Consider the following 57,671-nt stretch of genomic DNA (forward strand, 5'->3'; position numbering starts at 1 on the left):
GGGCGAAGATGGCCTTGGGTTCGGAGGCGAACAGCGCGCCGTGCTCGGTCGGCCACACATACAGCGGTTTCACGCCCAGCCGGTCCCGGACCAGCAGCAGCCGCTCCACTCGCGCGTCCCAGATGGCCATGGCGTACATGCCGGTCAGCCGGTCGACGAAATCGTCACCCCACTGGAGGTATGCGTGCAGGACGACTTCGGTGTCGCACAGAGTGTCGAACCGATGCCCGTGGGCCCGCAATTCGGCGCGCAGTTCCCGATAGTTGTAGGTCTCTCCGCTGTAGACCATCACCACGGGGCCGTGCGGCGTGCGGACGCTGACCGGTTGGGCACCGCCGTCGACATCGATCACCGCGAGGCGACGATGACCGAGTGCCACCCGGTGATCCATCCACAGACCGTGCCCGTCCGGACCGCGGGGCGCCAGGGTCTGGGTCATGCCGGCCAGCGTTGGTCCCTCGCCGGTCAGGTCACGGTCGAACGCCAGCCACCCGGTGATTCCGCACATGGCTAGTCCGTCTCGTCGCGTGACAGCGCGGTGTCCTGGCGCAGGATCGCGAGATAGGTTTCCCGCAGGGGTGGGGTTGGTTCGACACCGTACAGGGCTCGGAGGCGATCACGGAGGCACCAGTAGACCTCGAGCGCTTCTGCTTGGCGGCCTGCCGAATACAGCGCCGTCATGTAGAGCTGGTGGAAATACTCGCGATCTCGGTGCCGGTCCACCAGCATCGAGAGCTCCGGGATGAGCTCGCGATGCCGGCCGGCACGCAGCTCGGCCTCCAGGACTCGCTCGGTCAGCAGCGACCGCTGCTGCTCCAGATGAGTGCGCTCGGTCGAGCCGAGAGCCCCGAGCTGCACATTGATGAAAGCGTCCGTATCGGTCCACAACGCCAGCGCGCTGCGGCCGACACCGATTCCGTCCGGTGACCCGGTGCCGAGCAGGTGCAATGCGCGTTGCGTCAGCTGCCGGAACTCCGCCACATCGAAACCGGTATCGCCGAGGTCCAGCCGGTACGCACCGGAGGGCCCATGTTCGATCGTGATCTGCTCGCCCCATCCACGGAGGAACTTCTTGAGCCGCATGACACCGGACTGCAGGGCCCAGTCGGGCCGGTGCGGTGGTTGTCCGTCCCACAGCTCCGTGATCAGCTTGTCCGTCCACACGTACGTGCCCGCATTCACCAGCAGCGCCACCAACAGCTTGGACCGCATCGTGGAGGTCAGGATCTCTACTCGATCACCCCGACGGATAGTCAACGCTCCCAATGCCTGGATACGCAGGGGTGCCTCGCTGGATAGTCGCGTCCCTTCCCGGACCAGGGCCAGCGAGGATCGCATTGCCGAAACGGGTTGGGCCGAGTCGCTCATCCAGGACCCCGGTGCGCCGAAAGCGGGCGAAATATTGTTGTGCACCATCACATCTGATGTCCTGACCAGCTAAACAAGCTCAGACCGAATGGTCTGCGGGATTGATGATAGCTGCGGCGCCGCTGCAATGTTTGCTACTGCTGGGAACTCTGTGGCCGCTCGGAACTCCTCCGGAAGCCGGTGCTTTGCCGGGTCGCGCGGGCTTCATCGCGGTAGCCACGCCATTTGTCGGCCATGAATCCGGTCGGTGACGTCGTCGAGAATGTTGCGGGCCGGTACCGATCAGCTCCAACACCATGTCGCTGGCGATCAACCGGCCGGTTGCTCGGTGCCCGCGGTCACACCGGCGGCCTGCGCCGCGGAAACCGGCAGGGTGCGCTAGATCCACGGATCATCGACCGTGGCACCGAACTCGGCACGCCCCACCTGGCTGAGCACCCGGGGCCAGTCGTTGACCACGTGCACGCTGCCCGCGTGCACGTGTCGCCAGAAGCTCGCCATCGGGCCTGCCGAGGACAACGCGGTGGCCCCGGATCGGGTGAACAACTCCTCGACCGCCCGGACAACCCGGTCGGTGCCCAGCGTCTGATCGCGCCGCGTCCGCAGCCGCAAGTGGTACGGGATCCCGTCGCCTCGCTGCGCATACGCCAGTTGCTCGGCGATGTTGTGCTCCACCTGGAGGGTCGCCGCGTCGATGTCGGACGCGGCGCGCATCGACCGCACGTGCACGAACGGGTCGTCGACAGCGTGCTTTCCGTCCGAGATCCGCACCCGTGACCGGACCCAGTCCGTGTGCTCCTGGTAAAAACCTTCCGCCGCCCCGATGATCGACATGGTGATCGTCGTCGGGAAGACGCTACCCATGGCCAACCGATACAACGGAGCGTGATTGACCTGGTGGCCGGGACCGCGCAGTTGTGTCCAATCCCGCGCACTCAACACTCGGTGATCGGGCACGAACGCGCCCTCCACAACGATGTCGTTGCTCCCGGTGCCACGCAGACCGACCGAGTCCCACACGGCGTGAACCGTGTAGTCACTGCGCGGTATCAACAGGGTCAGGTACTCCGGGTCCGCACCTTCACGAGTGCACATCGCACCGAGCAACGCCCACTGGCAGTGGTCGCAACCGGACGAGAAACTCCACCGTCCCCGCAGCTCGTATCCACCGCGGACAGGGCACACTTGCCCGACGGGAGCGTACGAGGAACTGACCAGCGTGTCCGGGTCGTCCCCCCAGACGTCGTCCTGTGCCTGTGGGGAGAACAACGCGATCTGCCACGGGTGCACCCCGACGATGGCGGCCACCCAGCCGGTATTCGGGCAGGCGGACGAAATCCTCCGGACGATCCGATAGAAGTCCAGCGGATTGGACTCGTAGCCGCCGACGCGCGCGGGTTGCAGCATTCTGAAGAAGCCCGCGGAAATCAGCGCCGACATGGTCGGCTCGGGCACTCGCGCGGCCCGGTCGGTATCGTCCGCACGATCCCGGATGAGCGGCAGCACCTCGCGGACCAGTTCGAACACGGTCTTGCTGTGCATATTCCCCCTCCACGGTGACGGGCGTGATCCTGGCAAGCGTGATCGTCGATGCGGTCGCTGGCGTGCGCGTGACGCGACCGTTTGCGGCCCGCGACTCGGCGCGCATCACCCAATGGTCAGCGCGTCGCACCACTGTGTCGGCATGCCGGTATTCGGGCTGACACAGGGTGAGCGGGTCGTCGTCGTCGCGCCGCATCCCGACGACGAAACCATCGGCCCTGGTGGCACGATCGCGCGGATGACTGCCGAGGGCCTGCAGGTGCACGTCCTCTGCGTCACGGTCCGTGCCAACGGCGGGGTGGCCGACCCGCAGGAGCGGGTCACGGAGTTCGAACAGGCGTGCGCGGCGCTCGGCGTGACGACCGCCGCGGTCGTCTGGATCGATCAGGCCGGCGACATGGACATCACGACTCGGCAGCGCCGGCTGGTCGACGTGATCACAACCCACGAGCAGGCGTCGCTGGCCGCGGTGCGTCCCACCGCCCTCATGATCCCGGCGGAGGCCGGATACCACCAAGATCATTGCGCGGTCTTCCGCGCTGGGTTCGCCGCCGCGCGGCCACGTCCCTCGGTGCCCACCCCGCGGGTGGTCCTGGGGTACCGCGGAGTGGAGGAGCACTGGTCGCCCACCCACAACGCGTGGCCGATCACGGTCGACACCACCGACTTCTGGGCCACCAAAGAGCAAGCCCTGCGCTGTTATCGGTCCCAGATCCGGCCCGATGGCCAGCCCCGATCCCTGGAGCACATCCGGCTCGTCGACGCCGCGGTCGGAGCAGGCTACGGCCTCCGCTACGCCGAGTTGTTCCGCCCGTACCGACTGGCGTGGTGATCATGACGCACGCAGCACACGAGAAGGTGACCGTCGTCGGGATCGGTTACACCGGCCTGCCGCTGGCAGTGGCACTGGCACATGCGGGTGACCACGTGTGGGGTGTGGACGTCGACCGACGCCGGGTGGCCGCGGTCCAGCATGGAGACAGTCCGGTCGACACGGTCACCGCCGCGGAAATCCGGTCCGTGGCCGGCCATCTGCATCCCACCACCGACCCCGGCGTGCTGGCGGACAGCGCGATCGTCGTCGTGTGCGTGCCGACGCCGGTCCACGAGACGGACAACACCCCTGATCTGCGCCCACTGATCTCGGCGGTCACCACGATCCGCGACCACCTGCGTCCGGGACAGCTCGTCGTGGTCGAGTCCACCGTGCCCCCGGGCACCACCGTCGATCTGCTGAGGCCGATCCTCGAAGAGTCGGGTCTGGTCGCCGGAATCGACTTCAACCTGGCGTACTCGCCGGAACGCATAGATCCGGGCAACACCAGGTTCCGGCTGACAACGACTCCCCGCGTAGTCAGTGGGCTGACCCCGGCCTGCCGCGACCGAGCCGCGATGTTCTACCGGCGGGTGGTCGCGAACATACACACCACAGTCGGAATTGCCGAAGCGGAAACAACGAAGATCCTCGAAAACGTCTTTCGCCAGGTGAACATCGCCTTGGTGAACGAATTTGCCCAGGTATGCCATGAGCTGGACATCGATATCTGGGATGTCATCGCCGCGGCAGCCACAAAACCCTACGGTTTCATGCCGTTTCGGCCAGGCGCGGGTGTCGGCGGGCACTGCATTCCCGTCGACACCCTGCTGATGATCCACCACACCACCACTCGGCTGGGCCGGGCGCTGCGGCTGGCGGAGACGGCGCACGCCATCAACGCCGACATGCCCAGATGGGTGGCCGATCGCATCGTCAAGGACCTCGACGACCGAGGCGTGACACTGCCCGACGCCACCGTCCTGTTGCTCGGCGTCACCTACAAGCCCAACGTCGCCGACACTCGCGGAACGCCCGCCATCCCGCTCACCGAGGAGCTGCTGCGCCGCGGCTTGACGGTCACCTATCACGACCCGTACATCCCTGAGCTGCGCTGGGCCGGACAGCGGTTGCGCCGCTGCGACGATCTCGCCGCTGCCGTCGGCTCCGCGGATCTCGTGGTCGTAGTCCAACGTCACAGGGACTACGACGCGCAGACGCTGGCCTCGGCCAGAAGGCTGTTCGACGCCACCGGACCGGCAACCGACCATCACCGCGGCACCGCGCAGGGTTGATCTCCACGATCCGGCATGCTTCCCGGCTGCTGTATGTGCTGCTTACTCTCTGCGTACCAATGCCCGCTGGCCAACTCGCACCGCAGCTTGTCGCCGCCGTCACCCCAGATTCGCGCAACGATTACTACTCGCCTCGATCCCCCTTTGTTGGGAGCGGGCGTGCGCTGAGGATGACGTCAATGCAGTCGATCACCTCGTCCCTTGGCATCGATGGTGGGCTGATGCCGCCAAGCCTTTTGGTGGTGACTCCACAGGTCTTCGTGTCGCCGGAGGAGCGCCAGTCGATAGTGTTTCCCAAAGTAGAGGTGAAACCGAAAATAACTGCCCGCCTTGCAGCGGGAACGATCTCGGACATCGTTGTCGAGAAGATTTCCCTGAAAGATCACAAACTACGCATCGACATCGTTCGAACCAGTATCAAGGCCGATGGCTGCCTGACCGGACTCACACTCCGTTCCTACGTGATCGTGACGTTCACCGACAACGTTCCCACGTCGGGTTTTTCAGGACGTAGTGGCGGCCGAGCCGGTGTGTCGTGCGGTTCTCGCCGAAGGCTTCGGTATCGTCACCTTCCACGGCGAGGACGCCAGTGACCTCGAAGGCGCCGTGGTGGTCGCTTTCGTCCCACTGTGGCAGCCCGTCGAGGTACACATGCGTGTTTCGACCGCACCGCAGCACGGCCCCGGCCATGGCGTTCTCGGCGATGCCGTAGAGCACGACCTCCTCGTCGAGATAGTCTGCGAAATCCACTCTGTCCTCCTGGCCGCGGCTATGGTCGGTGGTTTCAAGGCATGTCCCGCACGAATGCAATGCAGACCACCGAACTGTCGAAATCGGGATAACCGGTGAAGAATCTCTCCGGTCCGCTCTGGTAGACACGCATCGGATCCTCAGGGTCGGTACGCTCGGCGTGATTGGCATGCCACCAGCTTCCGCTGCCTTCGTCATACCATCCGTAGTCGAACTTTATGAACCCGGGCTTACCCTGGAAGAGGTCCTTGGACATGTCGACCTGCCCGGTGTGGGGGTGGGGGGCGAACCTGTCCGGATTCGGAAGCACCGACGAGGTCCCCAGCGGGTGCCCGAGGATGGTTGTGGCTGGTTTTCCGTCCAAGCCCAGCTTCTCTTCCTGGCCCGACCAGAAGTGTTTGGCGAATATGTGTGCGCGCACGTTCGACAGATCACCGGAGGGTAGCGCGTCGGTGACCCCGCGCAGCGGGGCGAGGTGTTTGTCCGCGCGTACCAGCTCGGCGAATTTCGCGGCGTCTGCAGGCCCGGTGGCGAGGATGTCGTTGAATTTCGCGGCGTACTCGGATACCTGCTGGAAAACCTGCTGTCCACCGACGGCCTTGGCGGCATCTCGGGCCTCGAGCAAGGCGGTGACCTGCTCCGCCCCGATGCGGACCCAGTACTGCCGCGTTGTCGTTTTGGCCTGCTCGTATTCGTCTTCCAACTCTTTGATCTTCGCCTGTAGGCGCGGCACGGTGAATGAGTCCTGGCCCGCGCCCGGCTTCTTCAACTCGGTCTCGAGGTCCTGTCGCGCCCGAGTCAGATCGCGCCGTAATCTGTTCACCGCGTCGTTGGCGATCTCCCCGGGGCCGAGCACCTTCTCGGTCTCTGCGACCAAGCGATGGGCTCGCGCGTCGGCGAATGCCAGATTCGTCGGAGGAACCTCGATGCCGGTGCGGCCCAGGCGCACCATGGTCAGTCCGATACAGCCCAAGTCGACCGTCTTGACTTCGGCCTGGGTGAGCTTTCGCCCGATTCGGTCCTCGAAGGACTCGATATAGTCCTGTTTAGTGTGGACACGTCGCTCCGCGGCGGCCACCGGCCGGTCGAACAGGACGGAGGCCCGCGCGGGGACCGGCGACGCACTCTCCGAGACATCGCGGCCAGCCGCCCTCACGGGGTTGGCGCCATCTCTGTCGGTGGTGAGTGCTTCCTCGACACCGCGGTTGAGCGTGCGTGCCGTTGGCCTGAGTATGGTTTCAGCGGCACCTTCTACCGCCCGAACGGTCGCACCCGCTAACCGTTCGGTGGCCTCCCGCATCACACGCCCGGCCTCACTCACCCGCTGACGACCTGTCCTCCCACAGCTCCGGCGTCGAGCATACGTGCGGGGGCAAATCTGAGGCAAACCTCAGAAATCGCGCCGGGTGTAGCACCGCGCTCGGTATCGGGGAATAGCGAGCACGGCCGGAATCTGGGAGGAAGGGAGAAGCCCGAGAATGGCCAACAGAGCCCCTCCCGAAGCCGAGGCTACTTCCGCGCGACACGCCAGTCGCAGCGAAGCGACTCCCAACCATGACCAGCCCGTCATCGCGCCGGGTCCGAACAACCACAGAACATGACGCGCATTAGGTCAGGGGGTAGAGGTCAGTAGTAATCGCACGGAAAAACAACGACGATGGCTTATCAGCAGCGATGTTCGTCACCGTGACCGGCCAAACGCCTGACCACCAACACGGGGTCGCCGTAGTATCGGCCGAAAATCGGGCGGATTTGGCGTAGCCGCTGGTCAGTGGGTGCGGGGAAGCGTCAGGACCGATGAGGCTGGTCAGTTCGCGCATGGCCTGGGGCGAGGGTTTGAAATAGCGGCGCAGGTTCTCGGCCTTGCGGTGACGCGATTTGGCCATCAGTTCGAGCAGGCTCGCGCCGGATTCGCCGAGGTGTGTCAGGCCGGAGTGCCGGAGTTCGTGCAGGTCCCATCCGGTTCCGGGCCCGTCGGTGGCGGTGGCGGCGTCGAGGAGATCGCGGGTCTGGTCGTAGGACAGCGTGCGAGTCCGGTGTCCGGGCAGGTGTCGCGGTCTGCGAGGTATTTCCCTGGTCCGGGTCGGCGGTGGGTCACGAATACCGGTCCACGGCTTCGGCCGCGGAGCAATCGCGGTAGTAGCCGGGCGGTGCCGGCGTCCCAGTAGACCGTTTCGAGGACGTGCTCGTGGTGGGTGGCGCCGCGGCGGCGGGTGCGAGGTTTGGCGCCTTTGGACTTCACCCGGGCGCACCGGCCCGCCAGGTCGAGGTCCTCGATGTTGAGCTGGAGCAGTTCCTCTGTGCGAGCGCAGGTTCATACCGCATCCGCCACAGGGTCTTCTCCCGCAGATGGATCTCGCGACGGGAGATGAGCCGATCGATCGCGGTCCGCGAGCGCACTGGTGTCTCCGAGTCCAGCGGAGTCGATTGCGCGGCCGACGCCGGGACGTCCCAGCCTTGCTCTCGGCACCAGGACAGCCATTTCGCGACCGCGGCGCGGCGCGCGGTCCAGGTGTTGACCGCCGCTTGGCCCCAGAGAGATTCCAGGGCCGCGCCGATCTCGTCGTCGGTGACCGCTCATCGCCTGTGCTGCCCGGACCGCGTCCCATTGCCGCTGCCAATGTAACGGTGCCATCGTGGTGTATCTTGGCCCATGCCTCCCGGAAGGCGTCCGTCCGGCCGTCGCCGCGATTCATCGCCGTAATCCACCGGCGTAGTCCGACCCGGGGGTTGAACGTATTGCCGCCGTCGAGTGGACGCGGGCAATCCGTGCTGGCGTGCTGGACGGCGGACTCGCTCGCCCTCTTCAGTCGGTCTCGGGCGTCCGTAGGGATGGGCGAAGGGATCGAGGTCGATGCGGGTAGTCGGCTTGTCCGCATACATGTACCGGATTGCGTCGTCGAGTGCGGCGCGGATGTGCAACGGATCGTCGACCTCGAGGTAGCCCCACCGTCCGAACCGGCCGCCGTTGTTCGCCGCCACACACCACAGGTTGCTGGCGGTGTCTGCCTTGATCTGGCGGGCGCCTTGGTCCTTTCGGCCGCCGGAGACCTCCAGAATCAGGTAGCGCTGTACATCCTCGTCCCGGCGGCGGAGCCGAACGAGGAAGCCCGGCCGGTAACGGCGCACGGCCCCGGTTTAGGGGATGGCGAATTCCAAGCGGTCATTCTTGACATAGGCGGCCACGTCAGCGTGCCGTTCCAGCTCAAGGGCGGCGATCTCCTCCCAGATGTTGCCGGAGCCTCCGCCGCCGGAGTCGAGCACTACATGAGACACTGGCACTTCTCATCCGTCACGTGAGTGGCCTTGGTCGTCTGGAAGCGCAGGTCGTCGGCGCTTCCGGTGGGTGGGCAGAATGCACGATCGCGGACCACCGGATCGCGAGAGCGTTCGTTCCAGACGATATGGCCGGTCCGGTGCTGCGCGGCATCCTCGGCGTACACGCCGATCATCAGCCCGGGAAAACGCCGTCGCTGTATCGGACCCTGCTCCCCATCCATTCCCGTGTCGCACGAACCAACTGCGGGACCAGCCACGGCTCGTGCACCTTCTGCGCATCCGAATACAGCGGCAGCAAGGAGTTCACCGCTAGCTTGAACGCCACCTCATTGGATCGTTTGCCGCGCAGATCGTCCAGGGTATGCGCATCTGTGGCACCGATGACACCGGACACCTCTGTGCTGATCTGCTCGTGAAAGATTTTGTGGCATTCCGCCCGACCGTGATCGAACATCTTTTAAGATCTTCGAGAGGTGACGAACCGTTCTCCGACTGTAGTGTGACTGACCTCCCGATGTGTCCACTCGCGGCCACCATCCGCCGGCGCAGCGCTCGAGGGCCAGTCCGCGAAAGCTCAGATCCGACCCGTGATTCCGGGCCAACTGGAAATCAGGAGCTGATAGCGGGCATCATTTTCGTTCTTCGGTTGCAGCGGTGACGGACGCAATTCTTCCTTCGTGATCGTCTCGACCCCTCGGCAGGTGGCCGCTCTCGGAGTCGCCGTTCGGCGCCTTGCCATCACGCAATGGCGTAGCGGAACCTATCGAGATATTGAAGTCGAATATTAGCCCCCTCTTTAAATCGACTTGACTTGCACGGAATGGGTTCGAGCATTTTTTGTTTCTTGGAAGAATCTGATGCTGCCACTGGTAAACATCCGCATTCGAGTAAGTGCCATGGTAGGCGATCAATTGTGGCCCACGACTTTCCGGTGGCATCCAGGGAAGCCCGGGATCTTGCTCTCGTATCAGGTGAACCATCACGAGTTCTTCGAGCAAGAAGGCCAAAGTTGCACGGTCGTGCTCCTGGACCTCCGCATGGACCAACGCGCTGAATATTGGGTCGGTAGCAATTCTTCTTTCAAGAATTTCAACGCACTTCTGAAAGGTTCTGGCGACTCCCAAGAGAAGATGATTCCACGAGACACACTCCAACACACCAGATTCGACGAGTGCATGTCCCTTTGTTGCTTCGATCCGGCGGAAAGCGTTCTGGTGACCGAGCATCTGCGCAACAGTCCGCCTGTGAACGCTGAACGCGGACTCCTTGCCGTTATTACAGTACAGGCCATCAGTATACAATATGACGATCTTCAACGCGCGCTCGGGATTTGCCGTAAGGAAGGACAGGACCACGTCGTATGTCGCCTGTGGCCCCTGTGAGTTCTGTAGTTTGCTCATGGAAAGCGGCAGGATGAGGGTGGAATTGTTCGGTAGCGGACCGATTTCATCCCCACGCGCTCGAATAATTTTTCCGCTACCCTCGGGTGGCGCCACCACATCCTGGTTGATCGGATTCATCTACCCTTACCCTTACACTCGCGGCTATATTTTTTGAGGCTCATTAAATGGTATTCGATCGTACACTGCGAAGAATGCGCCGAGTTCTCGCAGCGGTGGACAATTGGACGTGGCGAAACAATTCATTCGACGCTAGAATTAGCGATAGAAACCGAATCAATGGAAACCTAGGATATGTGTGCGATGATGGTGCTGAATGAAGCTTTTGGCGCACTAGATGTGCTCGACCGACGTGGGCGCCGCCGGATGAACTAACGACAAGTAATTTCACGCAGCGCTAATTTCGTGGTGGACATAGGCTGACAAGTAGCCCGATGATAGCGGAATGTCACAGATGGTGGCAAGCCGCTGTATGCGTCCCGGGGAAGTCGAAGTCTCAATCCGTGAACCCGTTGCTCTGGCGAGGGGGCCCGAAGCTTGTCGGCACTTCCGACGGCAAGCCGCCGACGCGGCGGCCCCGCGATGGAGAGGAATCCGAGTATGGATGATGATCCGGGTAAGTCCCCGGGCGACCGGATCGCCCACCGCCACTCCTGCAGCATGAAATCCCGCTGCACCGCGTCGAGTGCGTGTTGCGCGTCCTGGGCCGCAAGGTGCTGTCGCTGCTGCTGACGGCCGGTCAGGGGGCGGACTGCCCGCAGTTCACCGCGGTGCTCGAGGCGATCTCGGCGCCCCGCCTGGGCGCCGGTCGCCCGCGGACCCGTCCGGACGAGGCACTCGCGGACAAGGCGTACAGCTCGCGCGCCAACCGCTCCTATCCGCGCCGACGAGCAATCACCGCGACGATTCCGGTCCGGGCCGACCAAGCCGCCAATCGGCGCAAGAAGGGTTCTGACGGTGGAAGGCCACCGGTGTTAGACGCCGAACGATATAAACAGCGTCACGCGGTCGAGTGCGGGATCGGACAGCTGAAGGAAAACCGGTTCGTGGCAACACGGTTCGACAAGCTCGCCGTCCGCTACCAAGCCGTCGTGCACATCGCCGCCATCAATCAATGGCCACGGCATGGGTAAGGGCGGCCATCTGCTTGCCCTCACACTTCTAAATTTCGATCCACCGATGGGTTACTGCTCGGTTGAGGCGTGCTGCCGCGCTGATGTCGCTGGCTACATTCGATGATGAGAACCATGTCCAGAATCGAGATCGAAATCGCGCCGAGCAGAAAGGATCTCGTCTTCCAGTTCCCTATCGCGCATGCGGCGCCACTGGTCGACTCGAAGTTCAGAGACGGCGCGGGCGAGTTCGTCGGCGTGGCGGCGCCGCGCGTCGTCGAGCGTTTCGACCAGTCGCCAGCGCAGTGCTGCGGCGGGCTGTTCATCCGGTAACGGGCGCTGCGCGGCGGCGGTGCGGACATCAGTCGGTACGTCCAGGTCGGTGTCGGCGACCTGACCACGATCGACGAAGCCGCCTTAGGCGCATCGCGGCTGAGCTGAGTTGAGGGGCCTGGCGGTGAGCCGCGGTGTGATCTTTTCGGTGTCGCGGCCGCCGCCGATGTGTCAGTGTGGAGCGACGCAAGATCCGTTGAGAGAAGCGTGTATTCGGTGATCTACTAGGGAGGGTGCTGTGTTGCAGGCCGCCTGGCCTGATGGCACCACCTTCGCCCGCACCGACCTCGACGCCGCCCGCACCGGGCAGTAGTAGAGGCTTTCTCGGCCCAGTACATGCGTTCTCGGGTCCACCACGTCTCGGCCAGCCAGCCGTCGACTATCTCACCGGCGGCGTTGATCGGCGGATAGCACAGCTGGTAGGAGGCCACCGGTGACCTCGCCAGCGCTTCCGAGCGGCGTCTTCCCTGCTTCCTGAAGCGGCCTTCAGGCCGCTTCAGCGTGGCTTCAGGGCCTCCCTGCCACTCTGGCCGCCGATGATCGACAACGGCGAAAGGGGAGAACAGACCATGAACCCGACAGTGCGCATCGACGGGTATCCCTACCGAGTGGTGGGCAGGACTCGCCTGACGACGGCCTCACGGGCGTGCTACGGCAAGTACCGGTTCGTCCTGCGGCGGTTGACGGACGGGTCGCTCTGGACGGTATTCGACTCCCGGGTCACATCCACGTCGGAACTGCTGCAATGCGAAGGCGAACCGCGGCGGTGACGACCCCGCCGAGGATCCGGCCGCCGTGTCCGGCGACCGGGTCCTCCGGCCTGCTAGCGTCCGCGCGCTTCCCGCTGCTGTTCGCGCGCTTGGGCGCGGGCGGCGCGGGTTGTCCCGGTACCCGGTGTCGGCGGCGGGCGGTCCAGCTCTTCGGCCGGTGGCGGCATGCTCACGGCTAGGATGCGCGCGACGTCGGGCGGCAGTTTCGCCAGCAGTTGCGCTCGCGCTTCGACGATGCGTGCCAGCTGTTGCCGGCGGGCGTTCTCGGCTGCCTTCTGCGCCGCCTGCCGTTCGACAGCTTGATGCACAGCTTGTTGCACTCGCGCTTTCGCGTCCCGCTGTCGTTGTTGCTGCTGGCGTATCAGCTCCGGCACGTTGTGCCGCTCGCGTTGTACTCCACGTGCCTGCTGCTCGATGGCCGTCCGAGTTTGCGTGCCTTCTCCGCTTCCGCGCGGGAGACCTCCACCACCTGGAAGTGTTCGGGAAAATCGCGTCGCAGCGCCTCGAGCTGCGTGCGGACCGCCGGGTCGGCGGCTCTGGCCCGGATCACCCAGGTGCCTGTGGCGTGCGGGTCGCGGATCAAGACTTCCCGGTCCAGGCGGAGTTGATTGAGTGTGTGGGCGGTGGCGCGGACCACGACACCGCTCTTGTACTCGGTGAAGTCCCGACCACCGTGCTCGTTGAGGCGGGCGGTGTCATGAATTCGGGTGTTTCCCTTGCCTTTACCGAGTTCGATCTTCGCTTCGTGACGCCACCCGTTGTGGCGGGTTTCGCCGCGTTGCTGTGCCATCCCTCGATGGAAGTGGCGGCCGCGGTCGCGCGTTTTGCGGGATCGTTCGCTACGACGGCGTCGCTCGTCCTCCTCGGACATCCTCGACCGTCCCCGCCGCACACGGTGCCCGCTATTGCGGCCATGCTCCCGAGTCTCTGTAATCGTCGATGCGATCGGCGATGTCGTCGGTGAACCCGGCGTCGTGTTCGATCATCGACAGCAGCATGTCCACGGGGTTGTCGACATCGGAGGTGTAGTCGTAGCAGACCGACGGCCCGTCCGCGCGCGGATCACCGGCTCGGCCGCATCGAGCCAAATCGTCACCAGAGGAACCGATTCAGGAAGGCCGGTGTAATCCCGGAGGTGATCACTCAGCGGCATCTCGCGCGCAGCGGCATGGCGGATGGTGGACAGGAACGGGGCATCGAGCACGACCGGGTGTGTGGCGGCGACGGTGAGTCCGGTCCGGATTAGCCCGTCATAGATACCGGGCCCCACGAGCGTCCGGTAGGTCTCGGAATCGCGATCGTGGGGATCGCCGGACAACTTCCGCATGACCGATTCCTCCAGCAACGGCGCGAACCGATCCTTGTCCAGCACCGGGGCACCCAACACCTCCGCGAGATACGCGGCTGCCGTCGACTTCCCAGACGCCGGGAACCCTGCCACGACGACAGCGCCACAGGAGTGCAGTCCGGTGACCGCATCGCGCAGCGCCCCGGCCACCGACTGGGGCAGGGCGGTGCCGCGTGCTGGGTGATCATCTGTCATGTGATCAGTCCACCACAAGACATCGGCGAAGTCGCGGAGCCGAATGGTCGATTCATGCGAAATGCACTGTGCTGCTGCTTTTTCTGGCGATTCGGGCGTCGTCTAAAGGCAGTGGCTCTGGCGAGAAGTCCACTAGTTTCGCAGCAGCCTACAGAGTGGCGGGGCTACCGATGATGGTGATCGACGTGCAGCGCGGGTTCGTCGTCCCGTGCTTGCAGCATGTCGTCCCGATGGTCGATCACGTCCATGTCTCGCTCGCCGCTGCGCTCAACGCGAGGCTCCTCCGGCCCTGTGTCAGCGGCTGATGCGCGCGGCGGAGCGCTGGTCTGTACGCGCGGTCCGGTACGGCGCCGCGCGTGTCGCGCGCGCAGCAGGCGCGGCGGCCTTCACGAATCGTGACTGAGCGCGCGCACCGCGCGCGATGCTGGATTCAGCAATCGGCCACATTCGGCAACGTCACCCTCCACCGCCGCGACAACGCCCTGCTGTTCCCCAGCGTGGAATCGCTGATGCGATACGCCCAGGTCATCCTGCGGTTCACCTGCGAAGTACCGTCTCAGAGCCCGCACCACGATGTGATTCTTGCCCGAGTCGAGGACGAGGTGCGGTCGTGGTTCACGTCCAACAACGGTGGGCCGTGGCGCGACGCGAAGGGCTACACCGTGTTCACCAGTACCTGCTAGCCGGACAGCCGGGGCGCACCGAGGTCGCGGGCTGATCAGTGTCCACACGCATCGGCCGATCAACGCTGTCAGGCGTGCGCCCGGCACGTCATCCGCCGTTATCGAGCCGAACCCGCCTGACTCCAGTTGAACCCGAGTTCGCCCTTGTCGGCGAGGATGCGTTCCCACCACTCGCGGTGGTCGCGGTACCAGCGGACCGTCGCGGCGATCTCCGGTTCGAACTGGCGTTCCGGCCGCCACCCCAGCTCGGTCTCGAGCTTTTCTGGATTGATCACGTAGCGGCGGTCGTGATTCGGGCGATCCTCGATGTGTTCGATCCACTCCTCGGGATCCAGCCCCAGCTCGGTCACCACCATGCGGGCGATCTGCAGGTTCGTTACTTCCTGACGTGCCGAGATGTCGAAGATCGGCAACAGTCCCGGATCGGTCGCTGCCGCTTTCGGGATCGGCCCGAGGTCGGCGTGCAGGACCCGGTGCACCGCTTCACAGTGGTCCAGCACATGCAGCCAGTCACGACTTTGCAGGCCGTCGCCGTAGACCGGGATCTTGCGGCCGCGCAGCACGTTCGTCACGGCCAGCGGGATCAATTTCTCCGGCAGCTGATACGGCCCGAAATTGTTCGCGCAATGGGTCAGGCGGATATTCATTTCGGGGTAGGTCGCCATGTAGGCGCGTACCATCTGATCCCCGGCCGCCTTGGCCGCCGAGTACGGCGTCTTCGCGTTCAGCGGGCTGCGCTCGGTGAACCACTCATCGCCCGGCGCCAGCTCCCCGTACACCTCGATCGTCGACACATGCACATGCGAACGCACCGGCACCAGACGGCTGGCTTCGGCCATCACCTGCGCGCCCAGCGCATTGGACCGCATGAACGCCGAGGGGCCCAGGATCGCGCGATCGTTGTGGGACTCGGCGGCGAAGTTGACCACGAAATCCGGCCGATACCGCCGGTAGAGCCCCTCCATCACCTCGAGATCGGCGATATCAGCCTTCTCGAAATCGATCCGCTCGATCACCGGATCCAAGTTGGCCAGGTTCCCGGCGAACCCGATATAGTCCACCGCCACCACCCGCGCCTCCGGCTCCCGGCCCAGCAGGAAATGCACATAATTCGCGCCGATGAAGCCCGCGGCGCCGGTGACAAGGTAGACGGCCATGGCTGGCTAGCCTAGCCAACCCCTCACCGCCACGGAGTCCTCAGACACCGCCACTGACCTCGTCCGGTTGGGTGGTCGACAGCGTAGCCGCCGTCGACCAACTCGGTGTATCACTCACGATCCGGCTGCGGACATCGAGCCAGCGCCGAACTGATGCCGCGCGTCGCGCGGACACCGCGTACACGAACGCGATAAGAGGAACTACTCAGCTTGGACTCAGGTCACAAGCTCGGTGATCGGGCGTTCAGTACCCCGCCGCCGGTTCGGCTGGCACGAGAGTGTCGGTGCGGACGCTGAACGGGTAGCTGCCGGGGGAGTCGAGCACCGCCTGGACGACGGCATGATCCTCGTCTTCGAATTCCAGGACCTCGAACACCGAGACACCGCCCGCCACCAAGAGCACCTTGTCGCCGACCTGCACCACGCCAATGAGCCTATCTCGCCATACCGACCGGTACGGTGCTTGCGGCCGGTCTTAGTGCCTTGGGGAACTCCATGGCCGACCGCCGCTGGTTTGCTGGTGCTGTGATCGTCGGGTGTCGAGGGTTCTGTTCCCGCATCTGGGCCAGATGGTCATCAGTGCGGTTGATGTTGCGGGTTCCACGGTTCGTATCGATGCAGCCACCCGGGAGGAGGCGGTGGCGTGTCCGGGCTGCTCGACACCGTCGCGTCGAGTGCACAGCCGGTATCGGCGCCGTTTGGCCGACACGGCCATCACCGGCCGCGAGGTCGTCATCGTTCTGCGGGTCCGGCGCCTGTTCTGCGGCAACACCGGCTGCGGGCGAAGGACTTTCGCCGAGCAGGTACCCGGACTCGCCGCCCGCTACGGGCGGCGGACGTTGCTGCTGCAGCGAGTGTTGTCCGCGGTCGCACTCGCCTTGGGCGGCCGCGCCGGAGCACGGTTGACCGGGCATTCGGCAGCGCGGGTCAGCCGCATGACCCTGCTGCGGCAGATCCGCGCGCTGCCCGATCCGGCGCCGGTGCGGCCCCGGGTTTTGGGGGTGGACGACTTCGCCCTGCGCCGCAGACACCGCTACGGCACCATCCTGATCGACATGGCGACCCGCCGACCGATCGAGATGCTCACCGACCGCAGCACCGAGAGCCTGACCGCCTGGCTTCGAGACCGCCCCGGCATCGAGATCATCTGCCGCGACCGGACCGGCGCCTACGCCGAAGCAGGCGACCACAGCAGCACCGCACGCGATCCAGGTCGCTGATCGCTGGCACCTATGAAAAACCTCGGCGACGCCGTCGAACGCACCGTCGCCCGCCACCGCCGCCACCTGACCGCGGTGCCCGGCCTCGACGACACACCAGCACGGCTCGACATCAGCGAAATCGCGGCGGCCCTGCCCCACGGCCCGGTCGAACCACATCTGCGTGCCGATCGGACCGCGGTCCGAACCCGCGAGCGTTATGCCCAGGTCCACACCCTGATGGCGCAGGGCCACAGCCTGCGCAGCATCGGTCGCGAGCTGGGCTTGGCCCGCGGCACGATCCGCGACGAGTTCAAGCCCTACCTGCACCAGCGATGGAACCAGGGCACCACCAACGCCACTTCGTGCGCGCCTACCTGCAGCCGTTCCGCACCACCGCCCACATCCCGGCACCACCCCCACCACCGCCCTCGATCCGGCGGGTCACCGCCTGGATCATGACGAAACCCTCGCGGATCGACCCCGCCGGCCAGCGTCGGCTCGACGCGATCCTGGCCGCCAGCCCCGAACTCGATGCCCTCGCCGGACATGTCCGCGCGTTCGCCAGCATCATGACCGAACTGCGCGGCGCAGAACTCGAAACGTGGATGTCCGCCGCCACCCCCGATGACCAGCCGGAACTGCACTCCTTCGTCCGCGGCTTGCGCCGCGACCAGGACGCGGTCACCGCCGGTCTGAGCCTGCCCTGGAACAGTGGCGCCGTCGAAAACCACGTCAACCGGATCAAGATGCTCAAACGCCAGATGTTCGGTCACGGCGAACCCAGATCTACTCCGGAAGCGAATCCTGCTCAGTTACTGAGCATTACGCGACCTCCCGATCACGAAATATGGACCAGAACCGCGAGTGTGCGTCCGGCGAACCGCAACAGCAGCCGAGCAGCCGAGCAGCCTGCCCGAATGCTGGCTGCTGGCCGAATGGCCGACCGGTGCGCCCGAACCCACCGACTACTGGCTGGCCACCCTCCCACCCACGATTCCGCCACGGGACCTGGTGCTGGCCAAGATCCGCTGGCACATCGAACACGACTACCGCGAACTCAAAGACGGACTCGGCCTGGACCACTTCGAAGGACGATCCTGGACCGGCTGGCACCGGCACATCACCCTCGCCTGCATCGCCCAAGCCATCTGCACCCAACTGCGACTCACCCCAAAAGCCCCTGCGCAGGCCTGACCCTCTACGCCGTCCTGCGCCGACTCCAACACCTACTCGCCACCTGGACCGGCCACTGCCACACCTGCCACAAACCCATCCCCACCCCACCCCACCACGATTACACACCTAACAAAGTCCTACTAGGCGCTTTCGTGGTCGTCGAATCGCATTGACGGTGTCGGCAATCTATCCGGCAACCTGCCCGCACGCGCTGGATCACGGATTTTCACACGTGGGAATTATGTAGTTGACACATCATGGGAACCTTGTGATCGTGAGGGCGATCACAAGCCGTCCGATGCGCAGGGCGGCTGAGTGCGGTGGAGCCGCGCGGGCCAGGCGTGCCGTAAAAGACTGGTCGGGGCGATCGGCTTTCGCCGCGTCGACTCCGATCGAACGAGAGCAATAGCAGTATGGAATATAGAGAACAGGTGGCGAAGTTGATCGACTCGCTGCTCGCGGTACCGGCCTGTCGTGCCGAGCTGGAGTATCTGCAGCGCAGACTATCCATCCCACCGCAGGAGATCATCGATGCATGGATGTTCTACGACCTCTCCATCATGAACTACTCGAACGAGTCGTACTCTTCCACTTCGTTGCGTATGGCGATGCATCTCCACAATCAGCTTGCTGGCAATTGGCATGATCGACGGCAGGAGATCGTGCTCGGATATCTGGAGACCATCGCGCCGGAGGCGGTGTGCGACATCGGTTTCGGCACGCCACAGCGCTACGTCCGGCACTATCTGTCCACCCGGCGGGTCGAGATGGCGCTGTGCGAATTCGAGTCGACAAGTTTGGAGTTCGCGGAGTTGATGCTCGAGCACTGGCGCCCGGACTGGAGTAGTACGATCAAGCTGATCGAGCACGACATGAACCGCGATGAACTGCCCGCCGGTTACCCGGCGTACCTGTTCCAGGATTCGATCGAACACGCTCTGCAGCCGACCGAGACACTGCACCGATATGTCGACAGCGCTTGGTCGGGCACCTATTTCCTCTTCTCGCTGCCCATTGAGGTGGCCGACCCCCATACCGGGGCACCACATCTCGTGGACCGAGGAGGCCGCAGCGCTCGATTGGCTCGGTGCGGCCGGTCTGACCGTGCTCGACAAGGAAGTAATCCATTTCCACGCTGATCTCGATCTGCATTCGCACCGGCTGCATCCGGACACTCGGCAATTGGCGGTGCTGTCCGTCAAGAAGTAACACCCGCTGAGTCGAAATGTCGCCGACTTCGACATTGGGTTCGGGCGAAGCCGACGACCAGCAACCCCTGCCTTGCGCGTCGACCACGCGGATGAGGGCGTCGGCAGCAGGGCGACTGGACAGGAAATAGATTGAATGGGCACGGTGCGGGTTGCCAGCGTCCTCGCGACCGTGACAGCACACCAGGGGTGAGACCCATGAACGCACCAAGTGTGTGGGTGCTCCCACTCGTGTGCACGGTCGGACGATTGATGTAGGTGTCGCCGGGAGCGCCGGAACAAGGCAATCCCGAAGGGCACCACAATGCAATTCACCCCCGAAGCCTCGTCGAACGCTCCGGTATCCAACACGTCCCACCACGTCGATGTGATCATCGCCGGGTGCGGGCCGACCGGCGCGATGCTCGCCGCCGAACTGCGGTTGCACGACGTGCGAGTCCTAGTGCACTTGCACGGTCCACGCGCCTCGGAGCGGCCGATCGCCGCGAGTGCCCGCGGTAGCGGACACGCTCACTTCGGATGTACGACCATGACGGGGCACTCGGCGTGCTGCACGAGCCAATTGCTGGTGGAACCGAGAAGCAGTCCCTGGAATCCGCCCCGGCCGCGGCTGCCGACAACGACGAGTTGCGCGTGCGGCGACCAATCGCCCAGATGTTCCCGAGGCCCGGACAGATACACTTTGCGGATCACGGTGACCTGCGGGTATTTCTCGTGTATCCGGAGGCGGTGAGCGCGGCGTCGAGCGCGCCGACACTGGCCCCGCCCGGGGCGGTGGGAACGGATTCCCACCGGCAGCTGACGTGTCGGCCGTAGACGCTGCCGTCGTCGCTGTAGAACAAACTCGCAGGCGTACAGGTCGGCGACCGCACCGGCGGGGTCGTCGAGGCGGGCGGTGACGTGCAGGTCGACGATTTCGGTGTCGGTCACCGCCCCATCCCGCCGTGTGGACCGGCCGCCGTGCTGCAGAACGGGCTGGGGCAGGCGAGACGGCTTGCGCGGCACGGTCGGGCCTGCTCGCGCAGGTGCGTCCCGAGCAGGGGCTGGGGCTGCGGTCGGCGGCCGCGGCCTGGCGCTGGGCAATCGCGTCGTCACGCGCGGCGACAATGTTGGCGGTCTTGTCCTTCCACTGCTGGCGGCGCTCGGCAGCGCTGCGGCCAAGTTCCCCGGCCTGGCGGGCGCGGTCGTCGACGAGAGTCCGGATCTGCTGGCGCACTTCCGGATCCACGCCCGCGCGGGCCAGTGCCTTACCCAGCTGGGTGCGCTTGATCGTGTACTGCTGTCGGTCCGGTGCCAAGCTGGTGCCTAGCGCTCCGGAGGCCACGCTGAACAGGAATCGGTCATCGAGGACACCTCGAAGCGCAGGCGCTGGTCCTCGCGGCTGCGCGGGAGCGGCGTCGACCAGCTCGGTGATTCGCCAGAGCAATGGTGTCGTACACCGCTGCGCCCGCGTGGGTGCCCAGCCGGGCACGGATCGGCGCAGTTGACTTGATCCCACGGGAGGTTGGTTCGACGGCGTCGTCTGACGCGTTCGTCTACCGAGGGGGTGTGTGATGGGGCCGTTTGATCCGTGCGAGTGGGTGGGGTTCGCCGGTGATGGTCATGAGTGCTTCGATGACATCCCCGCGCAGGTGGGTCAGCACGGCTGTGTCTTCGTGGTGCTCCCCGACCACCACCGGCCCGGCCGGGACATCGACCAGATGCTCAGCGAGCGAAGCGAGTTCAATGTTGCGGGCACCAGGGACGTGCCCGGCGGCGTACTCGCCGTGCTGGCGGATATCCAGCACCGCCGCCGACGGGTGCGCGGTCAGCTGATCGGCGGCGAGCAGCTGCGCCGCGGTGCTTTCGACCGGCCCGGTCCAGGCGTTCATGCCACCGTGCAATTCTCCGGCGAGGGTGTCGAAGCCGACTTTGGCTGCTTCCCAGACGATGTCGTCGGGATTCTGTGTGGTGTCGCGGACGATGACGATCGGCCGGTTCGTATCGGCCAGCCAGCCCAGCCAGGTGGCGAACACCGGGCGCAGGGTGATGGCCAGTGCGCCGGGGATGTGCTCGGCGGCGAAGTCGGCCTGGTGACGCACGTCGACGACCTGGGCACCCTCGGCGATCAAATCGGTGACCTCGCCGGCGGTCAGCGGCTCCAGTTCCGGGGTGGAGCCGAGCACGGCCGGGCCCTTGTGGTTGATCTCGCCCAGCCGCAGGAAATAGTCGGGGAAGCTGCCCATCGAGCCCAGCAGGGCCTCGACGAAGGCGTCCTCACCGTCGGCCCGCAGCAGCGGATTGGTCGCGCGCTCTTTGCCGATGGTGCTGACCCGCTCACCCCCAAGTGAGGACGAGCAGAACGACCCCGCACCGTGCGTCGGCCACACCGGGGTGTCCTCGGGCAGGGTCATCAGCCGCTGCAACGAACGATATTGGTCCCGCGCCAGCGGGATCGTCTGCTCGGGGCTGACCAGGTCGGTGCGCCCGGCGGTGCCGACCATCAACGATCCGCCGGTGAACACTCCCAGCAGCTTGTCCTCCTCATGCAGCAGGTAGGACAGGTGCTCGGGGGAATGGCCCGGGGTGAACCACGCGTGCAGGGTGAACGCGCCGATGGCGATGGTGTCGCCGTCGCCGAGAGCGGTCACCTCGAATCCGCGTGGCCCCACCTCGGGTGCCAGGACGGTCGCACCGTCGATATCGGCGAGCCCAAGGCGAGCGGACCGTGGAAGCACTCGCCACCGCGGCAGGGCTGAACCTGACGACCGCGTCTGCGCATCTGCAGACGCTCAAGCAGGCCGGATTCGTCGCCACTCGCCGCGAGGGGGTGCGGATCCACTATCGGCTGGCCGGGGACGACGTAGCGCAGCTGTTCGCGCTGCTGCGCAAGGTCGCCGAAACCCACCAGGCCGCCGTGGCCCCCGCCCGCGACAACTACCTGCGCCCCGACGGCGGTATGGAGATGAACCGCGAGCAGTTGCTCACCCGCGCTGCGGCCGGTGAGGTGATCGTGCTGGATGTGCGGCCGGTGCCCGAATACGAGGCCGGCCACATCCCCGGGGCAGTGAGCATCCCGGTCGAGCAGCTGGCCGAGCGCATCGGGGAGCTGCCCGGCGACACCGAGATCGTGGTGTACTGCCGCGGCGAGTACTGTGTGCTGGCCTACGACGCGGTGCGGCTACTCACCGACCGCGGCCGTCGGGCGATCCGCCTGCACGACGGCATGCTCGAATGGCGCTTGGCCCGACTGCCCATCGAAGCCGCCTCTCCGGCATGACCACACCCGTCCCCGACCGGCCCGGTCCCGCCGATGGGCCGGTGTATCTGGACTACAACGCCACCACCCCGGTCGATCCGCGCGTCGTCGCCGCGATGCTGCCCTACCTCACCACCTGCTTCGGCAACCCCTCCAGCAGCCATGCCTACGGTGCCGACCCGGCCGCCGCGCTCGTCACGGCCCGAGCGCAGCTCGCCGTCCTGATCGGTGCCCTGCCCCCGGAGATCGTGTTCACCGGCTCGGGATCGGAAGCGAATCTGCTCGCCTTGCGCGGAGCCATGGTGCGCACGCCCGGTGCCCACATCATCACCCAGGCCACCGAACATCCCGCGGTGCTGCAGACCTGCCAGGCCCTGGCCCGGCTGCACGGCGTGCGGGTCACGGTGCTGCCGGTCGGTGCTGATGGCCGCCTGGACCCCGCCACAGCAGAACAGATTGCCACGGCGAGAGGCGATTTCGGAATACCCGGGTGCGACAGGGGCACCGGGCAGATTCCGCCGTACTGGTGGCATCGACGACGGCGTGGCGACCTTCGGGCCGGCAGTTCCTGCACGTTCTCGGCGGACGGTTGCCTACGCCGTGCGCCGAGTAGTGAAGTCGAATTCGAAGTATTGCTCTGCGGCGGAGGGGATATGAGTGAGCGTGAGGTCGGCCAGGTTGCCCTGGTCGGTCTGCACGCAGAGATGGCTGCCGGTGGGCAGGTGATAGACATCGTCGAGGGTCTGCGTCCAGGCGACCGGCGGGATCTTGGTGCAGCGATCGGGTCCGATATCCTCGCGGGGCACCGCGAAGCGGGCACGGCCGTTGGTCATGGCGTTGAGTGTGTCGCCGGTCTTCGACGGGCTCATGTCGACGCCTGGTTCGTTCTGATCGCGCACCTGCCCGTTGTCCAAGTCGATGCCCTCGACGTTGATGAGCCTGGCGTGTCCCTGGGCGAGAGGTGCAGCGGTGGTCGGTATCTCGGCCGACGAAGTCGGGCCAGTGGTCGGCACCGGCGGTATGCCCGACGGTTCGGAAGCGGAGTTCGGTCCTGAGCACTGGGTGACGCCGAAGACAACGAGTGCGACCACGACGCTCACTACGCCCGCCGAGCTACCGACCACGGTCCAGAAGTGCGTCGAGCCGTACCTGTTGCTCCTTGCGGGTGCTGGTCGTTGGTCCTGGGTCATCTGCTGCTTCCCCCTGTTGTCCGGATGCTGTCGAAACCTGGCACGAGCGAACCGCAACCCGCACCGCAGAAGCTGTCCCACGCGTCGCGAGACACGAAAGACTCTACATAGCAACCATTATCTCGATGCGCCTTCGGCCGACCACCCGTCGGAAATCCACTTCGTTCGGCGGTCGCGCGCTGGTATGCGTCGTCGGCGAGCTCGCGCTGGGGCCGGGTCACCGCGAGGTCACCGCATCCGGCTTCGGGCCGCGGTTCATACGAACATGCTCGAGACCGCCCTCGAGGCGGAGATGACCGAGCACGTGGTTTAGGACAAACACGACCCTGCCGGTCGCGGAACGCGATACTCCCGCAACGGCACTCGCTCGAAACGGTGCTGACCCGGATCGGGCCGGTCGAGATCGAGGTGCCGCGAGGTTCGGTCTGCCGGACGAGGTCGAGCGCGCTCCCGCGCGGACAGATCCGGGCGGCGCTGACCCGGGCCCGCCGCATCGTGGTGACCGTCGATCACCCCTCCGAGGCGCCGGCGGTCGAGTTCCCCGGCCCGCGGATCGTTCGCCACCAGGAAGTCGAAGGATTTACTCCCGAGGTCCGCACGAAGTACATCGACACCAGGCTCGCTGATACTCGATTCGTCCTGGATGCGCTGACCGGGCTGACCTACGGCAGCGATCCCGGCCCCCGGCTCCTTCCCGCCGGTCTGCCCGACATCCTCGATCTCGATCACGTGGGAGCGGCCGGGCATTCCTCCGGCGGGTACGCCGCGGTCGAGGCGATGCACGGTGACCGCCGCATCGACGCTGCCGTCGACCTCGACGGCCAGATCGGCGTCGACGACGTTTTCGGGCGCGCGGCCACCGAAGGCACCGATCGGCCCGTCGATGAGCTGCCGAGATCGCCCGGACGCGGGCCCGGCGATATCGCGGTAACGGCCCGAAGGGGCCGAAGCCCGATTGCGCAGTTTCGGGTCACCGCCGTAGACCTCGTCGCCGGTCACCCACGATGCGGGGACACCGGCCTCGAGCGCATCAATGGCCGCGCCGACGATCGGGCGGACACGACCGGGTAGGTGCGGTGCGGGAAGGCCGCCCGCAGGTGGTGAGCACAGGCACCTGTCACTACATGCGGGCGAGAGGGTGGGGCTCGCCGGTGAGCGCGACCAGCACTTCGGCCACTGTGGCCAGTCGCCGAGGATCGTGCCGATGGTGAACCTGGGTACCGTCGACGTGTGGGGTTCCGCGCTTGAACAGGGTCGCAGCAGAGCGCCCGAATCGATTTTTGACGAACTCGCCTGTGGTGTGGCCGATCCAATCCATGTTCACCTGTAGTTCTTCAGCCCATGGGAGTTCATCACGGAACCGGCGGACGAGGTACTGGTAGCGCGCAAGAGCGACCGGTGTGCCGTCGTGGTATCGCAATACCCGCTCGGTGACATTCCGGCCACCGCGGTTTCTCACATGATCGAGCAGGCGGCTCATCAGGGTGGGGGAGATGGGTTGCCACCGGATCGCCCCACCTCGTTCGTAAAGTCTTATCAGGCAGTCGTCGCGTTCGAGGTCTTCGATGTCCAGCCGGAGAACGGAGCTTCTCCGGCAGGCTGTTTCGATGTGTAGCCGGCGGATGAGTGCGTCGAGTTCGATGTCATCGCCGGTGGTCGAGGCCACCCGGCCGAGGTCTGCGATCTGGTCGAGACTCAATGCGCGGGCCTTGCCGGAAGCCTGGGATGTCTAATGAGATGTAGCGGGTCGGTCGATCGGGCAGACTCGCTGCCGGTAGCGGCTGGCGGGTGAGCACTGTTTTGGCCCCCAGGACATCGAGTCCTGAAAAAAGATCGTGCCCTCGCTGGTCGACCGGGAGGATGGATCGCTGATGGGATGTCGTGCCCGCTGGCTTTGGCGTGAGCACTGATTCATTAGGGCGCCGAGAGTTCTCCCGAACGCTACCGCTGTCATAGGCATCTGTTGAGGGACAGGAGAATTGGCGGTGCTGTTCGTCGGAGACGACTGGGCCCAAGACCACCACGACGTCGAGTTGATGAACGCCGCGGGGAGACGGCTGGCCAGGGCCCGGCTGCCCGAGGGTGTCGACGGGATCGCGCGGTTTCACGCGCTGGTGGCCGAACACTCTGCCGCGGACGCTGATGAGGTGGTGATCGGCATCGAAACAGACCGCGGACCGTGGGTGGCGGCGCTGATCGCTGCAGGTTACTCGGTGTTCGTGGTCAATCCGCTGCAAGCGGCCCGCTACCGGGAGCGGCATACGGTCTCCGGCGCCAAGAGCGACCCCGCCGATGCACACGTGCTGGCCGATATGGTGCGCACCGACTCCCATCAGCTGCGACCGGTCGCTGCCGACAGTGCAGAGGTTGAAGCATTGAAAGTGATGGCGCGAGCGCACAAGACGCTGATCTGGGAACGCACCCGCCATGTTCAACGCCTGCGGCACGCACTGCGCGAGTATTTCCCCGCCGCGCTGGAAGCCTTCGACGATCTCACCGCCTCCGACGCCCTGGAACTGCTCGGTAAGGCACCGGAGCCGGTGTCGGCGGCGCGGTTGTCGCTCAACCAGATCCGTGCCGCGCTCACCCGTGCCCGCCGTCGCGGTGTCGAGGCCAAAGCCGCCCGCGTTCAGCAGGTGCTGCGCAGCGAACACTTGCGCCGAGACGCGGTGATCGACACAGCGTATGCGGCCACCACGCGGGCGTCGGTCAGTGTGCTGATCACTCTGCGCGAACAAATCACCATCCTGCAGGGGCAGGTGGAGGCACATTTTGGCCGGCACCCGGACGCTGAGATCGTTCTGTCCCAACCAGGAATGGGAGTGGTCCTCGGTGCCCGGGTGCTTGCCGAGTTCGGAGACGCCCGCGATCGTTATGCCTCGGCGAAGGCTCGCAAGAACTACGCCGGCACCAGCCCGATCACCCGCGCATCAGGCAAGAAGAAAATCGTCGCGGCACGGTTCGTGCACAACGACCGTCTCATCGATGCCCTCCTCCGTCAGGCGTTCAGCGCCCTGACCGTCTCGCCGGGTGCGCGTGCCTGCTACGACAAACACCGCGCCCGCGGCCTCGAACATCAGGCTGCGCTGCGCCAGCTGGCCAACCGCCTTGTCGGCATCCTTCATGGCTGCCTCAAGACCCGAACGGTCTACGACGAGACCACCGCATGGTCCATGCACACCGAGAAAGCCGCTGCTGCTTGACATTCAACCCCCTGGGATGTCTTTTTCGCCCGCACGTGCGAGGCGTCGGCGATGACCCGGTCGAAATCGATCAACCCGGCGCTGTTGGCGTGGGCGAGCATCGCCTGGTGCATCGCCTCGAACACCCCGGCCGCTTGCCAGTCCCGCACCCCGCCGCCAACAGGTCATGCCCGACCCGAATCCCAGTTCTTGGGGCAGGTCTTCCCACCCGATCCCGGTGAACAGCACAAACAAGATCCCCTGCAACACCAGCCGGTCGTCCATCCGCGCTGGACCCGGCGTGCCCGGCGCCCGGACCGGCAGTAGCGGTTCGATCACTGCCCACAACTCGTCATCCACGACCCACGGCGCCGCCACAACGAAACATACTGCACCGCAACAACAATCACCGCCAATCAACCGAACCTGTTAGGTGCTCTTAGCGCTCGCTCAGCACCTAGGCGATGCACCACCCGAGAACGAACAGTTCGCGAACATTCGTACCTACGGTTTCGGCACAGCACCGCTGCCGCGGCGAGCGATCGCCGAACGGTCGTTTCCGAACGCTCGTGAGATCGTTCAGAAGGTATGCCGACGCCCCAGGCTGTCGGTACCCGCCGGGATGACCATTCTCCAGACCTTGTGCTCACGCTTCGATTCCTCACTCACCGACAGCCTCGACCGCAGTCGATTTCGCCGCCTGCGACGGCACCGCCAACCGCAACCGGGCAGGAGCCACGCTCGCAGAGCCTGACAGGCGTGCCACATGTCGTGGCGCAGAGCGTCCGCCTTCGAGACGAAACCTGCACCGCTTTCAACTTGTCCGGGGCCCCGCCCGTTACAAGCCTTCAGCGCAAGCAGTCAGGGCGTCAAGATCAAAGAGGTACCCACCTTGTACACATTTTCGGAGAAATACACCCACACTGGGCACCCCTTTCCGTCAACAGCCGAAAAGGTACCCGCGCTGGGTGACTTTGCCGGCTTCTGCGGATGAAGCCGCCGCGACAAGTACAGCAGCCCCGGGGCCGACGAAGCGGCAGCGCGCAGTGATACGCCGATGCAGTCCGGTTCGTATCAGGCTCCCTCACCAGCATCACTGAACCATCTACCAATTCCCACCAGCCAGCCCCGAACCGCCGGGCCCTTGGCCGCCGCAGATGCCTTCGCGGACACCAGCCCGGAAGAAACACTCCCGCTACTTCCTGAACCCGAGGACGAAGCGCTCATGGTTGAGAGGACGTTTCGAGCTCCGACGGACACCAGACCGATCGAACCGCCCCGTGTCAACGCCGCACTTTTGACCGACTAACTACGCAGATTTGCGGATCTGCGGTGTCCGGACCATCTCACGGGGCCTAAATGAACGCATCCTCTGCAAATTTGCAGAGGATGCATGTCAAAACGTGTCCGGAGGGTGGCTGCCGGCATCGGAATGATGAATCAACCCTGGCTCGATCGGGTGTCCATAGTGGTCGCGTCGCCAGACCGCCATGTTGAGCGCTTTGGATACCAGCGCGGCTGTCTTCGAGTTGGACGCGGTCCAGCCCACGATCGCCCTGGAGTAGGCATCGAACACGAATGCCACATACGCCCATCCCGACCAGGTCGACACATATGAGAAGTCCGCAACCCACAGCTGGTTCGGGGCGTGCGCGGTGAAGTCCCGGTTGAGCTTTCCGGGGCACGCACACCATCCTTACCGGGGATCGTGGTTCGGTGTCTTCGACCACGCACGACCCCGTTCATGCCCAACTTCCGTATGAGCCGATCTACCGTGCAGAACGCCACCTCATGGCCTTGCCGGCGCAGATACCGGGTCATCTTCCGGTGGCCATACATTTCTTCCGGCGTGCCTTGCAGATCACGCAGCCAATTCTCCAAATAGGCATCGGCGATATCGCGGTCGGATGGTGGCCGTCGCCGGGCTTTGCGGTAGGTCCGTGGCGCAATCTGCACTCCGTGTGCAGCCAACACACGGCAGATCGACTCGACGCTATGACCTTGCGATACTGGTCGACGAACCCGACGATCAACGGTGTCGCGGGTCGAGTCCCGCGCGAAAAAAGCTGACGCCAACTTCAGAATCTCGTTGCTTCAGATCGCGGTTTTCTCTACGCAGCCGATCCAGTTCTGCCCGCTCCGCCGCCGATAACCCTTCCCCGGCGACCGGCTGGCGCAGGCCCGGCTCGGCCTGCGCTTTGACGATCCATACCCGCAGCGTCTCAGGATGCACATCGACCATCGGGCCGATCGCCTGAGCAGCGGCATATGCGGATGGATACTCGTCGAGGTGATCGAGAGCCAGACGCAGGGCCTTCTCCCGAACCTCGGGCGGGTAACGCTTCGGCATGATGACCATCTTCCTCAAGAAAGGAAGCGGTCCCCAACACGTGCCGGTTCACTTGTCCGGGATCTTGAGATAGCAAATCCGAGGTCGTGTGTGGAACAGCAAGAAGAAGCACGCCGAGCGGAGATCCGGAAGGTCCCCTCGGAAGGGGTGAAGACGGCCGCATTCACCGAACCGACTCACGAACGCAATGCCAAACGTATACGCCGATTAGCTGATACGGCGTGAAGCCGTCGCGGCCGTGCGCGAGTACGCCGACGAGTGGATGCGCGGGCCACTCGGCTCGACGGTGCCGACGCCGACGCAGCTTGCGAGTGGGCCGAGTGGATCCGTCGGCATGCCGCACGTACCGACGGATCTGCGGGTCGCTCAGCACCGTTCGGGTCACTTCGTGTAGCCAGGACGAACAGCAACCTCATACAAAGGGTTGGAGCATTTACAAACCCTGGAGGTAGTGCATGATTCGATGCGTACGTGGTGTCGGTCTCGCGGTCCGGGTCCGACGGTGGCCGCTCGTGCGCGCGCTTCATCGACGAGAGAGCCGCAGCGGCATCTCCGCACGCCGCCTGTCCCCGATATGACGGCCTCATTTCATCGCCAAGCCCGTTCAGTCAATGGCGCGCAGATCCTCGCTCGATGGAACGGTCTCCGATGGCAACGTGGTCAGGAGAAGTTCCTGCGCTGGACCGGCGCCCGTTGCGTGATGATGCGGTGTAGTTCAGCGTGACGGTTCTCCTGACGATCCGCCAGGCCTTGGTGCCTAAGAGTTCCCGGCTATCCCTGTCGGGATGCAAGCGTTTCGCGGCCTATAGGGCGTCGTCCTTGAGAAGGCGCGTGTCAAAGTCGTAAGACAAGATCCACCGGAACTGAATGTGGCGCCGCAGGTACTCCGCGAGCCTTTCGTGTTGAAACATCGACACCCAGTCAAGGTCGGCCTCAGCGGATTTGTTGGTCGAGTCGAACGAGCGCCGATAAAGCTTGCCGGACTTCGAGAGGTACGGGGGATCAAGGTAAGCGACCACCCGGTTCGGGAGTAGTGTCTTGTAGTGAGACGCAACCCCGCTGAGGGTTTCCCGCCAGTCGGCGCGCCATACATCGGTGATGCGGCCGGTGTCGTAGAGGTGGCCGACATAGCGGAGGCGCTCGGTGAGGGGCTCTAGGTTGAATCGGCACCCGATTCCGTAGGCGGAGGTCTGGGCGCGGCCGCCGATCGGCCCGGCTTGTCCGTGCAGGATTCCGGAGAACGTAGTGCGATTGAGGAACAGGCACTTCGTCGCGAGTTCCAAGTCGGTCGCTGCCCGGCTGTATCCGGGGACAGGATTCCAGGATCGCCAGTAGTCCCAGCGCTTGAGGGCGGTCGCACCGCCGGGAGCGATAAAGCGTTTGTGCTCATCGGTGATTCGGTCGATCAGTTCGTCGGTACGTCCGGCAGCGACCTGCCAAAATGCTGCTACGAGAGGATCGGCATCCGCCAGGAGTGCTCGATCGACGATGCCGGCGCCGACAAGACGCAAGGCGGTCGACGCGCCGCCGGCGAACGGCTCGACGAGCAGTTCGACGCGGTGAACCTACGGAATCGCAGGTCAGAGCCGGGCTCGAGAGAAGAAAAACGTTCATGGCGATGCGCGACGGCCTGCCCGTCGCACGTTCCGGTCTCGTTTCCCACGAGCAGGCCGGTGCCTTGGAATTGTGTGCGGTATGGGTAGCGCCGGAAGCTCGCGGGACCGGCACCAGCGACATGGTGGTACGTGCCGCGCTCGATTGGGCGCGTGACAGCGGCTACCGAGAGATCAGGCTCTGGGTGCGTGAGAACAACAAACCAGCGAACGACCTCTACACTCGCCTGGGCTTCACACCCACAGGGCAGCAGAAGCCGAGGCGCACAGACTCTTCACTGGCAGATATCGAGATGAGACACGAGTTCTCCTGACAAGCTAACGCCCGAACCCAACGCGCTTCAACGCTCAGTTGTCATCGTCATCGTCGGGGCGTCCGGATCCCGCGAGGGCCGGTGATTGGCGCCGAGGTCGGGCAGGTGGAAGCTGTAGTGGCCTCCGAGGCGGACGTGACGGGGTCGCCGTAGTATCGGCCGAATTTCGGGCGGATTTGGCGTAGCCGCTGGTCAGTGGGTGCGGGAGGTGCCGGGGCCGATGAGGCTGGTCAGTTCGCGCATGGCCTGGGGAGATGGCTGGAAGTAGCGGCGCAGGTTCTCGGCCTTGCGGTGACGCGATTTGGCCATCAGTTCGAGCAGGCTCGCGCCGGATTCGCCGAGGTGTGTCAGGCCGGAGTGCCGGAGTTCGTGCAGGTCCCATCCGGTTCCGGGCCCGTCGGTGGCGGTGGCGGCGTCGAGGAGATCCCGGGCCTGGTCGTAGGACAGCGTGCGAGTCCGGTGTCCGGGCAGGTGTCGCGGTCTGCGAGGTATTTCCCTGGTCCGGGTCGGCGGTGGGTCACGAATACCGGGTCATGGTTGCGGCCGCGGAGCAGCGGGGGCAGTAGCCGGGCGGTGCCGGCGTCCCAGTAGACCGTTTCGAGGACGTGTTCGTGGTGGGTGGCGCCGTGGCGGCGGGTGCGGGGTTTGGCGCCTTTGGACTTCGCCCGGGCGCACCGGCCCGCCAGGTCGAGGTCTCCGATGTTGAGCTGGAGCAGTTCCTCTGTGCGAGCGCAGGTTTCATACAGCATCCGCCACAGGGTCTTCTCCCGCAGATGGATCTCGCGACGGGAGATGAGCCGGTCGATCGCGGTCCGCGAGCGCACCGGTGTCTCCGAGTCCGGCGGAGTCGATCGCGCGGCCGACGCCGGGACTGCCGACTGCCGGGGCGTCCCAGCCTTGCCGACGGCACCAAGAGCCATTTTGCGACCGCGGCGCGGCGCGGGTTCCAGGTGTTGACCGCCGCTTGGCCCCAGTGAGATTCCAGGGCCGCGCCGATCTCGTCGGTGACCGAGTCCAGGGTCCGGCTGGGGCCGGGCAGTCCGTCCGCATCACGGACGTCGAGCGCATCGACGGTCTGGACGACCGCGATGCCGTAGGCGCGGCAGGTGTTGCCGGGCCCGATGGTGTCCAGGAACGCTTCAGCCGATCCGCGCAGAGTGCGGGGCGCGGCGGTGTGGATCCGGGTCACGGTCGCCGCCATCGGGCCCACCTCTCCGCCTTGCCCCGGATAACGGGGCCGGGTCGTGTCGTCGCCGCGGCAGGATCGCCGCTGGCCGGACCCGTTGATATCCCGGATAACAGGCCGTTATCCGGGATATCTCTCGGCTGGCCTTTATCGGACGCGATATAGGCGGGCCGTCAGCGCCATGTTGAACAGGCCCGAAACCTTTGGCCTGGTGGTGCCGAGACCGTCTGTCGCACACCCGAGATCAGTCAGGGTTGCAGCGGTACGCGACGAGGCCGAATGACACGGTGGGTGATTCGCCAGCCGAGAGTGGTCCGCTCGACGGTGTCCTCGTAGGTAGCGCTGCCGACCGACCCGTCCGTCATGATGCCGATCCCCTTGGAGTGTGCGTGTGCTGTTCCATCCCCGGCGTCGGTAACCACGATGTTCGTGACATGGTGGGCTACCGGATTGCCATTGCCCAACGATAAGGCGGCTGCGCGGAGGCCGGCCAGGCCGGTCAGGACGCCGCCACCCAGCGCGCTCACGTCATAGGTGATCCCCTCGGCGAACACGGCGCGCAACCCCTCGAAGTCGCCGCGGTCGGTGAGAAGTCCGTGCAGGTTGATCAGGTCCGTGATGGCGAGTTGGTCTTCGGTGGTCAACATTGTGCAGCCTTCCGATACTTAATCGGGGATCTCCCCATTTCATGTGCTGTACCGTAATCGGGGATGTCCCCGAATAACAAGCGTGGCCCCAGATCAGACGCATCGCGCAGTAACGCGCGTTTGCTTGCGGCCGCTCGGGAACTGATGACTACTGCGGGCGCCGACGTCGCCCTCGACGAGGTGGCGCGACGCGCCGGCGTCGGGAATGCGACGCTGTACCGCCACTTCCCGACTCGCGCGGACCTGCTCGTCGCCGTGTACAGCGACGAGGTCACCGCCCTGTGCCGCCGCGGTGCGGAACTGATCGACGCCGGGTCGCCACTTGAGGCCCTGTTCGCTTGGCTCGACGCGTTCGTAGTGCATGTGGCGACGAAGCGTCCGCTCGCCCTCGCTGCGACTGAGGGGTCCGGTGATCGTCGGACGCCGCTGTTCGAGAAATGGCATGCCTCGATCACGTCGACCGCCGCCGATCTGGTGGATCACGCCCGGCCGGTGTTGTGCCCAGGCCTTGCCGCAGCCGACGTGCTCACGCTGGCCAGTGGAGTAGCGCTCGCCTCGGGAGCCGACGTCGAGTATGCGCGCCGCCTGGTGGCATTGCTGCGCACCGGCCTGGTGTCCCAGACTGCTGATGCCATCCCGCCTTGAAGGGGCTCCGGACTGGCAGGGTCTCGTAATCAACTGTCGCGGGTTCGAGGTGCCCAGCCGGACGGTTTCCGGGCTCGTGGGCCGGAGGCGTAGCGGGTCCAGTAAGCGGCGCCATCGTCAACTGGCTGCACCAGGCGGTGGCTTGGTGAGGAGGGGCGGTGAGATCGACAGGTCCGCGGCATTCGGATGTTCGGCTGATCGTGGCTGCTGGTGGTACCGGTGGGCATATCTATCCCGCGGTCACCACAGTGCGCGCGCTGCGTGAGGAACTGGCCAGCAGCGGGCGTCGCCTCGACGTGTTGTGGGTCGGGCAGGCCGGCGGGTTGGAATCGAGGATCGCGGCCAGCGAGGGTATCCGGTTCGCTGCGGTGGCGACAGGCAAGATCCGTCGCGCGGCCAATCCGTTGAAGATGGTTACTCGCGACAATGTTGTGGACATGTTGCGTCTGCCGCGCGGTATCGCCGAGGCTTGGCGGACGGTGGGCCGGTTCCGGCCGGATGTGGTGCTCACGACCGGTGGGTACGTCACCGTGCCGGTCGGGTTGGCGGCGTGGTTGCGGCGTCGGCCGTTGGTGGTGCACGAGCAGACTGTCCGTGTGGGCCTGGCCAATCGGTTGCTGGCCCGTCTCGCCAACCGCGTGGCCCTGTCGTCGGAATCCAGTCTGACGTTGCTACCGGGACGCGCTGCGGCGAAGTCCGCCATCATTGGTAATCCTGTGCGGCCGGAGTTGTTCGACGGCGACGCTGACAAAGCTGTCGTCGCTGTGGGCGCTGACGGTTTCGACCGCAGCTTGCCGACCGTTTATGTCACCGGTGGTGCGCAGGGCGCGGTACAGATCAATCGGGTCGTGCGTGAACTGTTGCCGTGGCTGCTACAGCGCGCCAACGTGATCCATCAATGCGGCAAAGCATCGATCACTGAACTCCGTGAGCACGCCGCCACGCTCGATTCAGTGTTGGGTGCACGGCTCAGCCTCAACCGGTGGACGCAACACCCGAGGTCACGGAGGGTGTGTGGGAAGGCCATCGGATTGGATGCGAGAGGTCACTGGACGAGCGCCGATGCGGTCGCCGGGAGCTCCCGGTTTACCGCGGGCCGTGGAGCGGTTGTTCTGGGACAAGATCGCCGAGGGCATGCTCCCCGGCGAAGCCGGTGTCGCAGTAGGGGTATCGCCAGTCAAGGGCAGCCGTTGGTTCCGCGATGCTGGCGGGATGTCACCGTATTCGTGGCCGCAGCCAAGCGGCCGCTACCTGTCCTTTGCCGAGCGTGAAGAGATCGCGCTGCTGAAATCCCAGGGCAGTGGCGTCCGTCAGATCGCCCAAGCGCTTGGCCGCAGTCCATCCACGATTTCGCGTGAGCTGCGGCGTAACGCCGCGACTAGGGGCGGGAAGTTGCACTACCGGGCATCGGTGGCGCAGTGGAAAGCTGAGCTGTTCGCCCGCCGCCCTAAAACCGCCAAGCTCCTGGATAACCCACGATTACGCGACTACGTCCAGGAGCGCCTGGCAGGCCGGATCACCGACGCGCACGGAAGAACGGTCAAGGTCCGAAGACGGAGAAATGGACCGGCCGCAACAGGCCCCATCGCGCCGACCGAGGCTGGGTGCAGGCGTGGAGCCCCGAACAAATCGCCAAGCGGTTGCGCATCGATTTCCCCGACGATGAGTCGATGCGGATCAGCCACGAGGCGATCTACCAGGCGCTCTACATCGAGGATCGGGGCGGGCTCAGCCGTGAACTGATCTTGAACCTGAGGACCGGGCGCGCGTTGCGGATGCCGCGGGCACGCTCAAAGCGTGTGGCCTGGGCGCACGTGACCCCGGACGTGTTGATCAGCGAACGACCCGCCGAGGCAAACGATCGCGCGGTCGCTGGGCATTGGGAGGGCGACCTGATCATCGGCGCCGAACGCTCCGCGATCGCCACGCTCGTCGATCGGAGTACTCGATTCACGATGCTGGTTCACTTGCCCCGCGAACGAGGATGGCGCGAGAGCGTTCCGGTAAAGAACGGTCCCGCGCTCAGCGGTTACGGGGCAGTGTCGATGAACAAAGCACTCGCGGCGGCACTGGCGAAGCTGCCCACGAACATGATGAAGTCCCTGACCTGGGACCGGGGAAAGGAACTCTCCGCCCACGCGGAATTGACGGCCACTACGGGGGTCGCGGTCTACTTCGCTGATCCACATAGCCCGTGGCAGCGCGGGACCAACGAAAACACGAATGGTCTTCTACGCCAGTACTTTCCGAAGGGAACGGATCTGTCACGGTGGAGCAAGCGGGATATCGCAGCGGTCGCTTCCGCGCTCAATGCGCGACCGCGGAAGGTCCTTGGATGGCGCACTCCAGCCGAGGTTATGGAGCAGCATCTACGATCGCTTCAACAACGAAATGTTGCGTCGACCAGTTGAATCCACCCTGGCTGCCTCGAGCCGAATGTACGACAGCGCTTTTCGGTGGCCGAAACGCAACCGCGTTGCGCAAGGCGCGAAGGTTGGGATCCCGGCGGCGCTTGCGCGCGGCGATACAGCATGCCTTCGTCGGCAGTAATAGCGGTGTGAGGGATGGAGACGGCGCATGGTGGTGGTGGATATCCATATGGTTTCTTCTCTGCCACCCTGACACGGGGCACCGCCGAGAACCGGGCCGGACGCATCGCAGGCTCGTCGCGCCGAGCCCGAGCAGGGCCTGCATCACCTGCGGAGGTTCCCGCACGTCTTGACAGGCAAGTTGGCACTTGCCTATTCTCACTCTCGTGAGCGACGTTTACAAGGCGATCGCAGATCCGACCCGACGAACCATTCTCGACGAACTCATCAACCAGGACCGTCAGTCGCTGTTCGAACTGTGCAGCCGTTTGGCGATGAAACACGGAATCACCTCATCGCGTCAGGCCATATCGCAGCACCTCGCCGTGCTCGAGGAGGCCGGTCTCGTGTTCGCGGTCAACGACGGCCGCCACAAATACCACTTCGCCAACACCACACCCCTGCAAGCCATCACCGACCACTGGTCACAGACACCCGGAAGGGACATCCCATGACCGACACCACAGCCTACGGAACACTCGAGACGATCGACGGGCGACGTGCACTGCGTTTCGACCGCTCTTACGCCTACCCGATCCAGCGCGTATGGCAGGCGGTCAGCACGCCGGCAGAACTCGAACGGTTCTTTCCAGGTGCTGCGGACTGGACACCGACAGCGGGCGAGACCATCGACCTCGGCGGTGCGACCCTCGAGGTGACCGAGGTCGATGCACCGCACCGCCTGGCGTGGACGTACGCCGGCCAGCCACAGAGTTTCGAATTGGCCGAAGAGGAAGGCGGCTGTCGTTTGATCTTCACTCACGTCATCGACCACATCGAGGACTTGCCGGCAGCGCAAACCGCAACTGGCTGGCATACCTACCTCTCGCGACTCGAACCCCACCTGGCTGGCGGGCACCTCTCCGACGAGGAGGCACACAAGCCGTGGAAGGATCTCCACGAACGCTACGCCGAGCGCTTCGGCGTCGATCCGGAACCGGGCCGGCGCTGGGCGGCGGAGCATATGCCCGCCGGTCAAGACTGAGCCGATCTGAACGGACATCGATATGAGCCCGGCGCTGCGAAGAACTCAACTGCAGAAGTGTCGCATGTCTGGTGCTCTTGTCGAAGTCCGCAGCAACTTACAGGACCTTCCGTAGCTGGATCCTGGCGGTGACCATCATGGCCGCCGCCACCGGCAACCACCACACGCGGGCGGTCGAGGCGAAGACAGATCAGGCCGGATGTCTCGGACACTCGAGTGCCGCAGCACCCCGCCCGCAAAGAACTATCGAGAGCGATGCATCAACATGATCGACTCCCACCAGCATCCCATCGCTGCGGCGCCTGCCTATTTCGGACAACATGTCCGGCAATAGGCGCCGCTGTAACGACGGCAGGTTCACACCCCATGATCGGTGCATGGCGACACACTCCGATCTGACGGCGGCAATGGACTATCTGGCCGTGGACACATGGCGACGCCTCGAACATGGACTACCGCGTGGCCTGGCACCCAGTGAAGAATCCATCACCGACTACGTGCTGTTCGAACTGAACCAACAGTTCCCGCAGATACTTGTGCACAAGCCCAGCAAACCGGAAGAGGCGCGGGTCGGGGCGGACTGGGAATGGTGGATCGGATCGGATACGCGATGGGTGTGTCTGCGCGTTCAGGCTAAGAAGTTCTTCGGTCACCACTATCGGTACCTGAGCCATCGGCCCAAGGGTGCCGACTGAGGTTCACCCCGAATGGTGGACAGTTGGTTACGCGGCGTTCGCCGCGTCTGTCGATATTGACTGTTCGTAGCGGAGGGGACTGATCCCGCCGATCGAGGAGTGTCGCCGGGAAATGTTGTATCGGTGAATCCATTTGTCAACCGCGGCAACGAGTTCGGTCTTGTGGGTGAAGGTGTGGCGGTAGTAGAACTCGTGTTTGAAGGTGGACCACAGCGATTCGGCGGGACTGTTGTCCCAGCAGATGCCGGTGGCGCCCATGGAGCGGCGCAGCCCGTGGCGGGCGCAGGTTTGCGCGGTCAAGGTGGCGGTGAATTCGCCGCCGCGGTCGGAATGCAGAATCGTGTCGGCGACCTGTCCGCCGCGCGTGTTGACGGCCTGCTCGATGACGTTTGCGACCACGTCGGCGCCGATATGGTCGGCCACGAGGTGACCGAGGACGCGGCGGGTGTGCCCGTCGCGGATCGCGCACAGATACATCTCGCCCTCACCGTAGCTCAGATACGTGAAATCGCTGGTCCACACGGCATCGGGGCGGCCCTGGTCGAACGCGCGTGCCACCAGGTCCGGCGGGAACGACGCGCCCTGGTCGACGACCGTGGTCGCGACCTTGAACGTGCGCGGGCTGATGCCCTCGATCCCGATCTCGGCCATGATCTTCGCGACGGTCTTGGCGCTCACCCTTTCCCCGCGCTCACGCAGCTCGTCGGTGATCCGCGGTGACCCGTAGGTGCCCTCGGAATCGGCGTGCACGTCCAGGATCTTCATCGTCAGATCCGCACGGCGCCGCTGCCGGGGTGTGGGCGCTGTCGCGGCCCGGCGTTTACGCCACGCGTAGAACCCCGAGGCCGAGACCTCGAGAAGCCGCGCCATCCGGGCGACACCGAACCGTCGCGGCGCGGTGGGAGTCCCGGCGGTGTGGGCAACCGCCGCGGTGTCGGGGGCGGCGTACTTCGCCATCAGATCGAACCGGGCCGGTTGTTCTGCATCGCGGCAAAGTACGCCGAGGCTTTTTGAGGAAGGCAATGTCCTTGTCCTGCTCGGTGACTCGCTTTCGCAGCGCCTGTAGTTCGGCGCGTTCCGGCGCCGACAACGGTTCCTCGCCCTGCCCGGTGGCTGCCTCGACGCGGCGGCGTTCGTCTCTGACCCAGGTACTCAGCATCCCGGCGTCGATCCCCAGCTCTCGGGCCACATCGGCGATCGTGCGACCAGTGTCGATCACCCGATGAGCAGCCTCGACCTTGTACTCGGTCGTATACGACCGACGTTTACGAGGAGGCACAGCAAACATCCTTACCAGCAGAACCATCGATCCTGCTAACTCGGTGTCCACTACCCGGGGTGAACCTCACGGCGCTGGTCTGAAACCGAAGCCGGTCTCGAACCCGTGACGGTTCGACCGACGGTGATGGAATGGCTAGGTCGTGAAAACGCAGCTTCGGTAGCTGGTGGTGATGTACCTGCTGTTTCCGGGGTTGAGGTAGTCGGAGTTTCCGCGGCCGTCCTCTTCGGTGTACATGCGGGCCGTGGCGTTGGTGTTGTTCTCTACCGACCCTCGCGTGATCTCGATGTTGTAGGTGCGGTACTCCTCGGGGTTCTGAATCTGCTCGGAGTACCCAGAAGAGTTCTGATACCTGAATGTGCCGACCGCCATGCTCTGCCTCCACGTGTTGACACGGGCTTGCACTGAACATAGCTGATCGATAGCTTCGAAGCAGCAGATTTGTCTCGTAGCTGCGGCCGATTCATCGTCGCGGGGGCTGGGTCCAGTCGCTTCGCATCCATCGCTAGCTGGGAAAAAAATAAGCTCTCACCGGGCGCTTCGCCAGAGTCGAGCCCCAACGCGAAAACTGTCGCTAAGGAGTTGCTCCGGAAACCTGCGATTCACCTTTGCTGCTACCAGGGTCGCCGTAGCATTTGCTGAAAACCTGGACGGATATGGTGTAGCCGCAGGTGAGGCCGCTACTCAGGGTAGTCGCCGGGGGCATCCGCGAGCAATCCGGCGATTGGACATTGCAGACTCGTCTCCGCGGTTGCAGCGCATGGGTCGCTAACCAGCAGACGGCATCGGCACGGGGGGAGACGCATCTAAGGAGATGTCATGGTGTCGGGTCTGGTGAACAACACCCTGACACTACGACACTCGCCAGGTCGTCCATCCATCGCGACGATGTTCACGTCGGTGAATCCGTATCGGCTGGCCATCTTTCCGGTGAACGTACTGCTGCGTGCGGCATCCTCTGGTGAGAGATGCGAATCCCGTACAGCTGCGTTGAAACTGGCGAGGTTGTCGGACGGCCCGCGTCCGGGTGACCACCAACCCTCGATGGCCCGTACCTGATCGCCGATGCTGTCCATCATGCGACCGAACATAACGTTTCCAGCGGGCGTACGGTCCGTCCTGTGCACCACGGCATGAAGAACGCCTTCGGCGTCGACCCAGCCGGTTATCCCTTCGAAGTCGGCATCCGTGACCGATGAACCGTACGGGTTTGCGTACCTGGCCAAAGGGGCGTCCGCCATTTGCCAGGAAATTCTCTCCATGGCTTCGCGGTGCCAATCACCGAAGCCGAGTTGTTCGACTTTCGGCCGCAACGCAGCGAACTGGATCCGAGCCGCTTCGATCTCCGAGCGAAGCATGGTATCCGGGAATGTGAAGCGGGGTTCCCGATTAGAGAACCACATATGTTCCACGAGCGGCCCAAGTGCCTCGCGTAGCGGTTGAAAGTCAGATCTAGCTGTGATTTCAGGGGCGCTGCCCTTCGTTGTTCCCCCACCGCCACCGGCCTCGCTGAGGATCTGGCGCTGAGCTTCCAGGTCGACCTCTTGTCGCTGCTGTAGATCCCTTCGCAGCTCGTCGGCGACCCCATGCAAGACTTCCCCATCGGCTCTTCCCACCTCTTCCAGCTGAGCAACCGGCGGGGCAACCCGTCTGCGAAAGAAATCGACAAGAACTCTATTGATCCACACTTGTCTCCTCGACCCATGCCATCAAGGAACTCGGCTCGGTCACGATACGGGGTCTGTCCAGTCTCGGTGTAACCCACTTTCCTTTCGGTTGTTGACTCGGGTTAGTTGCGGCCGGCGGACAGGCGTCCGTCGAAGGTGATCTCGAAGGCCTTCAGGGCGCCCTTCCAGCGGTTGGACTCGCCTCCCGGTCCCTGGGCACCGCGATTTCCACCGGCCCGGCCTCGATCGTCTTGGCCCGCTTGCCGTTACGGGAGCTCCCCCCGTCACGACCAGCCGGGGTGGTGCTTGGCATAACCGAGATGATCATCCATCTCGCCCCCGAGCGCGGACTCCACCACCAATTTTGTCATCCGCGCCAGCAGACCGCCCTCACCGACCAGCTGCAGCCCGTCGCGGCGAGCCTCGGCAGCCCCTTACCGGATCTGCTCGTCCATCGACACACCGAAGAAATTACGTCCCGACTCGATTCTCTCCAGGAGATGAAGCCTCCGGATTCGCCGAGGGACTCGTTCAGCCGGCCACCGACCCGCTGGGAAGACCCAGGAGATTCAGGAGAGATTGGAGCGGTGAGGGGGCGGGAGGCTGCGAGTTATCCGGAACCGCATCGGTGTACCGTGCATCCCGGACCACACCCTTGTGGATGTCACCGGACTCCCAGCGCGGCTGCGGATGCGTGTAGTAGCCCAGGCCATCGTTGAGGGGACTGTAGTAGTAGGGCGGGTCCTGCACCCACTTGCCCGGTTCTTGCTCGGTTGGGCATTCCGCGTTCAGGCCCGCCCAGTTGTGCGGTCCCACCCAGGTATGCTGCCCCGGAACCGTGACCCACTCCTGCGTCGCTCCGAGATTCCAGCAGATCGCATCCCAATCGATACGATGGGTCTGATCGGTGTCGTTGCGGCAAGTCGTCCCCACGCACCAGACACCGGGCGCGAGCGTATGTCGCTGCGGGTTTGGATCGGCGGCGACCTGCGGCGCCAGTAACCCCGCGGCCACGATTCCCACTGCGGCAATCCCGAAAGCCGTGCTCGCTCGTTGATTCATGTTGTGTCAACTCCCGCCTGAGCTATACCTACCTGCCGACAATGATTGTGGCGCAGACTTGCAATCGGCCTAACATCGACTTAACGTCCGCTATCCGGCACCGCTGCGGGAGAAGATCCGCGCGGAAAGGGAGTTGGCGTGTGGTGGTGAAGGTGCCGACGCACTGTACAGCGTATGGACTTGCACCGAATAACACACGGTGCGGACGACTCCCGCACTCACCTGGCACCCGGCCGTAGCACGGAACTCGGCTTTGCGGCTAAGACGATGTCTCATGTGGCGTATTTCGTCAGCTTCTTGAAGCAGGTCAGCGCCGCGGCAAGGGTGAGGAACGCAGGGAAGTGTGTGGCTTTGCGGTCGTAGCGGATGTTGAGCCGGTGGTAGCCGGTGAGCCAGGAGATGGTGCGTTCGATGACCCAGCGGTGGCGGCCGAGGCGCTGGGAGGATTCGATGCCTTTGCGCGCGATGCGGACGGCGATACCCCGATCACGCACCCATTGCCGCAGCTCGGCGGTGTCGTACGCCTTGTCGGCATGCAGTTCGGCCGGTTTGCGCCGACGCGGACCGCGCCGCGACCGAACCGCGGGGACCGCCTTGACCAGCGGCCGCAATGCCTCGGCATCGTTGGTGTTGGCCGCCGAAACCGCCACCGACAGTGGTATTCCCGCCCGATCGGACAGTAGGTGGATTTTCGAGCCGGACTTTGCCGCGGTCAACCGGGCTCGGGCCGGTCAGAGATCCCCCCTTTTCGCCCGGACGCTTGCTGCGTCGATCACTGCACGCGACCAGTCGATCAAGCCCTCGCTGCCGAGCTCATCGAGTATCGCGCGATGTAGCCGCCGCCAGAGACCGGCTTCGGTCCACACCGTGAACCGGCGGTGCGCCGTTGGAACGGTGACCCCGAATGGCGGTGGCAGCATCCGCCACGCACACCCGCTGGTCAGCACGAATACCACTGCCGTGAACACCGCCCGCTCGTCGGTCGGAGCAGTACCCCCACCCTGCGGTCGTGGCTCGAACTTCGGCAGCAACGGCTCCACCATCGCCCAAAGCTCGTCCGGAACGAGACGCTTCGACAACTTGTCCGACACGGCCGAACATCATGCACCACAACCGATCACAGTCCATCTCGACCCACCGATAACCAGTCACAGCGACATGAGACACGGTCTTAGTGCCGTTGCTGGTGCTCGTGTGGTTGATCATCGGTGTCGTCGCCGCCGGTCAACGCGGATACTTCACCGAGCGTGACCAGAACTGCGCCAGCCTGGGGACGATCGCGGTCACCGTCCTCGCGGGACCGCTGAACTACGCAGGGGTCAACCCCAAAGTGAACAACTGCAACCTGCCCCAGCCCAGCCCGTAACACGACACCACGACGGATGTCCCGGCCCTATCGGTGCCGGCATCCCCGTACCCCGTGCCAGGCCGAGGCAATTTCGGTCTGGCTCCACCTCGCGTCCTGGCGACCTTCATCGACCTCGATCGTCGCTCCCCACCCCGTTCATCACTGCGGTTGTCCGGGTAGCCAACCATCGCCGATTCAGCTGGATCCGAGGCAGCACCGATGACCGATAAGTCGACACGGACTTCCCCCGCGAGGACTCCGCACACGCGCCGCGGCAGCGACAACTACGACCACCTCGAACCGTTGTTCGCCCAGCTGGCCGAGCTGGATGTGGACGACCCGCGCCGAGTTGCCCTGCGGGAGGTGCTGATCAGGCGATGCCTGCCACTGGCCGAACACATCGCTCGCAAGTACGCCGGCCGCGGCGAGAACTTCGACGATCTCCTGCAGACCGCCCGGGTGGGGATAATGGGCGCCGTCGACCGCTTCGATCCCGATCACGGGGCGACGTTCCTGGCTTTCGCGGTACCAACCGTCATGGGCGAGATCCGCCGCCATTTCCGCGACTACACCTGGGCGGTGCGAGTACCGCGGCGGCTCAAGGAAATCCAGCAGAGCATCGGGCCCACGATCGACATGCTGTTGCAGCGACTGGGTCGCATGCCCAAAGCTGGCGAGATCGCCGAACAGCTCGGCGTCAGCGTAGTCGATGTCACCCAGGCAATGATCGCCCATAACGGCTACCAGAGCTCCTCGATCGACGCGACCGCCGACTACGACAACGACAACACGCCGTTGTCGCTGCTGGATGCTCTCGGCGCCGAGGAGCCGGACTACCGCACCGTCGAGGACTGCCTGGCGGTGAAACCCCTGATCGCCGCGCTGCCCGAGCGTGAACGCGAGGTACTGTTCATGCGATTCTTCGAATCCCAACACCAAATCCAGATCGCCGAGCACTTCGGCGTCTCCCAGATGCAGGTCTCACGCATCCTGGCCAAGACCCTGAACTCGTTGCGCGAGACGGCATTAAGCGACTGATCAGCCAGTCGCGGAATGGCCGTCAGCGTTGAGACCGACTCACAGACCTTCGACTCGTCGATCCCGCGTGGCAAGCCTCGAAGGGCAACTCGCTGCGGCTGGTGCCCGACTACATCTTGGTGTAACGGGCCATGGCGAAGCTGTAGAGGCCGTAGAGGATGATGCCCAGTCCGGACACTACGAGGAGGGCTGCTCCGTAGGGTTGAGCTCCCACGGTTTTGAAGGCGCCGTCGAGTCCGGCGGCTCCGAAGATCGGTATTACGGCGATACGTGGCGGCGCTGCGAGGGGCGGGGTGACCACCGTGGCGCGGACGGCACCGATGCAGGTGTCGAATCGTGAGCCCAGGGCCGGATACTCGACCCATATGTGATGCGGCAGTTCATATTCGGCTGACACGACAAACACGGCTACTCCAAGCCGGTCAGCATGAGCGCAACCTTTGAGCATACGAACCGCCGCAACTTAATTGGCTGGCTGCCGACGACCGTTCATCGAGGTGGTAGCCGAGGTGGCCGAGCTGCTGTACCGGTATCCGGGTTATCGGCCGTGTTTGCTTTGTTTGGCGAACGCTGCCGCACCCAGGGGTGGGACCGTGCGGCACAGGAATGAGCCGATTCGGGGGTCGCCGAGGTCGGATTCCGGCCAGCCGGTCGCCTCGAATTCGCTGTACAGGCTCAGGTCGCCTTGTTCTTGGATGCGAATTCGGTCTCCGGCCCAGGCGATGGCGAAGGTGACGACCCCACAAGGGCAGGTGACACAGAATCCGAGATCGGTTTGGGTACTTGCGGCGGTGTCTTCCAGGTCGGCCGGATAGTTGACGGTGTGGCCTTTTGAACAGACGGTCAACGTCGGCAAGGCAATGGTCATTGCCGCAGTGTAGGCAGTCTCGGGACTCGAACCGCGGTACTTGGGAGAGATGTTGCGGTTTGTCCGAGAAGTCGGCCCCGGTCTTCGGACCGCGGCCGACTTCGTGTTCGGTCAGCACCGGCACCAGCGTGCTGTGATCGTCGAGGGCAACATCATCGTGATGCCAATGTCGTTGCTGTCGTGGTCGATTGCGGCCACCGTGGAGCCGCACTCGTGGCTGAATCCGGGCTTGGTTAAGGGGAATGTATGGCACCACTTGGGTTTCCCTTCCGCACCGGTCCAGCTGGACTTCTCGGCGGGGAAGCCGACCCAGGCCATGACCGATGTGCCGCCCAGACACTCGTAATGCGGGCACGAGCACAGTTCCCTGTCAAGTACTTCTGAAACGGTCTGAGGTCTCACCGCCAAGATCGAGAGCGTCGCCGGTCGTAAAGCCGTGTCAGCATACCGGTGGCCGGGACCGCGGGCGGCACCGTTCGCCGAGCTGCACGCCACTGGAAGCAGTTTTCGTCGTTCGATGTCGGTCCGTCGTGCCACACTTCGCGACGGAGACCCCTGGCCAGAGGAGAACGGAATGGCCGCGACCGACGACCGTCCCATGGTGAGACTGGTTGCCCACTGCCGCCGCTGCGGTGGATGGCTGTTGTCGCCGCAATCGGTCGTGCAAGGGATCGGGCCGACATGCGCGATCCGCGAGCGCGCCGGGCAACGCGCTGTGTCGTCACGGCATCCGCAGGAGCTGACCCGGTTCGTCATCGCGGCGTGAACGTTTCCCGGGTTGGTACTGACCGCTGCCAGCCTGATCCGTGACCGCAACCGCAGGGCAGCGCTATACCCTGATCGGCATGCGAGAGCCGGGGGATATCGATGCACTCGAGGTAGCGCGCGAACAGCTGCATTACCTGATGATCGCCAACTTGCCGCCGATGACCGTGGAATCGCGGCTACAGCTGGGCTTGCTCGCCGCCCAGATAGCCCTTGCCGAACGTCTCCCCTTGCGGATCAACGGCACCCGCCGAGTACTGCGAGACGACAAGGAAGAGTTCGAGTGGGACGAGGAGTTCCTCGAACGGCTCCTGCGCAATCTCGGCCCGGCAGGGCGGCGATGGATCCGGGTGCTGGTCGACGAAGGCGGCGTGGCTACACCGGAACGGATCAAGGAACTCACCGGCGCCAAGGCCTTGGGCGGCATGAGCACGACGATGCGGCGGGCCATGCACGCCACGACCGACAAGCTGCCGCCACCACGCCTGATCGAGTCACGCAGCACCGACGACCCGCAGAACCCCACGATCGTGGAGTACCGCCTGGCCGAAGGCACCCTGCCACTGCTCGCCGCGGCGCTCGATCGCATCGACGGCAGCAGGTAGGCCTACCCGCCTTACGCCTCCGACGCGGGGTCCGCCGCTACGAGCGTCTCGGTGCGGACGCTGAACGGGTAGCGGCCGGGCGCCTCGAGCACGGCCTGCACGATCGCGTGCTCGTCGTCTTCGAGTTCCAGGACCTCGAACACCGAGACCCCGCCCGCGACCAGCAGGACTCTGTCACCGACCTGAACCATGCCGGTGAGCCTATCCCGGCCAGACCGACCAGTACGTGACGGGATCGAACCTGTGTTCGATAACCCGCGTCTGGTCTACCGGCTCAGCGACGGCCGGATCGTCGACCCCGGCCGCCTCTACCGACTGCGCAACGGCAAGTGGGCCGAGCCGTGGCCCCGCGGCTGCCCGCGCTGCGGGCAGCAGTTCGGCCCGAAGCGGATGCTTGTCGGGTCACTCGCGTGCCTGCAGGCCGGCGGCATTCACCGCCTCCACTTCTGCACCGCGTGTGGTCACGTCGTGTACACACCGCCCATCGACGCGGACTGCGAGCACCCGACGACACGGTCTACCTGAAGCGGATCAGCTGGCCAGATCCAAAAGGTAGACCGGCGGGTCCTCCTCTTCGGCGGCACCGCAGTAGCAGGTCCCGGTGCAGTCCGCGCACGTCGAGCAGTCCAGGCACCAGGCGGACAGGTGGTGGCCGCACTCGGCGTTCCATTCCGCGTCGAGGGTGACCGGGTGAGGGATGAGCGGACCGCCCTGATCGTATGAGTTTCCTGAGTCAACCCCTATGCGGCGGTCGGTTGTTTTTCCGGTTGGTGGCGGGTGGGGTTGTAGGCGGTTTTGGTGCGCCAGCAGGCCCAGATGACGCGCAGCCAAGCGCGGCCGAGGGTGCGCAGGGCGTGTGGGTGGCGTTGCCCGCGTGCACGGGCCGCGGCGTAGCGCTGCGCGGCCCAGGCGTGGGCGCGGCGGCTGTTGTCGAACCAGACGTGCAGGGCTTGGCGGGCGTGTCGGTTGGTGGCGTGCCGGAACGCGACGGTATGGGTCTTGCCAGAGGCGCGGGTGACCGGGGCGACACCGGTCTCCGCGGCCAGTTGATCGAAGCTGGTGGTGCGCTCGAGGATCGGGCCGACCTCACCGATGATCTGGGCCAGGTTCAGGGTGCCCACGCGTGGCAGATCGCCGAGCAACCGGGCGTAGGGGTGTGCGGTGACGGCCTCGGTGATGATCGTTTCGAGGGCGTCGATGCCGGCCTGCAGTGCCCGCACGACCGCGACCTGGGCGCGGACCAACTGCGCCACCACGGCCTGCCCGAGGCGGGTGGCGGCCACCGGCGCCTCACGCAGTCGGGCCAGCAGTTCGCTTCCGCTGCGGCGGCCACTGTAGCCTCGGCGTTTGCAGAACTGCTCGAGGCGGGCCGGGGTGAGCCCGGCGGCGCTCTGCGGGGTCGGGTAGCGGTCGAGGAACTCCAGCGTGATCGGCGAATGCAGTTGCGCGAAAACGGTTTTGCCCCCGGGCCAGTGCGCATCGAGCAGGGCGGCGAGCTGGTTGGCAGCCGCGATACGCAGACCCAGCTGGTCGCCGCGCTGGCGGGTCAGTGCCTGCAGCTCGAGAGTTTCCGGCAGTGTCGGCACCAGCCGCGGCAGGCGGTGGATGTCGGTGCGCGCGAAGTCCGCCAGCTTGAACGCGTCGCCGGGATCGTTCTTCGCCCGCGCTGCGCCCCAGCGTGGCCGGGCGGCATGGAATGCGTTGGGGTGTATCGCGATCACCGGGTGACCGGCGGCGAGCAGGCGGTCCACGACCAAGCCGCGGGTGGTCTCGATCGCCACCGGCAGATCGGTACGGTCGCCGTGACGAGCCAGTTCGGCCAGCGCCCGGGCGATGCCGTCCTCGGTATGAGGGATCCTCAGCCGGTCGACCCGGCCCCCGGCGTCGTTGATCACGGTCACGTCGTGGGCAGCGTTTCCCCAGTCCCAGCCGACGAACAACGGCTGTCTCCTTCGAGGTCGAATCCGCACCTCGCCGGTCTCGAGGGCCGCTGCCGGAAGCTCACTAATCGGCCCTCACACACGGGGCATGTTCCTGACGCCGGTCTGCGGCCCTCGGCCCGGCAGGGCTGGCGGAACTCATACTGGCCATCGAATGGCACGCGATCTAGGCCATGCACCCACCGGGACCGAGAGGTCACAACCCTACCTGTTCGGGTTGCAGAAAGGATGGTGCCCTAGTGAGCGAAACTGCATACCTCGAATGGTCACCCTGGGCACCGACACGAATCGGACGAAAGCTACGGCGACCCCATAGCATCGGCAGCTCAACGACGCGCCACTCGGACTATGGATCAGAAGGTTGGGACCTTCCGCAAGGCGTGCGACCCAGCACGATGGCAGCTGACTCTTAATCAGCGGGTTCGGGGTTCGAGTCCCTGATGGCGCACCATGGATCACTGGGTATGACCTGCGCAAGCGGTCGAATCGCAACTCTCGACCACAGGTCGAGGTACCCACAATACTATCCACGCTCCAAATTTCTTCGGAACTGTTTCAGCTGACTTTTTCGCGTCCATGGCTCCTACCTGCACAGATCGAGCGCTCCGGCCGCTCCGGCATCCAATCAACGAGCGTATGAAGTACGTCACACCGATAGTGCGGATGGTCGGCCTCGCACCGGATGCCGGTCGGCTGACGGCTGCCGATGATTGATGGTTCGCGCGACCCCGCATTGGCATTGCGCAACCGTCGGCCCCGCCAATCCACTCGGCGTGGTGCGGCCCACAATCACCCCGAACAAGGATTGGTCTCGCGACCGGGCCAAGGCCGAGCTATTGCCGCTGATCGAACGATTCCAGGGCCGTGTGCGCTACCAGGATCCCCAGGGAGGCCTCTGGGAACCGGCGAAGTGGTAGCAGGCGAGGGTTGTGACCGAATGCAGGTTGTATCTGTCTCGAGCAACCATCTGAGGGGTTGCAAGCAGGATCCGGACTCCGGCTAGTCATGCCTTGGCAAATCCGCCCCGACCGGTCATCGGGCACGGGGCACATTCCGGCGACGATACTGAGCGGTCCCGACGGTTACACCACGCACCTATCGCTCGGGTGTCGAGATACCCATCGCTATGGGACCAGCGTTCAGGTTTTCCGGAGTAGGCCGGTGACGCCGGCGAGGAGGATAGCGGTGAATACCCAGGACAGGAGCCGCAAAATGGGTAAGCCCCAGCTGATGACGCGCGACGGCCTGGATTTTATTGTCCAGTCCGTCTGGGTGCCGAGGGCGGCGGGGACGATGCTGGTGAGGGTGTAGGTCCCCGGAATGAGGCATGGGTAGCCGGGGTACAGATCGCAGTCAACGTGGGCAGTGATAGGTGAGGGAGGCGGATCGCCGCCGTTGTTGTGTGCGTGGGTTTCTGCTGCCGTGCGTGCGGCGTCCGGCTTGGTCGGGACGAAATCGGCTTGGTTGTAGGCGACGAGCACGGTCCCGAGAATGAAGGCGACGACCAGCCACCCCGCGGCGGCGAGCGGGTAGTAGCCGTGTCCGGCGACCGCCCGGTAGGTCCAGCGCAGCGGCTTGAAGCGACACCGTGCACGCTTCGTGACCTGGTTGGCGGCATCGTATCTGAGTCGCCGGGCGTCGGCGGGTTGGCCGTACGGTCGTAGACCGCGGCCAGGGCATGCCAGGGCTGGACGGTGAACCTTGTCCCGGCCGTCTTCAGCCACCGTTTTGCGGCGGCGCGATTGGTTCGGATCAGTCCGTGCACATCGGTGACCTCCCAGCCGGTGGCGATCAGTTGCCCGTGGGGAACGGAGTCTCCCGGGGTGCGCAGGTCGGTGATCGTCGTCCGGTTCAGGTCGATTGTTCCGTCGACCTCTGTCATTGTCAGCCACAATGATCTGACGGTCGCGCCTCCGAGTTCGAGGGCGACCCCCTCCTTCGGGTTGGTGAGGGTGGCGCCGTCCAAGTTGAGCTCGACGCCGATGCTCGCGCCGGGGGCCCGGATCGCGCCGGCGGCGGTCAACCCCTCGGCGACCAGGCCACCTGTGACGGTCGCGCCTCCGAGGTCGAGGACGTCCTGGTTGGGGTTGGTGAGTTTGGCGCCCCTCAGCTCGAGCTGGCCGCCGATGCTCGCGCCGGGGATATGGATCTTGCCGGTGGCGGTGAACTCGTCGCTGGCGACCAGGCCACGTGTGATGGTCGCGCCTGTGAGGTCGAGGACGTCCTGGTTGGGGTTGGTGAGTTTGGCGCCCCTCAGCTCGAGCTGGCCGCCGATGCTCGCGTCGGTGATATTGATCTTGCCGGTGGCGGTCAACCCCTCGGCGACCAGGCCACCTGTGACGGTCGCGCCTCCGAGGTCGAGGACGTCCTGGTTGGGGTTGGTGAGTTTGGCGCCCCTCAGGTCGAGCTGGCCGCCGATGCTCGCGCCGGGGGCCCGGATCATGCCGGTGGTGAACTCGTCACGGGCGACCAGGCCACCGGTGATGGTCGCGTTAGTGAGGTTGAGTGAGGTGATGTAAGACCCGCTGAGGTTGAGTTCTTTCAACGTCGAGCCGGACAGGTCGATGTTGGGTTCGACGCGGGATCCAGTGAGGTGAAGGGGGTGCTCGAACTGCACGTTTTCGAGATCGACCGGCCCGGTGATTCGTACACCGTTGATCCGTAACCCGCGAGGACCGACCGACAGGTCACGGTCGATGAGTACGGTGCGAAGCGCGGCGGCGGGTAGTTGCCGTTCCGTTCCCCAGGCTTCGGCCCAGGCGGGGTTCCGGTCGTCCGATTCGGGGGCGAGGCCTGCTGCCAGGTCGAGAGTCTCTCCAGACTGCGCGGCGTCGACGAGCCATGCGACCCACTCAGCCACAACCGTGTCGTCATCGTCCATGACGATGATCATCTCGCAGACTTGGGCTCGGCCGCCGATGATCGGGCTTCAAACATGATCGGCTGATCCTATGGAGGCCGCCACGTCCCCTTATTCGATCATTTTCACGACAGCAACGATTCGGCCGAAGGGCTCGACTGGCGACGTCCGCTGGTGACAGTTGCGATCTGTAGGTGACAACTACAACCTGTCGTCACACCCGCGCGGTCTCGCACAAATTCCCCAGCGCGATCCGAGATACGATTCGAACATGCGTTCGGCTAACTGGTGGCTCACGCTAGAGATCGACAGCGCGGTCGTCAACGGCGATCAGCTGTACCGGACCCGCGATGGGCGTTATGCACGTCCATCGCGGCGTTTGCCACGAAGGCCACCGCCTCGGACCCGATCGGCTGGCCAGCCTGCCAGGCCGGCCGGGGCGGTGGACATCGCACCTACCGCTGCCGCACATGCGACGACATCATCTACCTGCCCGACCTCGCCGCGGGATGCAATCACCGCGTCTTCGATGACCGCGGCGAGCCCCCCTCCGATCGTCCCGCCGCGCAGCGGGCTCGACCTCGCGCTAGGCCGCGAGCTTGGGCACGAACCGGTACGTGAACCACGGCCGCCGGGGGAACTCCGGCTTGTCGATCCTGATCAGGTACTCCTCCTCGCCGTCGAAGGAGGGGTGCCTCAACCGAAGCGTTTCCTGCAAGACGGCGTCAGCTGGAAACTCTTTGGCTAACAGTCGTTTCCATTCAGGATTTGCGGAGCAAACATCGAGAATCTCGTCATATCGGCCCGGTTCGAATAGCGCTTTCCCGGTCAGGTGTATGCCGACCACGAGGCCGTGGGCGTAGGTGCAGACAGTTAGTCGGCGGCTCGGGCGCTTGACGCGGCACGACTATCACGAGGTTTCTGCCACCACAACGACGTCGCCGAGGAGATCATCGACGACGTGCCGATGCTCGTCACCAGGAAAGGCGCAGTCCGGGCGGGCGCCGGGGATCTTGCCTTGATCCCCGGTTCGATGGGCACCCGCTCGTATGTGGTGCGCGGCAAGGGAAATCCGCCTCATTCCAGTCCGCCTCGCACGGTGCGGGCCGCCGGATGAGCCGGACCGCAGCGAAGAAGCAGTTCACCGGCGCCGATCTGATCGCCCAGACCGAGGGCGTCGAGTCCCGCAAGGACGCTGGCGTGGTCGACGAGATCCCCGCCGCCTACAAGGACATCGACCAGGTCATCGCCGCCCAAGCCAACCTGATCGACGTCGTGGCGACCCTGCGCCAAGTCCTGTGCGTGAAGGGCTGAGCATGAATTTCCTCCTCGAACGCGTCGTCGGATCAACCGCATTCGGCCTGGCCACGCCCGACAGCGACATCGACTACGCCGGGTCTACATCGGATCCACCGCGAACCTGCTCAGCCTGTACCCGTGGTCGCAGGAGCGCGCGCCACAGTAAAGGGGGCGACAGCGTCGACGCCGCGTTTCGATGTGCCACTGCCCTCCCGCCGGGCTTCTGTCTCCCGCCGTATGACGTCTTCCCAGAGCGTGTGCCTCAGCACGAAGCTTGATGAAGTTTCGACCTGTGTTCCATAGGCAACAAGATCGGATAGATTCTCACCCCGTTTTAGGTATTTCCTTCACAGCGCATCTGCGACGCGATCGCTCAAGTAGACTATGCTATTTCGCGTATCCTCATACCTTATTTCTCGCTTCCTCTACCTGAAATATTGTAAACTCTACCGTTTCTTTCACTTGCTTGAGATCGCGGGGATCGATCTCATGCTCTCCGATCCTCAATCTCGAAAATTGGCCAATTATTATTGCAATTGCTAAGTGGTGAGCCTGTGCTTTGCGACGTACCGCTCGAAATTCCACGCGGGACGTCCATCTCCTCCATCCATGAACTTTGTGGCGGCGGCACGACCGTTCGTGTAAAGCAGGTTCTGATTTTCCTCGGAGAGGTCGAAGTCGGTAGCCTTTACTGTGCCGGTGTCGACGAATATTGTCCGATCGATAACGGATGGATCGTCTAGATGCATGCGATCATAGAAGCCGGTCATTGTGTCCAGCATCGCCCGACCCATGCTGATGACATTCGTTACTTTGTTGATGCTTCCCTGTGCTGCACCGGGCCTGGCAGAGAGCTTGATTCCGATTGTTGGCCACTTCGGTTCGACACCGCTTGGTGCGTCGAAAACGCCGATGGGAAAGTTCGAGAGTAGACCACCATCGACGAGCCAAGACTTCTCGCCGGCAGCGGTGTCCCACCGCACCGGGGTATAGAAGAACGGAATCGACATCGAAGCCCGCACCGCCTCAGAAACATGCTGTGCGCCGGGATCGCGTCCGTAGCAGTCGTATTGCCAGGGCAACCGGCGGAGGGAGCCCTGGCTGATATCTGAGGCCATAACGACGAGTCGATATCTCTCGGCAGGAGGCAGGTTGGTGTCATTGTACTCGAAGTTTGCGAAGGTGCGCATATTTCGCGCTGCGAGAATCTCGTCAAGCCAATTCCTTAGGTAGTTGCCGCGGAATATACCTTGCTTGAACAGCAGTCCGAGCGCCTTGCCGGCGGCGAACCGGTCGGTGAAGTCGCCGTCTCTGAATTTCCGATAGTCCACGGACTGCATAATGTTGACGAGCTCCTTAGCAGATAGTCCCGCAGCAACGAGGGTGCCAATGATCGAGCCGGCCGATGTCCCCGCAATCCGCCTGAACTTATACCCATGCTCCTCAAGCACCTCGATGGCGCCCACAAGCGCGATACCAGTGAGCAGCGGAGGACGCAGATCGCGCAACTGACGGCGCCAGTCCCGCCCGAACGATGCCGGTCACTCAACGCCCGCGCACGGCACAGACGGCAGGGTGATTTCCCGCGGTAGCGCCCCGCCTTCGGCCGCACGCCCGCTGTCACCACCCAGGACATCGCGACCACCGTGACAACGGCGTCCGGTTGTGCTGGAGGACGAGGTCCGCGTCAGGTCTCCGGCCGCACCGCGCGCCGACGGCATCGCCACCCTGGCGGGTCCGCTCGAGCGCGTCGCCGAGCAGGGCGATGGCGTGCGGCGGTCGTCGTCTCCAATCGACCGACCTCCGCCTCGTACGCGGCTACCGCGGCGTGGCGACGTCTTGGGCGATGCGTCACCTGCGTAACTTCGCCAGCTTCATGGCGCATACCTCCGCCAGGTGATCGTCGTAGTCGACGGCGGACGGCCTGTGCAGTACGAACCCATCGCCCACCGAGCGGCTAACGCACTAGTGTCACCCCAGTGGATGGCGACAGCCGACGGTCAGAGGTCGTTGATGAATTGGCAGTGACGGTTTCTCCCTATGCTGGCCTTGATCGGGAGGTAGTTAGCTTTCCTCCACGTAGAATCTTGGGTCGGTCGGTGTCAACCCAGCGGCGGAAATAGAACGCCGAAACGTCGAGGAGCGTGGGCTTCGGTTATGGCGGCTATGTCTGCGTCACCATCGTCGGGCGCGGCGCGATGACCGCGCTTCGCGGCGGGGCGGCCGACAAGGCGGGAAACGAGTACGAGGACCTCTGGACGGCGATCCGCGTCGCGGACCTCTTGCACGGCCAAGCACATCGAATCAGATTGGAACCGCCGGGCGACGCCGGCGTCGGGATCGAGTTCGAAGTAGACGTCGCGGGTAGGACATGGGGCGAGCAAACGAAGAACGTCGCCACCACATGGACGATCGCCCGACTCAAGAAGGGCGACGCTAGCGGTCGGATCAGTGTCCTGGCAGGCGCGAAGCACCAGATCGAGCTTGGACGTGGATATCGGCTCATCACGTCGAGTACTGCAAACCCGCTTCTTGACCTCAGTAATCGGGCGCGAGCGACCCTGACGATCGCCGAGTTCAATGACCAACTAACTGAGGTGCTCCGGCCCGACTTCGCCACCATCGTCGAGTATTGGGCAGTCACCGAGGAAGTGGCGTGGCGACTTCTGAAGGACATCGTGGTGGAACATCACCCGACAGAACTGCTTCGACGGACCGTATGGCTTGCGTTCCGCACCCTCTACGCTGGCGACCCAAACGATGTCCTCGATGCAGTCGGCCGCTTCTGCAGCGAGCATCGCCACGAGAATATTTCGGCGCCCCAGGTCGCCGCATTCCTCAAGCCAAGGTTTATCGAGCGTCTCCTCGCTGGTGATGACACCGTTCGTCGAATGCTGCATCGCACGCTCGAACGTCACCAGCGGCGAGTGCAGCACGCGAAGCCGAGCTTCGGGTTCGTTCCACGTTCGGAAGCGCAGGCCATCATCGGCAAGCTGGACGACGTCGATAGCCCACAGATTGTGGTGGTCGACGGCCCAGCCGGCTACGGGAAGTCAGCGGTTGTTGCCGAGATCGCGTCGAGGTTGGATCAACGCGGATGGTTCGTAGCGGTCGCACGCATGGATACCGGCACCGCAATGCCGACGTCCGACCATCTAGGCGAGCAGATGGGTCTGCCCGAATCTCCATCGGTCCTGCTGGCAGGAGTGGCTGCTGGATTGCGTGGTCTGCTTGTCGTCGACCAACTCGACGCAGTGAGTTACTTCAGCGGGCGAATGCCAGACAGCTTCGATGCCGTCGACGAGGTACGCGACGAACTCCAAAGGGTACCCAATCTCAAACTACTGCTTGTGGTCCGAACCGTAGACTTGGAAAACGACCCACGACTGCGGTTCGTCCTTCACACCGAAGGCTTGGCGATCCGCCACACCCTGCAGAAGTTGAGCGCCGACCAGGTCCGCGAGCATCTTCGCCAACACGGTTGCCCCGTGCTGGCGGATGCGACAGTCGAACTCTTGTGCACCCCACTGCACTTCGCAGTGTTTTCCCACCTGTCCGAAGAAGCTCGTCGGCACTCCTATCGGACCCTGCAGGACCTCTATGACCGATTGACCACCGAAGCCAGACAGCGCGCCACCAACCGTGCAGGCCACATGAGCTGGGCGGCAATCACCTCCACCCTCGTCGCGTACATGAGCGAGCAGCAGACCCTGGAAGCACCACGCGCGTTGCTCGACGAGTTTCCGCTCGAGGAAATCGCTGCCCTCGAGTCGGAAGCCATCCTTGTCGCCGAGGAACGCGGTGTTTCATTCTTCCACGAATCGTATTTCGACTACTTGTTCGCCCGCGCGTTCGCCACCCGAGGCGATGACCTCCACGAATTCCTGACCAACAGCAGCCAGTTCCTCTTCCGACGCGCCCAGACACGTCAAGTGGTCGAGTATCTCGCGGCACAAGATCGCCAGCGGTTCCGCGATGTCGTTACTCAGTTGCTTGGCTCACCGAGGATCCGATCGCATATCAAGCAGGTCGTCGTGGGTGTCCTTCGCCAGCTCACACCCACAGCAACCGACTGGGATGCGCTCGAAGACATAGCGTGGAGCGAGGGGCCGATCGGTCGGTCTGTGCTGGGTCTGCTGTCCGCCCCACAGTGGTTCGATGCCGCTGACAACTCCGGCCGCTGGGAGGCGTGGCTTGCTGACCCCAACCGTGTAGAAGCCGCAGCACAGCAGTTGATCTCGGTAGCCACAGAACGAGGGCAGCGTGTCGCCGAGCTGTTTCGCCCCTACGTTGGTACGAATGAGGACTGGCGCCTGCGTCTCCGGACATTGATCTCCTGGTCTATGTGCCGGCCGTTGGTGCCGCTTGCGATCGAGCTGATCGAGGGAGGCCATGTTGATGATGCCCGCGGGCCCATCGCGGTCAACAGCGACTTCTGGTCGATTGTCGGTGCCTTGGAAGACGACGACCCGGTTGGGGCCGCTCGACTTATCGGTGCCTATTTGAAACGTGGGCTGGCCCGCGCTCACGCCGATGGAGCATCCGACCCCTTTGCGTCGAAGCATCTCGCGCGACACTCCCAAGGCCATGACGTCATTCAGCATGTCGCCGAAAAGGTGCCCGAGCCTTTCATCCGCGAAGTTCTTCCGTTCATTGCCGAGCTCTCGAACATCCG

At 64.5% G+C, this 57,671-nt stretch carries 54 protein-coding genes, 1 tRNA gene and 10 pseudogenes (2 of these 65 only partly in view); 30 read left to right on the top strand and 35 right to left on the bottom strand.

What is annotated here, in order from left to right; all coding sequences use genetic code 11:
• The 3 genes from asnB to K8O92_27070 all read right to left on the bottom strand — a co-directional run.
• Positions 1–508, bottom strand: the 5' end (the start) of a protein-coding gene (gene asnB / locus K8O92_27060; GenBank protein UAK31419.1) for an asparagine synthase (glutamine-hydrolyzing). The gene continues 1,340 nt to the left of window position 1, outside the view; the window shows 508 of its 1,848 coding nt (coding positions 1–508); its start codon is at positions 506–508; its stop codon lies beyond the left edge, outside the window.
• Positions 509–510: 2 nt separating this feature from the next.
• Positions 511–1,338: an AfsR/SARP family transcriptional regulator gene (locus tag K8O92_27065; GenBank protein UAK31420.1), complete on the bottom strand. Its 828-nt coding sequence runs from the start codon at positions 1,336–1,338 to the stop codon at positions 511–513.
• Between the two features lie 408 nt (positions 1,339–1,746).
• Positions 1,747–2,910, bottom strand: a complete 1,164-nt coding sequence (locus tag K8O92_27070) for a flavin-dependent monooxygenase (GenBank protein UAK31421.1) — start codon at positions 2,908–2,910, stop codon at positions 1,747–1,749.
• Between the two features lie 142 nt (positions 2,911–3,052).
• Here K8O92_27070 and K8O92_27075 point away from each other — a divergent pair, with 142 nt between their 5' ends.
• From K8O92_27075 to K8O92_27085, 3 genes are all read left to right on the top strand, one after another.
• Positions 3,053–3,742: a PIG-L family deacetylase gene (locus K8O92_27075; protein UAK31422.1), complete on the top strand. Its 690-nt coding sequence runs from the start codon at positions 3,053–3,055 to the stop codon at positions 3,740–3,742.
• A gap of 2 nt (positions 3,743–3,744) precedes the next feature.
• Positions 3,745–5,019, top strand: coding sequence for a nucleotide sugar dehydrogenase (locus K8O92_27080; GenBank protein UAK31423.1), 1,275 nt, complete (start codon positions 3,745–3,747; stop codon positions 5,017–5,019).
• A 179-nt stretch (positions 5,020–5,198) separates the two neighbouring features.
• Positions 5,199–5,612, top strand: coding sequence for an MspA family porin (locus K8O92_27085; GenBank protein UAK31424.1), 414 nt, complete (start codon positions 5,199–5,201; stop codon positions 5,610–5,612).
• Here K8O92_27085 and K8O92_27090 read toward each other — a convergent pair.
• The 3 genes and pseudogenes from K8O92_27090 to K8O92_27100 all read right to left on the bottom strand — a co-directional run bounded on the left by K8O92_27090 (position 5,494) and on the right by K8O92_27100 (position 8,364).
• Positions 5,494–5,769 (bottom strand): hypothetical protein, encoded by a 276-nt coding sequence (locus K8O92_27090; GenBank protein UAK36106.1) that lies wholly within the window; start codon positions 5,767–5,769, stop codon positions 5,494–5,496. The genes K8O92_27085 and K8O92_27090 overlap by 119 nt on opposite strands.
• Positions 5,770–5,803: 34 nt before the next feature.
• Entirely contained in the window at positions 5,804–6,925 is a 1,122-nt protein-coding gene (locus tag K8O92_27095) for a hypothetical protein (GenBank protein UAK31425.1), read from the bottom strand.
• Between the two features lie 631 nt (positions 6,926–7,556).
• Positions 7,557–8,364: pseudogene (locus tag K8O92_27100) on the bottom strand (site-specific integrase).
• A gap of 237 nt (positions 8,365–8,601) precedes the next feature.
• On the opposite strand from K8O92_27100, the gene K8O92_27105 reads away from it, so the two are divergent.
• A complete protein-coding gene (locus K8O92_27105; GenBank protein UAK31426.1) occupies positions 8,602–9,069 on the top strand; it encodes a hypothetical protein in 468 nt (155 codons plus the stop codon).
• 151 nt (positions 9,070–9,220) lie between these two features.
• On the opposite strand, the gene K8O92_27110 is transcribed toward K8O92_27105, so the two are convergent.
• Positions 9,221–9,502 (bottom strand): hypothetical protein, encoded by a 282-nt coding sequence (locus K8O92_27110; protein ID UAK31427.1) that lies wholly within the window; start codon positions 9,500–9,502, stop codon positions 9,221–9,223.
• A gap of 175 nt (positions 9,503–9,677) precedes the next feature.
• Positions 9,678–10,568 carry a hypothetical protein gene (locus K8O92_27115; protein ID UAK31428.1) on the bottom strand — a complete coding sequence of 297 codons (891 nt, stop codon included), beginning with the start codon at positions 10,566–10,568 and terminating at the stop codon, positions 9,678–9,680.
• Between the two features lie 593 nt (positions 10,569–11,161).
• On the opposite strand from K8O92_27115, the gene K8O92_27120 reads away from it, so the two are divergent.
• The 3 genes from K8O92_27120 to K8O92_27130 all read left to right on the top strand — a co-directional run bounded on the left by K8O92_27120 (position 11,162) and on the right by K8O92_27130 (position 12,663).
• Positions 11,162–11,581 carry a transposase gene (locus K8O92_27120; protein UAK31429.1) on the top strand — a complete coding sequence of 140 codons (420 nt, stop codon included), beginning with the start codon at positions 11,162–11,164 and terminating at the stop codon, positions 11,579–11,581.
• Positions 11,582–11,695: 114 nt separating this feature from the next.
• Positions 11,696–11,893: a hypothetical protein gene (locus K8O92_27125; GenBank protein UAK31430.1), complete on the top strand. Its 198-nt coding sequence runs from the start codon at positions 11,696–11,698 to the stop codon at positions 11,891–11,893.
• Between the two features lie 536 nt (positions 11,894–12,429).
• Positions 12,430–12,663, top strand: a complete 234-nt coding sequence (locus tag K8O92_27130) for a hypothetical protein (protein UAK31431.1) — start codon at positions 12,430–12,432, stop codon at positions 12,661–12,663.
• Positions 12,664–12,716: 53 nt separating this feature from the next.
• On the opposite strand, the gene K8O92_27135 is transcribed toward K8O92_27130, so the two are convergent.
• From K8O92_27135 to K8O92_27145, 3 genes are all read right to left on the bottom strand, one after another.
• On the bottom strand, positions 12,717–12,971 hold the full coding sequence (locus K8O92_27135) for a hypothetical protein (protein ID UAK31432.1): 255 nt from the start codon (positions 12,969–12,971) through the stop codon (positions 12,717–12,719).
• A 53-nt stretch (positions 12,972–13,024) separates the two neighbouring features.
• Entirely contained in the window at positions 13,025–13,453 is a 429-nt protein-coding gene (locus K8O92_27140) for a hypothetical protein (protein UAK31433.1), read from the bottom strand.
• Positions 13,454–13,645: 192 nt separating this feature from the next.
• Positions 13,646–14,206, bottom strand: a complete 561-nt coding sequence (locus tag K8O92_27145; protein ID UAK31434.1) for an AAA family ATPase — start codon at positions 14,204–14,206, stop codon at positions 13,646–13,648.
• Between the two features lie 395 nt (positions 14,207–14,601).
• On the opposite strand from K8O92_27145, the gene K8O92_27150 reads away from it, so the two are divergent.
• Positions 14,602–14,889 carry a hypothetical protein gene (locus K8O92_27150; GenBank protein ID UAK31435.1) on the top strand — a complete coding sequence of 96 codons (288 nt, stop codon included), beginning with the start codon at positions 14,602–14,604 and terminating at the stop codon, positions 14,887–14,889.
• A 98-nt stretch (positions 14,890–14,987) separates the two neighbouring features.
• Here the strand turns inward: K8O92_27150 and K8O92_27155 are convergent, their stop codons facing one another.
• Both K8O92_27155 and K8O92_27160 read right to left on the bottom strand, forming a co-directional pair.
• Positions 14,988–16,046: a GDP-mannose 4,6-dehydratase gene (locus K8O92_27155; protein UAK31436.1), complete on the bottom strand. Its 1,059-nt coding sequence runs from the start codon at positions 16,044–16,046 to the stop codon at positions 14,988–14,990.
• 244 nt (positions 16,047–16,290) lie between these two features.
• Positions 16,291–16,470 carry a hypothetical protein gene (locus K8O92_27160; protein ID UAK36107.1) on the bottom strand — a complete coding sequence of 60 codons (180 nt, stop codon included), beginning with the start codon at positions 16,468–16,470 and terminating at the stop codon, positions 16,291–16,293.
• 145 nt (positions 16,471–16,615) lie between these two features.
• Here K8O92_27160 and K8O92_27165 point away from each other — a divergent pair.
• From K8O92_27165 to K8O92_27175, 3 genes and pseudogenes are all read left to right on the top strand, one after another.
• Positions 16,616–18,067: pseudogene (locus K8O92_27165) on the top strand (ISL3 family transposase).
• A 90-nt stretch (positions 18,068–18,157) separates the two neighbouring features.
• Positions 18,158–18,442: pseudogene (locus K8O92_27170) on the top strand (transposase).
• Positions 18,443–18,855: 413 nt separating this feature from the next.
• Positions 18,856–19,563 (top strand): hypothetical protein, encoded by a 708-nt coding sequence (locus tag K8O92_27175; protein ID UAK31437.1) that lies wholly within the window; start codon positions 18,856–18,858, stop codon positions 19,561–19,563.
• Positions 19,564–20,142: 579 nt separating this feature from the next.
• Here K8O92_27175 and K8O92_27180 read toward each other — a convergent pair.
• Together K8O92_27180 and K8O92_27185 are read right to left on the bottom strand one after the other, a co-directional pair.
• Positions 20,143–20,346, bottom strand: a pseudogene (locus K8O92_27180) (universal stress protein).
• An 821-nt stretch (positions 20,347–21,167) separates the two neighbouring features.
• Positions 21,168–22,262, bottom strand: a complete 1,095-nt coding sequence (locus tag K8O92_27185) for an MBL fold metallo-hydrolase (protein ID UAK31438.1) — start codon at positions 22,260–22,262, stop codon at positions 21,168–21,170.
• Between the two features lie 5 nt (positions 22,263–22,267).
• Here K8O92_27185 and K8O92_27190 point away from each other — a divergent pair, with 5 nt between their 5' ends.
• From K8O92_27190 to K8O92_27200, 3 genes and pseudogenes are all read left to right on the top strand, one after another.
• The gene (locus K8O92_27190; GenBank protein UAK35973.1) at positions 22,268–22,891 is read left to right on the top strand and encodes an ArsR family transcriptional regulator; all 624 of its coding nucleotides are present in this window, start codon (positions 22,268–22,270) and stop codon (positions 22,889–22,891) included.
• A 41-nt stretch (positions 22,892–22,932) separates the two neighbouring features.
• Positions 22,933–23,925, top strand: coding sequence for an aminotransferase class V-fold PLP-dependent enzyme (locus K8O92_27195; protein UAK31439.1), 993 nt, complete (start codon positions 22,933–22,935; stop codon positions 23,923–23,925).
• Between the two features lie 397 nt (positions 23,926–24,322).
• A pseudogene (locus tag K8O92_27200) lies at positions 24,323–24,477 on the top strand (transposase).
• Positions 24,478–25,180: 703 nt separating this feature from the next.
• Here the strand turns inward: K8O92_27200 and K8O92_27205 are convergent.
• Positions 25,181–25,726, bottom strand: coding sequence for a hypothetical protein (locus tag K8O92_27205; protein ID UAK31440.1), 546 nt, complete (start codon positions 25,724–25,726; stop codon positions 25,181–25,183).
• A 319-nt stretch (positions 25,727–26,045) separates the two neighbouring features.
• On the opposite strand from K8O92_27205, the gene K8O92_27210 reads away from it, so the two are divergent.
• Positions 26,046–27,263, top strand: coding sequence for an IS110 family transposase (locus K8O92_27210; GenBank protein ID UAK31441.1), 1,218 nt, complete (start codon positions 26,046–26,048; stop codon positions 27,261–27,263).
• 3 nt (positions 27,264–27,266) lie between these two features.
• Here K8O92_27210 and K8O92_27215 read toward each other — a convergent pair whose 3' ends face one another.
• The 5 genes and pseudogenes from K8O92_27215 to K8O92_27235 all read right to left on the bottom strand — a co-directional run bounded on the left by K8O92_27215 (position 27,267) and on the right by K8O92_27235 (position 31,103).
• Entirely contained in the window at positions 27,267–27,602 is a 336-nt protein-coding gene (locus K8O92_27215; protein UAK31442.1) for a transposase, read from the bottom strand.
• A gap of 1,036 nt (positions 27,603–28,638) precedes the next feature.
• Positions 28,639–28,854, bottom strand: a complete 216-nt coding sequence (locus tag K8O92_27220; protein UAK31443.1) for a DDE-type integrase/transposase/recombinase — start codon at positions 28,852–28,854, stop codon at positions 28,639–28,641.
• A gap of 107 nt (positions 28,855–28,961) precedes the next feature.
• Positions 28,962–29,081 (bottom strand): annotated as a pseudogene (locus tag K8O92_27225) (IS3 family transposase).
• Between the two features lie 190 nt (positions 29,082–29,271).
• On the bottom strand, positions 29,272–29,601 hold the full coding sequence (locus tag K8O92_27230) for a hypothetical protein (GenBank protein ID UAK31444.1): 330 nt from the start codon (positions 29,599–29,601) through the stop codon (positions 29,272–29,274).
• A gap of 794 nt (positions 29,602–30,395) precedes the next feature.
• Positions 30,396–31,103, bottom strand: coding sequence for a hypothetical protein (locus K8O92_27235; GenBank protein UAK31445.1), 708 nt, complete (start codon positions 31,101–31,103; stop codon positions 30,396–30,398).
• Between the two features lie 101 nt (positions 31,104–31,204).
• On the opposite strand from K8O92_27235, the gene K8O92_27240 reads away from it, so the two are divergent.
• Positions 31,205–31,519 carry a GNAT family N-acetyltransferase gene (locus tag K8O92_27240; protein ID UAK31446.1) on the top strand — a complete coding sequence of 105 codons (315 nt, stop codon included), beginning with the start codon at positions 31,205–31,207 and terminating at the stop codon, positions 31,517–31,519.
• Between the two features lie 192 nt (positions 31,520–31,711).
• Here the strand turns inward: K8O92_27240 and K8O92_27245 are convergent.
• Positions 31,712–32,720 (bottom strand): annotated as a pseudogene (locus K8O92_27245) (site-specific integrase).
• A 233-nt stretch (positions 32,721–32,953) separates the two neighbouring features.
• A complete protein-coding gene (locus K8O92_27250) occupies positions 32,954–33,352 on the bottom strand; it encodes a nuclear transport factor 2 family protein (protein UAK31447.1) in 399 nt (132 codons plus the stop codon).
• 144 nt (positions 33,353–33,496) lie between these two features.
• Between K8O92_27250 and K8O92_27255 the strand changes: the two genes are divergently transcribed.
• From K8O92_27255 to K8O92_27280, 6 genes are all read left to right on the top strand, one after another.
• The gene (locus K8O92_27255; protein ID UAK31448.1) at positions 33,497–33,997 is read left to right on the top strand and encodes a TetR/AcrR family transcriptional regulator; all 501 of its coding nucleotides are present in this window, start codon (positions 33,497–33,499) and stop codon (positions 33,995–33,997) included.
• Between the two features lie 158 nt (positions 33,998–34,155).
• Complete coding sequence (locus K8O92_27260) at positions 34,156–35,268, top strand: glycosyltransferase (protein ID UAK31449.1); 1,113 nt, start codon at positions 34,156–34,158, stop codon at positions 35,266–35,268.
• Between the two features lie 369 nt (positions 35,269–35,637).
• Positions 35,638–36,408 (top strand): IS30 family transposase, encoded by a 771-nt coding sequence (locus tag K8O92_27265; protein UAK36108.1) that lies wholly within the window; start codon positions 35,638–35,640, stop codon positions 36,406–36,408.
• A gap of 344 nt (positions 36,409–36,752) precedes the next feature.
• Complete coding sequence (locus K8O92_27270; protein ID UAK31450.1) at positions 36,753–37,040, top strand: helix-turn-helix domain-containing protein; 288 nt, start codon at positions 36,753–36,755, stop codon at positions 37,038–37,040.
• Positions 37,037–37,570 (top strand): SRPBCC domain-containing protein, encoded by a 534-nt coding sequence (locus tag K8O92_27275; GenBank protein ID UAK31451.1) that lies wholly within the window; start codon positions 37,037–37,039, stop codon positions 37,568–37,570. The genes K8O92_27270 and K8O92_27275 overlap by 4 nt, the downstream gene beginning before the upstream one ends.
• 377 nt (positions 37,571–37,947) lie before the next feature.
• A complete protein-coding gene (locus tag K8O92_27280) occupies positions 37,948–38,265 on the top strand; it encodes a hypothetical protein (protein ID UAK31452.1) in 318 nt (105 codons plus the stop codon).
• Positions 38,266–38,292: 27 nt separating this feature from the next.
• On the opposite strand, the gene K8O92_27285 is transcribed toward K8O92_27280, so the two are convergent.
• From K8O92_27285 to K8O92_27310, 6 genes and pseudogenes are all read right to left on the bottom strand, one after another.
• On the bottom strand, positions 38,293–39,135 hold the full coding sequence (locus tag K8O92_27285) for an IS3 family transposase (GenBank protein UAK31453.1): 843 nt from the start codon (positions 39,133–39,135) through the stop codon (positions 38,293–38,295).
• Positions 39,086–39,571: a transposase gene (locus K8O92_27290; GenBank protein ID UAK31454.1), complete on the bottom strand. Its 486-nt coding sequence runs from the start codon at positions 39,569–39,571 to the stop codon at positions 39,086–39,088. The genes K8O92_27285 and K8O92_27290 overlap by 50 nt, the downstream gene beginning before the upstream one ends.
• 108 nt (positions 39,572–39,679) lie before the next feature.
• Positions 39,680–39,916 carry a hypothetical protein gene (locus K8O92_27295; protein ID UAK31455.1) on the bottom strand — a complete coding sequence of 79 codons (237 nt, stop codon included), beginning with the start codon at positions 39,914–39,916 and terminating at the stop codon, positions 39,680–39,682.
• A gap of 434 nt (positions 39,917–40,350) precedes the next feature.
• The gene (locus tag K8O92_27300) at positions 40,351–41,232 is read right to left on the bottom strand and encodes a hypothetical protein (GenBank protein UAK31456.1); all 882 of its coding nucleotides are present in this window, start codon (positions 41,230–41,232) and stop codon (positions 40,351–40,353) included.
• A gap of 510 nt (positions 41,233–41,742) precedes the next feature.
• Entirely contained in the window at positions 41,743–42,234 is a 492-nt protein-coding gene (locus tag K8O92_27305) for a hypothetical protein (protein UAK31457.1), read from the bottom strand.
• 311 nt (positions 42,235–42,545) lie between these two features.
• A pseudogene (locus K8O92_27310) lies at positions 42,546–43,352 on the bottom strand (IS5 family transposase).
• Between the two features lie 104 nt (positions 43,353–43,456).
• On the opposite strand from K8O92_27310, the gene K8O92_27315 reads away from it, so the two are divergent.
• Positions 43,457–43,639: a hypothetical protein gene (locus K8O92_27315; GenBank protein ID UAK35974.1), complete on the top strand. Its 183-nt coding sequence runs from the start codon at positions 43,457–43,459 to the stop codon at positions 43,637–43,639.
• 201 nt (positions 43,640–43,840) lie between these two features.
• Positions 43,841–44,659: an RNA polymerase sigma factor SigF gene (locus K8O92_27320; protein UAK31458.1), complete on the top strand. Its 819-nt coding sequence runs from the start codon at positions 43,841–43,843 to the stop codon at positions 44,657–44,659.
• A gap of 109 nt (positions 44,660–44,768) precedes the next feature.
• On the opposite strand, the pseudogene K8O92_27325 reads toward K8O92_27320, so the two are convergent.
• Together K8O92_27325 and K8O92_27330 are read right to left on the bottom strand one after the other, a co-directional pair.
• Positions 44,769–44,903, bottom strand: a pseudogene (locus tag K8O92_27325) (DUF1206 domain-containing protein).
• 294 nt (positions 44,904–45,197) lie between these two features.
• A complete protein-coding gene (locus tag K8O92_27330) occupies positions 45,198–45,527 on the bottom strand; it encodes a hypothetical protein (GenBank protein ID UAK31459.1) in 330 nt (109 codons plus the stop codon).
• A gap of 574 nt (positions 45,528–46,101) precedes the next feature.
• Here K8O92_27330 and K8O92_27335 point away from each other — a divergent pair.
• Positions 46,102–46,293 (top strand): DUF6011 domain-containing protein, encoded by a 192-nt coding sequence (locus tag K8O92_27335; GenBank protein ID UAK31460.1) that lies wholly within the window; start codon positions 46,102–46,104, stop codon positions 46,291–46,293.
• 40 nt (positions 46,294–46,333) lie between these two features.
• Positions 46,334–46,897: a hypothetical protein gene (locus K8O92_27340; protein UAK31461.1), complete on the top strand. Its 564-nt coding sequence runs from the start codon at positions 46,334–46,336 to the stop codon at positions 46,895–46,897.
• Between the two features lie 11 nt (positions 46,898–46,908).
• On the opposite strand, the gene K8O92_27345 is transcribed toward K8O92_27340, so the two are convergent.
• Positions 46,909–47,088 (bottom strand): hypothetical protein, encoded by a 180-nt coding sequence (locus tag K8O92_27345; GenBank protein UAK31462.1) that lies wholly within the window; start codon positions 47,086–47,088, stop codon positions 46,909–46,911.
• A gap of 52 nt (positions 47,089–47,140) precedes the next feature.
• Here K8O92_27345 and K8O92_27350 point away from each other — a divergent pair, with 52 nt between their 5' ends.
• A complete protein-coding gene (locus K8O92_27350; protein UAK31463.1) occupies positions 47,141–47,422 on the top strand; it encodes a PqiC family protein in 282 nt (93 codons plus the stop codon).
• Positions 47,423–47,637: 215 nt separating this feature from the next.
• On the opposite strand, the gene K8O92_27355 is transcribed toward K8O92_27350, so the two are convergent.
• A complete protein-coding gene (locus tag K8O92_27355) occupies positions 47,638–48,837 on the bottom strand; it encodes an IS110 family transposase (GenBank protein UAK31464.1) in 1,200 nt (399 codons plus the stop codon).
• Positions 48,838–49,171: 334 nt separating this feature from the next.
• On the opposite strand from K8O92_27355, the gene K8O92_27360 reads away from it, so the two are divergent.
• A tRNA-Lys gene (locus tag K8O92_27360) sits at positions 49,172–49,288 on the top strand.
• A gap of 801 nt (positions 49,289–50,089) precedes the next feature.
• Here the strand turns inward: K8O92_27360 and K8O92_27365 are convergent.
• Entirely contained in the window at positions 50,090–51,718 is a 1,629-nt protein-coding gene (locus K8O92_27365; protein ID UAK31465.1) for a hypothetical protein, read from the bottom strand.
• Between the two features lie 901 nt (positions 51,719–52,619).
• Here K8O92_27365 and K8O92_27370 point away from each other — a divergent pair.
• A pseudogene (locus tag K8O92_27370) lies at positions 52,620–53,011 on the top strand (RtcB family protein).
• 524 nt (positions 53,012–53,535) lie between these two features.
• Here K8O92_27370 and K8O92_27375 read toward each other — a convergent pair.
• Positions 53,536–54,462, bottom strand: coding sequence for a patatin-like phospholipase family protein (locus K8O92_27375; protein UAK31466.1), 927 nt, complete (start codon positions 54,460–54,462; stop codon positions 53,536–53,538).
• Positions 54,463–55,140: 678 nt separating this feature from the next.
• Between K8O92_27375 and K8O92_27380 the strand changes: the two genes are divergently transcribed.
• Positions 55,141–57,671, top strand: partial view of an ATP-binding protein gene (locus K8O92_27380; protein ID UAK31467.1) — the 5' portion only. It continues 1,879 nt past the right edge of the window; only the first 2,531 of its 4,410 coding nucleotides appear in the window; the start codon lies at positions 55,141–55,143; its stop codon lies beyond the right edge, outside the window.

This window comes from Nocardia asteroides, from assembly GCA_019930625.1.
Classification (GTDB): Bacteria; Actinomycetota; Actinomycetes; order Mycobacteriales; family Mycobacteriaceae; genus Nocardia; species Nocardia sputi.

Excerpts from the sequence above, each read along its gene's own strand:
- K8O92_27125 (UAK31430.1), top strand. The coding sequence starts at position 11,696 with ATGTCCAGAATCGAGATCGAAATCGCGCCGAGCAGAAAGGATCTCGTC.
- K8O92_27255 (UAK31448.1), top strand. The coding sequence starts at position 33,497 with ATGACTACTGCGGGCGCCGACGTCGCCCTCGACGAGGTGGCGCGACGC.
- K8O92_27250 (UAK31447.1), bottom strand. The coding sequence starts at position 33,352 with ATGTTGACCACCGAAGACCAACTCGCCATCACGGACCTGATCAACCTG.
- K8O92_27085 (UAK31424.1), top strand. The coding sequence starts at position 5,199 with ATGCAGTCGATCACCTCGTCCCTTGGCATCGATGGTGGGCTGATGCCG.
- K8O92_27115 (UAK31428.1), bottom strand. The coding sequence starts at position 10,568 with ATGAATCCGATCAACCAGGATGTGGTGGCGCCACCCGAGGGTAGCGGA.
- K8O92_27275 (UAK31451.1), top strand. The coding sequence starts at position 37,037 with ATGACCGACACCACAGCCTACGGAACACTCGAGACGATCGACGGGCGA.
- K8O92_27365 (UAK31465.1), bottom strand. The coding sequence starts at position 51,718 with ATGGACGATGACGACACGGTTGTGGCTGAGTGGGTCGCATGGCTCGTC.
- K8O92_27345 (UAK31462.1), bottom strand. The coding sequence starts at position 47,088 with ATGGTTCAGGTCGGTGACAGAGTCCTGCTGGTCGCGGGCGGGGTCTCG.
- K8O92_27320 (UAK31458.1), top strand. The coding sequence starts at position 43,841 with ATGACCGATAAGTCGACACGGACTTCCCCCGCGAGGACTCCGCACACG.
- K8O92_27295 (UAK31455.1), bottom strand. The coding sequence starts at position 39,916 with ATGGCGGTCGGCACATTCAGGTATCAGAACTCTTCTGGGTACTCCGAG.
- K8O92_27140 (UAK31433.1), bottom strand. The coding sequence starts at position 13,453 with ATGGCACAGCAACGCGGCGAAACCCGCCACAACGGGTGGCGTCACGAA.
- K8O92_27075 (UAK31422.1), top strand. The coding sequence starts at position 3,053 with ATGCCGGTATTCGGGCTGACACAGGGTGAGCGGGTCGTCGTCGTCGCG.
- K8O92_27290 (UAK31454.1), bottom strand. The coding sequence starts at position 39,571 with ATGGTTCTGCTGGTAAGGATGTTTGCTGTGCCTCCTCGTAAACGTCGG.
- K8O92_27240 (UAK31446.1), top strand. The coding sequence starts at position 31,205 with ATGGCGATGCGCGACGGCCTGCCCGTCGCACGTTCCGGTCTCGTTTCC.
- K8O92_27105 (UAK31426.1), top strand. The coding sequence starts at position 8,602 with ATGGGCGAAGGGATCGAGGTCGATGCGGGTAGTCGGCTTGTCCGCATA.
- K8O92_27280 (UAK31452.1), top strand. The coding sequence starts at position 37,948 with ATGGCGACACACTCCGATCTGACGGCGGCAATGGACTATCTGGCCGTG.
- K8O92_27065 (UAK31420.1), bottom strand. The coding sequence starts at position 1,338 with ATGCGATCCTCGCTGGCCCTGGTCCGGGAAGGGACGCGACTATCCAGC.
- K8O92_27330 (UAK31459.1), bottom strand. The coding sequence starts at position 45,527 with ATGACCATTGCCTTGCCGACGTTGACCGTCTGTTCAAAAGGCCACACC.
- K8O92_27230 (UAK31444.1), bottom strand. The coding sequence starts at position 29,601 with ATGGTCATCATGCCGAAGCGTTACCCGCCCGAGGTTCGGGAGAAGGCC.
- K8O92_27110 (UAK31427.1), bottom strand. The coding sequence starts at position 9,502 with ATGTTCGATCACGGTCGGGCGGAATGCCACAAAATCTTTCACGAGCAG.
- K8O92_27285 (UAK31453.1), bottom strand. The coding sequence starts at position 39,135 with ATGGCGCGGCTTCTCGAGGTCTCGGCCTCGGGGTTCTACGCGTGGCGT.
- K8O92_27070 (UAK31421.1), bottom strand. The coding sequence starts at position 2,910 with ATGCACAGCAAGACCGTGTTCGAACTGGTCCGCGAGGTGCTGCCGCTC.
- K8O92_27155 (UAK31436.1), bottom strand. The coding sequence starts at position 16,046 with ATGGCCGTCTACCTTGTCACCGGCGCCGCGGGCTTCATCGGCGCGAAT.
- K8O92_27080 (UAK31423.1), top strand. The coding sequence starts at position 3,745 with ATGACGCACGCAGCACACGAGAAGGTGACCGTCGTCGGGATCGGTTAC.
- K8O92_27130 (UAK31431.1), top strand. The coding sequence starts at position 12,430 with ATGATCGACAACGGCGAAAGGGGAGAACAGACCATGAACCCGACAGTG.
- K8O92_27145 (UAK31434.1), bottom strand. The coding sequence starts at position 14,206 with ATGACAGATGATCACCCAGCACGCGGCACCGCCCTGCCCCAGTCGGTG.
- K8O92_27335 (UAK31460.1), top strand. The coding sequence starts at position 46,102 with ATGGCCGCGACCGACGACCGTCCCATGGTGAGACTGGTTGCCCACTGC.